The sequence below is a fragment of the Nostoc sp. PCC 9305 genome (assembly GCF_963920915.1).
Taxonomy (GTDB): Bacteria; Cyanobacteriota; Cyanobacteriia; order Cyanobacteriales; family Nostocaceae; genus Nostoc.
In genome coordinates this window covers 57,672-109,662 of sequence record NZ_CAWUDN010000013.1, presented here as the reverse complement: position 1 = coordinate 109,662, position 51,991 = coordinate 57,672, and the positions used below count along the sequence as shown (strand labels likewise).

43 protein-coding genes and 1 tRNA gene are annotated in these 51,991 nt (G+C 41.9%); 26 read left to right on the top strand and 18 right to left on the bottom strand.

What is annotated here, in order from left to right; genetic code table 11:
* Positions 1-33: 33 nt before the first annotated feature.
* The gene (locus tag ACM0OX_RS07570; RefSeq protein ID WP_414514335.1) at positions 34-849 is read right to left on the bottom strand and encodes a hypothetical protein; all 816 of its coding nucleotides are present in this window, start codon (positions 847-849) and stop codon (positions 34-36) included.
* A 419-nt stretch (positions 850-1,268) separates the two neighbouring features.
* On the opposite strand from ACM0OX_RS07570, the gene ACM0OX_RS07565 reads away from it, so the two are divergent.
* On the top strand, positions 1,269-1,844 hold the full coding sequence (locus tag ACM0OX_RS07565; RefSeq protein ID WP_414514334.1) for a Uma2 family endonuclease: 576 nt from the start codon (positions 1,269-1,271) through the stop codon (positions 1,842-1,844).
* A gap of 83 nt (positions 1,845-1,927) precedes the next feature.
* Here ACM0OX_RS07565 and ACM0OX_RS07560 read toward each other — a convergent pair whose 3' ends face one another.
* The 3 genes from ACM0OX_RS07560 to ACM0OX_RS07550 form a co-directional block, all read right to left on the bottom strand.
* Positions 1,928-3,163 carry a DUF445 domain-containing protein gene (locus ACM0OX_RS07560; RefSeq protein WP_414514333.1) on the bottom strand — a complete coding sequence of 412 codons (1,236 nt, stop codon included), beginning with the start codon at positions 3,161-3,163 and terminating at the stop codon, positions 1,928-1,930.
* A 120-nt stretch (positions 3,164-3,283) separates the two neighbouring features.
* On the bottom strand, positions 3,284-3,988 hold the full coding sequence (gene ubiE, locus ACM0OX_RS07555) for a bifunctional demethylmenaquinone methyltransferase/2-methoxy-6-polyprenyl-1,4-benzoquinol methylase UbiE (protein WP_414514332.1): 705 nt from the start codon (positions 3,986-3,988) through the stop codon (positions 3,284-3,286).
* A gap of 82 nt (positions 3,989-4,070) precedes the next feature.
* A complete protein-coding gene (locus ACM0OX_RS07550) occupies positions 4,071-5,015 on the bottom strand; it encodes a response regulator (RefSeq protein WP_289795550.1) in 945 nt (314 codons plus the stop codon).
* Between the two features lie 309 nt (positions 5,016-5,324).
* Here ACM0OX_RS07550 and ACM0OX_RS07545 point away from each other — a divergent pair, with 309 nt between their 5' ends.
* From ACM0OX_RS07545 to ACM0OX_RS07500, 10 genes are all read left to right on the top strand, one after another.
* Complete coding sequence (locus ACM0OX_RS07545) at positions 5,325-6,413, top strand: RuBisCO accumulation factor 1 (RefSeq protein WP_414514331.1); 1,089 nt, start codon at positions 5,325-5,327, stop codon at positions 6,411-6,413.
* Positions 6,414-6,994: 581 nt separating this feature from the next.
* Complete coding sequence (gene aqpZ / locus ACM0OX_RS07540) at positions 6,995-7,768, top strand: aquaporin Z (RefSeq protein WP_414514330.1); 774 nt, start codon at positions 6,995-6,997, stop codon at positions 7,766-7,768.
* A 239-nt stretch (positions 7,769-8,007) separates the two neighbouring features.
* Complete coding sequence (locus ACM0OX_RS07535; RefSeq protein ID WP_414514329.1) at positions 8,008-10,470, top strand: ATP-dependent helicase; 2,463 nt, start codon at positions 8,008-8,010, stop codon at positions 10,468-10,470.
* A 271-nt stretch (positions 10,471-10,741) separates the two neighbouring features.
* Entirely contained in the window at positions 10,742-11,467 is a 726-nt protein-coding gene (locus ACM0OX_RS07530) for a hypothetical protein (protein WP_414514328.1), read from the top strand.
* Between the two features lie 316 nt (positions 11,468-11,783).
* Positions 11,784-11,981 carry a 50S ribosomal protein L35 gene (gene rpmI / locus ACM0OX_RS07525; RefSeq protein WP_292819649.1) on the top strand — a complete coding sequence of 66 codons (198 nt, stop codon included), beginning with the start codon at positions 11,784-11,786 and terminating at the stop codon, positions 11,979-11,981.
* A 19-nt stretch (positions 11,982-12,000) separates the two neighbouring features.
* Positions 12,001-12,357, top strand: coding sequence for a 50S ribosomal protein L20 (gene rplT / locus ACM0OX_RS07520; RefSeq protein ID WP_104908268.1), 357 nt, complete (start codon positions 12,001-12,003; stop codon positions 12,355-12,357).
* A gap of 12 nt (positions 12,358-12,369) precedes the next feature.
* Positions 12,370-13,185, top strand: coding sequence for a transporter substrate-binding domain-containing protein (locus ACM0OX_RS07515; RefSeq protein WP_414514327.1), 816 nt, complete (start codon positions 12,370-12,372; stop codon positions 13,183-13,185).
* A gap of 128 nt (positions 13,186-13,313) precedes the next feature.
* Complete coding sequence (locus tag ACM0OX_RS07510) at positions 13,314-13,838, top strand: tetratricopeptide repeat protein (RefSeq protein WP_334701197.1); 525 nt, start codon at positions 13,314-13,316, stop codon at positions 13,836-13,838.
* Positions 13,839-14,012: 174 nt separating this feature from the next.
* The gene (locus ACM0OX_RS07505) at positions 14,013-16,019 is read left to right on the top strand and encodes a primary-amine oxidase (protein WP_414514326.1); all 2,007 of its coding nucleotides are present in this window, start codon (positions 14,013-14,015) and stop codon (positions 16,017-16,019) included.
* Positions 16,020-16,137: 118 nt separating this feature from the next.
* Positions 16,138-16,707, top strand: a complete 570-nt coding sequence (locus ACM0OX_RS07500) for a peptidylprolyl isomerase (RefSeq protein ID WP_414514325.1) — start codon at positions 16,138-16,140, stop codon at positions 16,705-16,707.
* Between the two features lie 417 nt (positions 16,708-17,124).
* Here the strand turns inward: ACM0OX_RS07500 and mutS are convergent, their stop codons facing one another.
* The 4 genes from mutS to ACM0OX_RS07480 all read right to left on the bottom strand — a co-directional run bounded on the left by mutS (position 17,125) and on the right by ACM0OX_RS07480 (position 22,816).
* A complete protein-coding gene (mutS, locus tag ACM0OX_RS07495; RefSeq protein WP_414514341.1) occupies positions 17,125-19,743 on the bottom strand; it encodes a DNA mismatch repair protein MutS in 2,619 nt (872 codons plus the stop codon).
* A 339-nt stretch (positions 19,744-20,082) separates the two neighbouring features.
* A complete protein-coding gene (locus tag ACM0OX_RS07490) occupies positions 20,083-20,538 on the bottom strand; it encodes a tellurite resistance TerB family protein (protein ID WP_414514324.1) in 456 nt (151 codons plus the stop codon).
* A 174-nt stretch (positions 20,539-20,712) separates the two neighbouring features.
* On the bottom strand, positions 20,713-21,828 hold the full coding sequence (locus ACM0OX_RS07485; protein ID WP_414514323.1) for an ABC transporter permease: 1,116 nt from the start codon (positions 21,826-21,828) through the stop codon (positions 20,713-20,715).
* Positions 21,829-21,934: 106 nt separating this feature from the next.
* Positions 21,935-22,816 (bottom strand): Npun_R2479 family HD domain-containing metalloprotein, encoded by an 882-nt coding sequence (locus tag ACM0OX_RS07480; protein ID WP_335050348.1) that lies wholly within the window; start codon positions 22,814-22,816, stop codon positions 21,935-21,937.
* Positions 22,817-23,386: 570 nt separating this feature from the next.
* Here ACM0OX_RS07480 and ACM0OX_RS07475 point away from each other — a divergent pair.
* The 4 genes from ACM0OX_RS07475 to ACM0OX_RS07460 all read left to right on the top strand — a co-directional run bounded on the left by ACM0OX_RS07475 (position 23,387) and on the right by ACM0OX_RS07460 (position 29,435).
* Complete coding sequence (locus ACM0OX_RS07475) at positions 23,387-24,844, top strand: efflux RND transporter periplasmic adaptor subunit (RefSeq protein ID WP_414514322.1); 1,458 nt, start codon at positions 23,387-23,389, stop codon at positions 24,842-24,844.
* 467 nt (positions 24,845-25,311) lie between these two features.
* Positions 25,312-28,452 carry an efflux RND transporter permease subunit gene (locus ACM0OX_RS07470; RefSeq protein ID WP_414514321.1) on the top strand — a complete coding sequence of 1,047 codons (3,141 nt, stop codon included), beginning with the start codon at positions 25,312-25,314 and terminating at the stop codon, positions 28,450-28,452.
* Between the two features lie 108 nt (positions 28,453-28,560).
* Entirely contained in the window at positions 28,561-29,085 is a 525-nt protein-coding gene (locus ACM0OX_RS07465; protein WP_414514320.1) for a hypothetical protein, read from the top strand.
* A 101-nt stretch (positions 29,086-29,186) separates the two neighbouring features.
* A complete protein-coding gene (locus ACM0OX_RS07460; protein WP_414514319.1) occupies positions 29,187-29,435 on the top strand; it encodes an alanine-zipper protein in 249 nt (82 codons plus the stop codon).
* 292 nt (positions 29,436-29,727) lie between these two features.
* Here ACM0OX_RS07460 and ACM0OX_RS07455 read toward each other — a convergent pair whose 3' ends face one another.
* Positions 29,728-30,144, bottom strand: a complete 417-nt coding sequence (locus ACM0OX_RS07455; protein ID WP_414514318.1) for a cupin domain-containing protein — start codon at positions 30,142-30,144, stop codon at positions 29,728-29,730.
* A gap of 229 nt (positions 30,145-30,373) precedes the next feature.
* On the opposite strand from ACM0OX_RS07455, the gene ACM0OX_RS07450 reads away from it, so the two are divergent.
* The 3 genes from ACM0OX_RS07450 (at position 30,374) to ACM0OX_RS07440 (ending at position 33,572) form a co-directional block, all read left to right on the top strand.
* Positions 30,374-30,532: a hypothetical protein gene (locus ACM0OX_RS07450; RefSeq protein WP_414514342.1), complete on the top strand. Its 159-nt coding sequence runs from the start codon at positions 30,374-30,376 to the stop codon at positions 30,530-30,532.
* A 281-nt stretch (positions 30,533-30,813) separates the two neighbouring features.
* A complete protein-coding gene (locus tag ACM0OX_RS07445; protein ID WP_414514317.1) occupies positions 30,814-31,281 on the top strand; it encodes a DUF29 domain-containing protein in 468 nt (155 codons plus the stop codon).
* Between the two features lie 620 nt (positions 31,282-31,901).
* On the top strand, positions 31,902-33,572 hold the full coding sequence (locus ACM0OX_RS07440; protein WP_414514316.1) for an MBL fold metallo-hydrolase: 1,671 nt from the start codon (positions 31,902-31,904) through the stop codon (positions 33,570-33,572).
* A 54-nt stretch (positions 33,573-33,626) separates the two neighbouring features.
* On the opposite strand, the gene ACM0OX_RS07435 is transcribed toward ACM0OX_RS07440, so the two are convergent.
* From ACM0OX_RS07435 to ACM0OX_RS07395, 9 genes are all read right to left on the bottom strand, one after another.
* Positions 33,627-33,938 (bottom strand): DUF6679 family protein, encoded by a 312-nt coding sequence (locus ACM0OX_RS07435; RefSeq protein WP_012408115.1) that lies wholly within the window; start codon positions 33,936-33,938, stop codon positions 33,627-33,629.
* A gap of 575 nt (positions 33,939-34,513) precedes the next feature.
* Positions 34,514-34,732 (bottom strand): hypothetical protein, encoded by a 219-nt coding sequence (locus ACM0OX_RS07430; protein ID WP_414514340.1) that lies wholly within the window; start codon positions 34,730-34,732, stop codon positions 34,514-34,516.
* Between the two features lie 278 nt (positions 34,733-35,010).
* Positions 35,011-35,799: a Nif3-like dinuclear metal center hexameric protein gene (locus ACM0OX_RS07425; RefSeq protein WP_414514315.1), complete on the bottom strand. Its 789-nt coding sequence runs from the start codon at positions 35,797-35,799 to the stop codon at positions 35,011-35,013.
* Between the two features lie 32 nt (positions 35,800-35,831).
* Positions 35,832-36,581, bottom strand: a complete 750-nt coding sequence (locus ACM0OX_RS07420) for a hypothetical protein (protein WP_414514313.1) — start codon at positions 36,579-36,581, stop codon at positions 35,832-35,834.
* 388 nt (positions 36,582-36,969) lie between these two features.
* On the bottom strand, positions 36,970-37,383 hold the full coding sequence (locus ACM0OX_RS07415; RefSeq protein WP_414514311.1) for a secondary thiamine-phosphate synthase enzyme YjbQ: 414 nt from the start codon (positions 37,381-37,383) through the stop codon (positions 36,970-36,972).
* 216 nt (positions 37,384-37,599) lie between these two features.
* On the bottom strand, positions 37,600-38,682 hold the full coding sequence (locus ACM0OX_RS07410) for a glycosyl transferase (RefSeq protein WP_414514309.1): 1,083 nt from the start codon (positions 38,680-38,682) through the stop codon (positions 37,600-37,602).
* Positions 38,683-38,754: 72 nt separating this feature from the next.
* Positions 38,755-39,942, bottom strand: coding sequence for an aminotransferase class V-fold PLP-dependent enzyme (locus ACM0OX_RS07405; RefSeq protein ID WP_414514307.1), 1,188 nt, complete (start codon positions 39,940-39,942; stop codon positions 38,755-38,757).
* Between the two features lie 122 nt (positions 39,943-40,064).
* On the bottom strand, positions 40,065-40,496 hold the full coding sequence (locus ACM0OX_RS07400) for an HIT family protein (protein WP_414514305.1): 432 nt from the start codon (positions 40,494-40,496) through the stop codon (positions 40,065-40,067).
* Positions 40,497-40,604: 108 nt separating this feature from the next.
* Positions 40,605-40,763, bottom strand: coding sequence for a hypothetical protein (locus ACM0OX_RS07395; protein ID WP_414514303.1), 159 nt, complete (start codon positions 40,761-40,763; stop codon positions 40,605-40,607).
* A gap of 41 nt (positions 40,764-40,804) precedes the next feature.
* Between ACM0OX_RS07395 and ACM0OX_RS07390 the strand changes: the two genes are divergently transcribed.
* The 8 genes from ACM0OX_RS07390 (at position 40,805) to ftsH2 (ending at position 51,988) form a co-directional block, all read left to right on the top strand.
* A complete protein-coding gene (locus ACM0OX_RS07390) occupies positions 40,805-42,265 on the top strand; it encodes a TM0106 family RecB-like putative nuclease (protein ID WP_414514301.1) in 1,461 nt (486 codons plus the stop codon).
* A 214-nt stretch (positions 42,266-42,479) separates the two neighbouring features.
* Positions 42,480-43,664, top strand: coding sequence for an esterase-like activity of phytase family protein (locus tag ACM0OX_RS07385; RefSeq protein ID WP_414514299.1), 1,185 nt, complete (start codon positions 42,480-42,482; stop codon positions 43,662-43,664).
* 305 nt (positions 43,665-43,969) lie between these two features.
* Complete coding sequence (locus ACM0OX_RS07380) at positions 43,970-45,592, top strand: serine/threonine protein kinase (protein WP_414514297.1); 1,623 nt, start codon at positions 43,970-43,972, stop codon at positions 45,590-45,592.
* Positions 45,593-45,693: 101 nt separating this feature from the next.
* Entirely contained in the window at positions 45,694-47,220 is a 1,527-nt protein-coding gene (locus tag ACM0OX_RS07375; RefSeq protein WP_414514295.1) for a serine/threonine protein kinase, read from the top strand.
* A gap of 110 nt (positions 47,221-47,330) precedes the next feature.
* Positions 47,331-47,404 (top strand) — tRNA-Asp (locus ACM0OX_RS07370).
* 133 nt (positions 47,405-47,537) lie between these two features.
* Positions 47,538-48,983 (top strand): glutamate--tRNA ligase, encoded by a 1,446-nt coding sequence (gene gltX / locus ACM0OX_RS07365; RefSeq protein ID WP_414514293.1) that lies wholly within the window; start codon positions 47,538-47,540, stop codon positions 48,981-48,983.
* Positions 48,984-49,206: 223 nt separating this feature from the next.
* The gene (locus ACM0OX_RS07360) at positions 49,207-49,701 is read left to right on the top strand and encodes a hypothetical protein (protein ID WP_099100181.1); all 495 of its coding nucleotides are present in this window, start codon (positions 49,207-49,209) and stop codon (positions 49,699-49,701) included.
* A 400-nt stretch (positions 49,702-50,101) separates the two neighbouring features.
* Positions 50,102-51,988: an ATP-dependent zinc metalloprotease FtsH2 gene (gene ftsH2 / locus ACM0OX_RS07355; RefSeq protein ID WP_414514291.1), complete on the top strand. Its 1,887-nt coding sequence runs from the start codon at positions 50,102-50,104 to the stop codon at positions 51,986-51,988.
* Positions 51,989-51,991 lie beyond the last annotated feature (3 nt).

Genomic DNA, 51,991 nt, shown 5'->3' with positions numbered 1-51,991 from the left:
ATTCCTTTTGATTTGCGTTCTCTCATATCGCTTTTAGTCTAAACTCCAGTTATTAGGAGATATCCAAGTTAGCTTTTTGACAGGATGCTGACCACATATATAACTAATTAAATAACAACTCTCGTAATTTTTATCAATTTTATTTAGCTTTATCTTTAGCTGTAAAGCTTGTAGAGCGTTTTTCCAGTTAAAAGATAAATCATCATTATAATCTTGCAAAATATCAATAAGTTGTGGAATATCAACTGGATATCCACTTGATTTATTTGCTTTTATATGTGCTTCAGATATCATGTTTGTGTCATGATTGGCTGTGCATTTTGCTTCGCAAATTAAAGAAGCAATAATTACTCCTTCACTATTACGCCGAAAGGCAAGACAATCATCACCTGTACGTCCAGGTTGTGGCTTTGCAGTTTCTCCAGTTTGCTTTAGAAATTCTAAATGCTGAAACGCAACTGGGTGGAATCGAAAGAGAAAAGCGGGAACTTCCCAATTATCTTGCCCAAAAGGAGCAAAATTTTCAGCAATAATTCCTGCAAATATCTCCCCAAAATAACCTTTGAGTGTCTGAATATGAAGACGCTCAGGATAGCCATAGCTTGGATCGCTTTCTGAAAAATCCCCAAATGGAAAAAGAGAATTTCCTGCTAATTTACGAAGGCGATATCGAGCATCTTCATGGGCTTTTTGAACGATTAATATTAATTCATTGAGAATTATATCTCGTTGGCTTTTATCTTCTTTGAGCAGACGATGTATGTACCGCTTATCTTCAGATTCACTAACTGAATTAGATAACCACTTTGATATTCCGTTAAATCTAGTGATTTTTTGTCTTTCTTTCATTTAATATACTCTCTAATATTAATCAGATTTACAATATAAGCCTTGAAGTAAAATAATTTAAAACTCTATGTAAAATTTAATACTAGAATAGTAGTAACATAGCAAAATGATGCCATAAGCATTCAACAAGAGCTATAACGCTTACTCTGTTTTACTTTTGGGCAAGGGTAGGTTCGGAAATTTAGACTAAATGTGCTAAATAAATACAACAATAAGAGAGTATGATTGAATACAGCGTCCTGTTATTAAAAGCTGAGAGAAAAAACATCAACTCTCATCTGCTCTTATCAGACAGATAACAGTGAAACAATTTCTACATGATTGGAAATAGCTTTCTAGTAAGCATGGTAATTGTTAAATGGTTAACATACTAGGTTAACCCAGTGCTACGCTACAGTTAGAAAGCTTGAGAGGCAATTATGACTGCCCTGATTCTGAACCTCAGCCCCACCATTGAATTAACAGATGAGCAGTTCTTCCAACTGTGTCAGAATAATCGAGATTTGCGACTTGAGCGCACGGCAGAGGGAGAATTAATTATTATGCCACCTACTGGATGGGAAAGCGGAAATCGAAATTCAAAACTAACAGCCCGGTTAGAGTTTTGGGCTGACGCTGATGGCACAGGTTTGGCTTTTGATTCTTCAACAGGTTTCAAGCTTCCTAATGGTGCAAATCGTTCTCCAGATGCATCGTGGGTGAGTCGGGAGCGATTAGAAGCCCTGAATCCAGACCCTGCAAGATTCCTACCACTCGCTCCAGATTTTGCGGTAGAATTACGCTCTGCTTCAGACAGCTTAAAGACTGTGCAACAAAAAATGCAGGAGTATATTGACAGCGGTGTACGTTTAGGCTGGCTGATTGATCCGCAGAATCAACAGGTGGAAATTTATCGCCCAGGACAGGAAGTTGAGGTTTTGCGATCGCCTACTAGCTTATCAGGAGAAGATGTATTACCAGGATTTGTGCTGAATTTAGCACAGATTTTGAGTTAGGCGATCGCTCAATTCCCCTCATTTCATAATTTGACGAAATTGCAACTATTTTTTGATAAAAATTTACGGGTAAAAACCAAAAATTAATATTGACTTAGTATTAAAAATACCGACTGCAATAACCCGATAACAAAACCTAAAACACCACCTAAAGTCACAATCGCCTGCAATTCATTTTTGACAATTCCCTCAATTGCAGCTTCTAAATCAGCCGGTGAAGTTGATTTTACACGGTCAACTATCACTTCATCTATCGATAAAATTGGAATTACCTGCGCCACAATTGCTTCTAAATCTTTTTCCAAATACTTCTCTAAAATTAGAGCCAACTCTTGACTCATGACTTCTAAAGAAGTACTGACAACTGGTGAAGTACTAAGACGATTCAGCAGCACGACAGCAATATTTTCCCAATCAACAGAATCAGTTAATCCTTGTAAAAAATCGCTGCCACTATTTTGCAGGTAATGGCGGACACTTTCGCGGGTGGTTTTTCGGAGTTGACGAACCGTACCCATTGGCAAGTTTTGTAATGATAAATTTTGCAGTAATTTCCGAATGCGATCGCGGATCTGCAAATCTTGAGTCAATTCCTGCAAGCGACTATTAGCAGCCTCCTTTTCATCCAAACAAAAAGTTCTTAGGCGTGTCAGAGTATTACGTAAGCCAAACAAATTTGCTACTACCCAATAAGTCCCACTGGTTTTTTCGCGGAAGCCTTCATCGATAATTTGAATGGTGCGATCGGTCAAAAAATCAACTATTGTTTGGCGGAGCAGATCCGGCGGTAAAACTATTTGCAACAACCAATCGGCAAGCCGCGTAGCTTGTTCTTCGCTCAGTTGAAATTCCAGCAATATCTGGTCAAAAATTTGATTGATCTGCGCTTCCAAAAAATCTTCGCGCCGCGCTAAAACCTTGAGCAATCGTGGCAAAGATTCCCCTAATAAATCCCGCAAAATTCCAGCTACAATTTTGGCGCTTTTCTCGTTTTTATCTGTTTTTATTTGTTCAATTGCTAACCGCAACAACCAGAGAATTGCTGATTGCACGCGTTCTGTTTGCAATAAACGCCGTGCCAGATTTTGCAATTCTTGTGGTGTCAACAGTGACCCCATGATTGTATTAGAAATGTTCTTAGCCAGACGTTCTTGATTGCGGGGGATCAATCCAGGGGTGAAGGGTACTCTTCGTCCAGCGATATAAATTGCTCGGTAAGGACGGAACAACATTTTTATGGCTATATCATTTGTGAAATAGCCAATAATTCCACCCAGTACCGGGGGAGACACATAAAGCCAAAGATGAGACCAGTCCAAGGGAAGAATTTAAAAAGTTAGGAGGTTAGAGCTTAGAGTTAGGAGTTAGGAGTTAGAAGTTAGGAGTTAGGAATGATAAATTTTAAATGAGAATTTATCACTACTCATAATTCATAACTTTTAACTAATAACTCCTAACTTACTAAGCACTAACACTCCCATCATACCGTTCGCAATGGGGTAGTGTGTGGCAACTGCAAAACCAACTTGATGAGCTAACTCTATTTGCTCTTTGCCAATGGGAAAGCGATCTAAGCTGGGACTGATGTAAGCATATTCTTCTTTTAAGCCTAAATAATTGGCAACTGGCACTACAAAACTGTCCAGATACAACTGCTGAAAGGCGCGTAGCTGAGGATTGCTCGGTCGATGAAAGTCTAAAATTGCGGCTTTAGCTCCCGGCTTCAAAACCCGGTGTAGCTCTTGGAGACTGCGGGGAATATCTTTAACATTTCTTAAACCATAGCCCATTGTTGCGGCATCAAATTGGTTGTCGTCAAAGGGTAAATTGAGGACATCAGCTTCTACCCAGGTGATAGGAGGTTGGGGGTACTGTCTTTGGGAGCGTTCTTTAGCGTTTTCTAGCAGGTTTTGGGAAAAATCCACTCCATACACCTGTCCTGTTGCTCCGATACGCCGTGCCAAACGTAAAGCTAAATCACCACTACCGCAACATAAATCTAATGCAGTATCTCCCGGTTTAGCTGCACTCCATTTTACTGCCATTTCCTTCCAGATTCGATGCTGTCCCAGACTCAACCAATCGTTTAATTGGTCATAAACTGGAGCAATACGGTTAAAAATGGACTGAATTTCGTTAGTCATTGGTCAATAAGTCATTGGTCATTAGTCATTTGTCATTTGCCAAGAATAAAGGACAAATGACTAATGACAACTACACAATACCTTAATGAGAGTGACTACTAGTCAGAGCGATCGCCACTAGTTGTGCTGATAAATTAATTAGCACCAATTCATCTTCTCGCAAGGTGCAAGGTTGTTTCCACTGGAGCGACAATACACCCAAAAGTTGATTGCGGTAGCTAATTGGGATCACTAAATGTGCTTGCACACCCGTATTTTGGTAGTGAATCGCATCAACTAATTTAGTGTCTTTAAGTACATTTAAGGAAACTTGCATTTGTCCTGTAGCGATCGCTTCCCTAGTTAGTGGATCTTGAGATAGCCAATTTTCTATTGTACCTGTATCGCTGTAAGTTCCTTGAGTTGCAACCAGAGTATTTCCATCTGTAAGTTGTAAAATACAGCCGTCTGCCCCAAAAGTTTCACTCACAGCCCTAGCAATGGGAGCGAGGGTTTCTTCTAAGCTAGAAGCGGCTTGAGTTACCTGTACCAAAACACTCAGCAGCGCCATTTGAGCATGAGCGCGGCGTAATTCTTCTGTACGTTGCTTGAGTAAGTCGTAGGTTTCGGCTGCTCTTTGCACCACTGCCTTCAGTTCCCCTGGATCCCAAGGCTTGGTGATATATTTGTAGACTTGTCCGGCATTAATTGCTTCTACCAAGTCTTCTATATCAGTAAATCCAGTGAGAATTATTCTTACTGTATCGGGAAACTGAGGTACAGTCTTACTGAGAAACTCAGTCCCTTTCATTTCTGGCATCCGTTGATCGGAGATAATCACCGCTACCTCCCCTTCTGTTGCCAAAACTTGTAGAGCGTTCACCCCACTATCAGCTTTCAGAACATTAAAGTCGCGTCGAAATGTGCGATAAAGTAAATCGAGATTATCTGGCTCATCGTCAACTACCAGTATTTTCAGCTTTTTTGGTCGTTCGAGAGTCATAACTTGAGATTGGACTTTATCAATTTCGAGATTGGGTTTATCCATAAGATTTTCCTTTAAATATTTACTCTCTTGTTATATTCCATACCAAGTTTAGTTGAGAATAGCCGAATATCGCCAAGGGTTTATACGGAGTTATTTTGCATATTTGAGAACGCTAATAGTGAGCGCTACACAGGAAATTTGCCTGCCCAAATATCAGAATTAAAAAATGTTGCGCGATAAAAACCAACTAAATTAGCGAAACTATGGCAGTTTTGATCGTGGATGAGGTGTAGGTCTGGGTATAGATTAGAATAATACTTGCTCATGAGGTATTAATTAACCTCTCAAGTTGAAGCTCGCACTCCGATTATGACTGATTTACCACCCAACACTCAGAATCCCGAAGATAATCCTACAAACGATGTAGCACAAGAGTTACTGCGAAGACTGAGGCAAAAACAAGGCAACTGGGTGGAATGGGGAGCCGCGATCGCCTCGTTGCTAAAAACCGGTTTCAACCCCCAAGAAATTTTTGAGGCGACTGGATTTGAGCCGATTCAACAAAACCAGGTGGTTGTTGGTTCTCAAGTTTACAATTCTTTGGAAAAATTTGGAGTATCAGCAGAAACGCGATCGCACTATACTACACGCGGCAGCGATGTTTTATACGAGCTACGTTTACTTACTCAAGAAGAACGCGCCGCTGCTGCCGAACTGATCTTTATCCACAATGTTGATGCTGATGAGGCACGGGATATAGCCAAAGCCCTGAAAGAGTTCTCTTATTACCGCACATTACCAGAAGGATTTTCTGCCCATCCTGGGGATGCTGTTGCTCACCAAGTTTGGAAACTGGCACGCCAAAATGCAGATTTACAACAGCGATCGCGCCTAATCGCCAAAGGTTTGCGTTTTGCTCATACGCCAGGTGCAAGGCAAAAAATCGAACAGTTACTGACTGATTTTACTACCGTTCCTCAGCGTCCAGCGCCAATTTTACCGTTTTACCGCCTGGAATTTGAAGAACAGTTACCCCGAATCTTGCCTGTAGTCGGCGAGTTGCCATTATCACGCCAAGACTTGCAAGCTGTGCCCATACTGACAGAAATTGAACCATTTCGCCTGGTTAAGTTTTCTGGAGAACAAGCTTGGGTACCCTTACCAGGTTGGCAAGTGCTATTGGCAGCAGAAGATCCAGTAGTGATTTTAGCGAATAGCGATCGCTTCCCCATCCAAACCCAAAGCCAAACAGGGCCAGTCGTAGTTGTGATAGATCGTGCCCAACGAGAATGGGATGCCTCCAGCTATTTTGTCGTTGAAAATGGTGGTGAATTAGATTTTCAATGGTTTGAAACTGAGCCAGAAATTCCTCTATTAGGACAAGTTATTATCATTGTGCGTCCTAAGAAAATTCTGGATGAAGAATTAACTAAGGATTCATGGCAGATTGACGAATAAATTCAATTTTAGACGAGCTAACTGCGTAACACTCTCACGCCAGAAGGTGTGGGAGTGTTGAAAATTAAACTAACTGGAGCAAAAACCTCAACAAGGTTGAGTTAATGAAAATCGTAGGTTGGGTTGAAGAACTAAACCAAATATTTTTGGTGATTTGTTGGGTTTGCCTTGATACCATTACTAGATAAGCAAGTTACGCAGTTTCAGGTTTTTGAAGCTAAGACCAACCGTATTGCAACAAATTTATTATGAGAGCAAAATTCTTAAGAAATTAAGTATTTTTCCTATTATTTTAGCTTTTACTGTATTTTCATATTTTAAGTAGGTCGGCAGAATAAACCAAACTATGTTAACAAAAATGAACGAGGCTAAAACCCTCTTTCCTCCTGCCTGATCCCAACGACAAATATTTACGCCCACCTACTTATCACCACAATTCACTATTGAGAAAAAATCTCTATTTTTTTCGATTTAGTTCCATAACGCAACAAAGGCAATAGATTTTCTGTTGACAGCAATGACTTCAACATTGTGTAACGTAACTATCACTCATTTGTAGCGGAACAAGGAATTTTCTAAAAATGTCTTTCACAAAACGTTGCTTGGCAGAATTTATCGGCACATTTTGGCTTGTTTTAGGTGGCTGTGGTAGTGCTGTTTTAGCCGCAGCCTACACAGCAGATGCTGCAAAAATCAGCGAGAATACTTCTTTTCCATTGGGGATTGGATTAGTAGGTGTATCTTTGGCATTCGGACTTACTGTCCTCACAGGGGCTTATGCTCTTGGTCATATTTCTGGTGGTCATTTCAATCCAGCTGTTTCCTTTGGACTGTGGGCAGGTAAGCGCTTTCCGGGATCTGACTTACTACCTTATATCGCCTCTCAATTAATCGGCGCAGTTGTTGGTGCGGGCATTATCTACCTGATTGCTAGCGGCAAAACTGGATTTACCCTAACTGGCTCCAACCCACTGGCTACCAACGGTTACGGGACTCATTCTCCAGGTGGTTACACGCTGTTTGCTTGCTTCATTAGTGAAGTTGTGATGACTTTCATGTTTCTGCTGATTATTCTGGGTGTGACTGACAGCCTTGCTCCTAAAGGATTTGCACCACTGGCAATTGGTTTTGGACTCACTTTAATTCACCTAATTAGCATTCCTGTAACCAATACCTCGGTTAATCCTGCCCGTAGTACTGGAGTTGCTCTATTTGCGGGTGTAGAACTATTTTCACAAGTCTGGCTGTTCTGGATAGCTCCGATATTGGGGGCTATTTTAGCAGGATGGTTGTACGTAGCCGTCTTTAGTGAATCAACTGTAGATGAACGGCAAAATATCAAAGAACTAGTCTAATTTTCTTAACAATCCCCTAACTGAACAAATTAACCAAGTGTTATATGTTTAGTCAGGGGGTTGACATAATATTTAAGTATATACACACGCATTTGATGCAGATAGTTTACTAAAACAGTTAAAACAAGAACGGTGGAGTATTTTGTTAATAATTTGGGATTAAGAATCACCGAAGATTATTCATATCTGCGGTTTGGGAATTAAATTTAATCTCTATTATTTAAAGTATATAATTTGATATGTCCGACTCTAAATTTACGACTCCTGTTATTCAAGAATTACTTGACTCAGAATTGTCTGAGCGATCGCCTATTCCTTCTTTGCAAGAGAAGATTCTCGCAATCCGCAATAGTCTCCGCCCTGGACAGCAGCAAATGGCTGATTGGCAATCTGGCCCTTTGGCGATTTCAGCCGTTCCTGGTGCAGGCAAATCTACTGGAATGGCGGCGGCAGCAGCGATCGCGATCGCCCGTCAATATGAGCGTTCATCTTCTCGCCGTCAGTTGGTAGTCGTTACTTTTACTCGCTCTGCTGCTGCCAATATTAAAGCGAAGATTCGTAAATTTTTAAGAGATGATTTATCTTTACCTCAGACAGGATTTTTTGTCTATACCCTACACGGTCTAGCCTTGAACATTGCCAACCGCCATTCTGATTTGTCGGGTTTGCAGTTAGAAAATGTCATATTAATTACGCCAACTCAAAGTCACCGCTTTATCAGAACTGCTGTAGAACAATGGATTGTAAATAATCCAGATGTATATTTGCGGTTATTAGAAGGTCATCAATTTGATGGAGAAGAGACAGAAAGGTTGCGTCGTCAATCGGTGCTGCGAACAGAAGTATTACCAGAATTGGCTAATACGGTAATTCATGAAGCAAAAAGTTCTGGGATATCACCAGAATTGTTGCGGGAGTGGAGTAAGCAAACCACAGACGAATATGCAATTTTGAGCGTAGCGGCGGGATTGTACGAGCAATATCAAAACTTGATGCGATCGCGTGATTTTATAGATTACGACGATATGATTTTAGCCGCACTACGCGTTTTAGAAAACGACAGTGCCCGTCACGTTGAGCAAAACCAAATATTCGCCGTCTTTGAAGACGAAGCTCAAGATTCTAGCCCTCTTCAGACGCAGCTATTAGAAATTTTGGCGAGTAATCGGGGAGAGGAGGCAGGGGGCAGGGGGCAGGGGGCAGGGGGCAGGGAGAGAATAATAACTCCTCAATCATCAGTCATCAGTCATCAGTCAACACTCAATCTAGTGCGAGTTGGCGACCCGAACCAGGCGATTAACTCTACCTTTACTCCAGCCGATCCGATTTATTTCCGGCAATTTTGCGAAGAGTGCGATCGCATCGAACGATTGGCAACGATGGATCGAGCTGGTCGCAGTACTAGAATTATCATTGAAGCTGCTAACTTTGCTCTCAAATGGATCAATAATCAGTGGTTAGCAACAACCAAAACTAACAACAAACAACAGATTCCTGACAACCGACAAGTACCATTTCGCTTGCAGACAATTCGCCCTGTGGAAGTTGGCGATCCGCAAGCTAACGCCAACCCAGCACCCGTAGGACGAGGATTAGAACTTTATACACCGCGCGATATTCATCACACCGTTGAATTGTTATCTCAAAGAGTAATTGAGTTATTTGGTGAAGATCCAACAAAAAATAGTGCAGCGATTTTAGTCCGAGAAAATCGTCAAGGACGCTGGTTAGCAGAAGCTCTGACACCTCTGTGCAAAGAGCATAAAATTACACTTTACGATGTGGGAGAACGCGATCGCCGTTCCCATGTTCCTCAAGAAATTTTGGCATTATTGCAATTTTGCGATCGCCCCCACTCCCCCGATTACCTCAAAGCTGCCCTAGAAGCATTAGTACAGCGCCAATTAATTCCTACCCAAGACCTCAACGCCCTTGCTAGTCTTCCAGAAGAGTTTTTGTATCCTGGCCCCCTAGCAGTACCCCAGCCAGAAACAGTACAAAAAGCTGCAAAATTGTGTCGCAGCTTGCTCCGCGCTCGTTTGGAATTGCCCTTATACCAGCTAATTTCCTTTCTCGCCTTGACTTTAAATTATGACCAGGCAGAATTGGCAACTGCTGATAAACTTGCAGAACGGGTAAACCAGCAGATAGCTGGCAATAGTTCGATGGGGGGAATGCTGTCAGCTTTAAGTGAAATCGTTAGTTCCGAACGGTTTGAACCAGTGGAAACCGAGGATTCGGAAGAACGTTATACCCGTCGCGGTCAACTGACGATTATCACTATGCACAAAGCTAAAGGGCTAGATTGGGACTATGTGTTTCTTCCTTTTCTCCACGAAAACTTGATTCCTGGCAGATTTTGGGTTCCTCCCCAAAGCCAATTTCTAGGCGACTTCACCTTATCAGAAGTAGCCCGCGCCCAAATTCGCGCGACTCTCCACGAAGAATCTGTCATACCGGATGTTAGTCAAGCATGGGAGGTGGCAAAGAATTTGAAAACATCTGAAGAGTATCGTTTACTCTATGTTGCCATGACACGAGCAAAGCTTTTGCTGTGGATGTCTGCGGCGCAGAAAGCCCCCTTTACTTGGAGTAAACCGGACAATTTACAAGAACAAGCGCCTTGTCCGGTGTTTCCAGCATTAAAACGCCAATTTCCTGAATGTGTGGTGAATTTAACGGCAATGAGCAAACAAGTATAAGGGATGGGGCATGGGGTACAAGAGGCAGAGGTGCGGAGAGGCAGAGGGGCAGAGGGGCAGAGGGGAAAGACTTACTGCAACTTCTCCCCGGTTACTGAGCGTAGTCGTACCCCTCCGGGGAAGCAAGCTACGCGCAGCGTCTCGTAGAGAAGTGCTGCTCCCTTGCCCCCCCACTCTTTAATAAAGAAACTGAATTAAGAGTGCAACGTCAAACAAACTATGATTGCAATTGCGATATTATTCGTTCAATTTTTAACAATCAATATATATTATGAAATCAATCACCCAAGCATCTGCTGTAATTAAAAGTACCTTCCAGTCACCCAGAGGAATTTTCTTGACGCTGGTGTTGACAAGCTTGCTATCTTGTGGATTTGGACTCATTGAAAACAATTCTGCTGGTGCTATTCCTTACCCAGAAGGCACTGAAGTATCCCAATCCCAAGCAAACGAGTTGCCGAAAACGATCGCTAATAAAATTTTACGAGATGCTTCTAGGCATTCCGGCTTGCGCAAACGAGAATTAGAGATTACCCAAGTCACATCGAAAACCTTTAGTAATCCCTGTGTGTTCAGATTTGGAGAAGTTTGTACTAGGGAATACAACCCCATTGAAGGCTGGGAAGTAGTTGTCAAAGTCCGCCAAGATTCGTGGACTTACCATGTAGATAAATCTGGAAAGCAAATAATTTTAGATCCCAAAGTGAGTACCTCACAAACATTGCCGAAGGCGATCGCAGATGCAATTTTGAGCGATGCTTCCAGCCGTTCTGGGGTGGAAATTACTGATTTAAAAATTACTCGAACTACACCAAAAACCTTTGGGAATCTCTGCCAATTCAACTTTGGCGAAGTCTGCACGCAGCAGTACGATCCAGTGGAAGGGTGGGAAGTGATTGTCAAGGTTAAAGAGCAATCTTGGACTTACCATGTGAATAAATCCACTTCGCAAATAATTTTAGATCCCAAAGCCAACGCTACTGAAAAAAGTTATTGAAGAAGAATTCAGGAGTCAGGAGTCAGAATTCAGGAGTCAGAATCAAGACGCTTGCGCTAGCAGTCGGTTATTCAGACTCGCCAAGGATTTGGTGAGATTTTAAACCCGATTATTCAGGCGATCGCGGACTTACTCTAAGCGTTAGCGTTAGCGTCTCCAAAGGATGAAGAGAGGCTTTATGCTACGGTATCCACCATTTGTACAGAATTCTGACTCCTGAATAACGATTCGCCGTTGGCTAAATCCTTTATTTAATTGCAGTTATAGCAATTTTTATAGTATATAATAATGGATCGTGTCGAATCAAAGCTAGACCATGCCTAAACTAAAGACTCGTAAAGCCGCGGCAAAACGATTCCGTGCCACCGGTAGCGGTAAAATCGTCCGTCGCAAAGCGTTCAAAAGCCACCTTTTAGAACACAAATCTTCTAACAAAAAGCGTGGTCTGCGTCAGAGTACGCTTGTACACGAACGCGATGAACTTAACGTTCGCTTGATGCTCCCATATTTGTAAGTATTTTAGGAAATAAGTTATGACTCGGGTAAAACGCGGTAATGTAGCTCGCAAACGCCGCAATAAAATTCTCAAACTAGCTAAAGGTTTTCGCGGTTCCCATTCAACTCTGTTTAGAACTGCTAACCAACAAGTGATGAAGGCGCTACGGAGTGCCTACCGCGATCGCAAAAAGAAAAAGCGCGATTTTCGTCGCCTTTGGATCGCCCGCATCAATGCTGCTTCCAGGCAACACGGCTTGAGTTACAGCCAGTTGATCGGTAACTTGAAAAAAGCTGATATCCAACTAAATCGCAAAATGTTGGCGCAATTAGCAGTCCTCGATCCAGCTAGTTTCGGCAAAGTTGCTGAATTGGCAATTCAAGCTAAAGGATAAAGGTGGTAAGGGATGTATAACAGATGTAACAGACGGCAAGCAATTACTCGGTTACATCTGGTATTATCCGCCACTATCTTTTGGATTTTTTGCTTTTCTCTAGTAGGGACGGGATTAACTGCATCTGCTGCCGAAATGTCAGAAATTCAGCAGCGGGGCTATTTAAATGTTGCCGTTAAAGATAACTTGCGTCCCTTGGGATTTAAAGATGCCAACGGGAATTTGCAAGGCTTAGAAATTGACTTGGCCAAGCGTTTGGCAGTTGACTTGGTTGGTAAAGCCGAAGCTGTAAAATTTCAACCTGTAGCGAATCGCGATCGCCTGTCTGTAGTCTTAGACAAGAAAGTTGATTTTGCGATCGCTAGAGTCACAGCAACCGAGTCACGCGCCCGCATAGTTAGTTTCAGTGTTCCCTACTATTTGGATGGCACTAGATTAGTTACAAAAGATGCCTCTGTGCAGCAGTTGAGCGATCTATCAAAACAAAAGATTGCCGTACTCAACAACTCCAGCACTATTGCTCAAGTGCGGTACTATGTGCCAAATGCCGAGTTAGTAGGAGTAGATTCCTATAAAGAAGCGCGAGAGCAAATAGAAAACAATGCCGCCGTAGCCTTTGCCGCAGATGCTAGTGTTCTAAGCGGTTGGGTGCAACAATATCCTCAATATCGGCTACTGCCAACAAAATTATCAACTGAACCCTTATGTGTAGTAATGCCCAAGGGATTGCAGTACGATGAGTTTAGACGAAATGTGAATCACGCGATCGCTCGTTATTTAGAAAAAGGTTGGCTCCAGGAACGCTCTCAATATTGGGGTTTACCGTAAATTGGTCATTGGTCATTAGTCATTCGTCACTTGTACTGAGCGTAGTCGAAGTATTGGTCATTAACAAATAACCAAGGACAAATGATAAATGACAAATAACAAACTTTATAATATTTGTATTTGCAGTAATGGATAACAGTCTAGCCGTTGTTTATCTCTCAATTTTGGTGGTTATACTCACAATTGCAGCCGTGGGTGTTTTTCGCCAAATTTTCAAAACTCGCAAGGTTGAAGGCTCTTTTGCAAGATTGCGAAAGAAATTAGAGAAAGAAAAGGGTACGACTCAAGAATATTATGAGTTAGGCAGTATTTATTCAGAAAAAAAAATGTACTCTCAAGCGATCGCGCTACTTCAAAAAGCTCTTAAAGCTGCTGAAGAAGAGGGAGAAGAAGATATCGCCCCCATTTACAACGGACTCGGCTATATTTATTTTACCCAAGAGCAATATGACTTAGCAATTCGTCAGTACAAAGAAGCTCTCAAATCTAAACCAGACTACGTAACAGGATTGAATAATCTCGGTCACGCCTACGAGAAGAAAAAATTAACTACTCAGGCGTTACAAGCTTACGAAGAAGCACTCAAATTAGCTCCAAATAACTCTATTGCTAAACGTCGTGCTGAATCTTTACGCCGTTTAGTTTCTGCATAAGATAATGTCCAGGTAATTAAGCCTAATACCCGGAACCCCACCCCCTCATAGCTGTGCTTTAGCGGTGTGGGGTTATTTTATTATAATTAATTTCACTTTAGCCTCTTAATTTATCGGTTTTCAATCTTAGGTTTGGAAATAGATAACTATAAGTCTTTTGTAAAAATGTAAAAGATGATTAAGCGGCTAAAGCATTTTTTGTGGCTATCTATTGCCATCATTGTTGTCATTTCTTTCCCACTCGGACTAATAGGAAGATTGACGGCTCAACAGCCTTCGATTTCCCATCCTCTCACTTCGCTAACAGAGGTAGAAATCAGCACAGCTGTTTCGGTCATCCAAAGAGAAAAAACTTTGAGCGAAATGGCAGTTTTTCCACTTATTGCTTTACAAGAACCCGATAAAGAAGAAGTTCTTAAATTTACACCTGGTAAAGTATTCCAGCGAAAAGTGTTTTTGGTAATCTATGAGCGATGCCTGCGGCAAGGACTCTGTCCTACGCAAAACAAAACTTTTGAAGGTATCGTTGACCTAAGAAGCAAAACCTTAAGTTCTTGGAAAGAAATACCGTCAGTTCAACCTGCGATCGTTAATTCCGAATATGAACTAGCAACTCAAGTTGTCAAAGCCGATCCCCGATGGCAAAAAGCGATGCAAAGGCGGGGAATTACCGATTTCGATCGGGTCAAAATTAGTTGGTGGTCTCCAGGAATTCTCAGCGAACAAGAAGAAGCAACAGGTAATCGTCTTTGTCGCGGCTTATCTTACTACAAAGGCAAAGGCTGGAACTATTACGGTAGTCCGATTGAAGGAGTCTTAGCAACAGTCAATTTGAACACAGGTAAAGTTGCCAGTTTTATTGATAGAGGAAACGTACCTTTCTCTAAAGAAAACTGGGATTATGATATCAAATCCTTGGGAAAATTACTGTCACCACTTAAAGCATTGAAGATTATCCAACCTAATGGGAGAAGTTTCCAGATCGAAGACAATGAAATTAGCTGGCAAGGTTGGAAGTTTCGCTATTCAATGCATCCTCGTAATGGATTAATGCTCTACCAAGTAACGCATAAAGATGGGGAAAATATTCGACCAGTTTTATACCGCGCTAGCCTCTCAGAAATGGTAGTTCCTTATGGCGATCCTAAGCCTACTTGGTCGTTCAGAAATGCTTTCGATGTTGGAGAATACAACTTAGGTCTACTAGCAAATACGATGGAATTAGGTAAAGAAATTCCCGAAAATGGCTTGTTGCTAAATGCTGTATTTGCTAATGAGCAGGGAGAACCTTATCAAATACCAGGGGTTATCGGTATCTACGAACGCGATAACGGAATGCTGTGGAAACACTATGAGTATAATACTCAGCGTAATGATGTCCGTCGCAGTCGAGAATTAGTGATGAAGATGACGGTAGCCATTGATAACTATGATTACAGCATCAATTGGATCTTTCACCAAGATGGGACTTTGGAAGTCCAAAATGAATTAACGGGTATCGTACTGGCGCAAGGAACGGCTGCTCAAAAGCAATCTGATGATGATTCTTATGGTCGGCTAATTGCTAAGAATATCTTTGGAGTAAATCATCAGCACTTTTTTAACTATCGCTTAGATTTTGATGTTGATGGTCAGGCTAATTCTGCGATGGAAATGAATGTGAAAGCTTTGCCGATGGATGAGAAAAATTCTTTAGGAAATGCGATCGCACTTTCAGAAACCCCACTAGCCAAAGAAATCTCTGCTGTGCGCGATTTGGATATGAAAAGCAGTCGGAAATGGATGATTGTTAGCGCAGACAAAAAGAATGCTCTCGGTGCTGCACCTGGATATATGCTGATGCCTGAAGGAAATTCCATATTTTTCCCTGTGGAAGGCTCGAAAATCCGTCAACGGGCAGAATTTGCAACTCATCACGTGTGGGTAACAAAATATAAACCTACTGAACTTTATGCTGGGGGAGATTATCCTAACCAAACTCAACCCGGACAGGGTTTACCAAAATATATCTCAGACAATGAGTCGTTGCTGGGTGAAGATATCGTACTGTGGTACACAATGGGCGTAACTCATATTCCGCGATCGGAAGATTGGCCTGTGATGCCTGTTCACCGAGTTGGCTTTAAGCTAGTCCCTAGAGGATTCTTTAGCCGTAATCCAGCAATAAATTTGCTTGAGTAAAATATTTGTTAGCTCAAGTTTCCTGCCTTCAGGTTTTTTTCATGTCTAAAGGCGGTAACTTGAATGCTGATAAACTTATATAGTTCAAATACTGGCACTGGTTAAAATAGGATATCTAATGAACTTTCCAGAAATTAATATTCCCGGTGATGGAACACTGCACGCTCGTTTAATTACTTCCTTGGGTGAAATTGTAGTTCGTTTAGAAGAAGAGCGAACCCCCAACACTGTCAAAAATTTTGTCGGTCTAGCAACTGGAACAATCGACTGGAAAGACCCTAAAACAGGTCAATCTGGTAAGGGAACTCCAGCTTACGATGGAGTTCGCTTTCACCGAGTCATCCCTGATTTTATGATTCAGTGTGGCGATCCTCTGAGTCGTTATCTAGATACAGCCAACCGATGGGGTACTGGTGGCCCAGGATATCAATTTGAGGATGAGTTTCATCCTGAATTGAGACACACTGGTGCAGGTATCCTGTCGATGGCTAATGCCGGACGCGGTACTAATGGTTCGCAATGGTTCATTACAGAAGCACCAACGCCTCACCTTGATAACAAACACAGTGTCTTTGGTGAAGTTGTCCAAGGTCTAGATATAGTCAAGAAGATTGCTAATGTGCCTACAACTAGAGATCGTCCAAATCAAGAAGTGGTGTTACAAAAAGTAGAAATTTTTCGGAAGTAATTAACACTTCGGTTTGTAGTAAGCACTAAAGTGCTTAGCTCGACTTTATCCAAAATTCAGAGCTTGGTTCTCTTGATACGGCAAAAATCCTAGCTTTTTAGCAAAAGCTTTTTCGATGTCACTTATTCTCGGTGAAATCAAAAAAGTAAAACTACCGCCCCACAAAGATTTCAGCGTCAGCTTGAGTGTTGCCAAAAAATGGATAAAGTCGAGCTTAGAGGATGTTTTAAAAGTCCTTTCGTCGGTAGCAAAACGTTATCGATCCCCCCAACCCCCCTTAAAAAGGGGGGCTTTAATTCCGGTTCCCCCCTTTTTAAGGGGGGTTAGGAAGGATCTGAAAGTGTCTAAAGTCACAGTGAAATACTTTATCAAACACCTCTTAGACAATAAGGACTAAAGTCCTTACTACAAGCTTGTTTATCCATCAAGATTTTGCAGCCCCATCGCAATCTTACTGTGTTTTTCAATTTGCCCCATCACTTGTTTTGCGCGTTGAATAACTACGGCTGGTAAACCCGCCAATCTTCCCGCTTCAATTCCATAAGATTTATCAGCACCTCCTGGTTGAACTTGGTGCAAAAAGATAATTTGGTCGGGTAATTCTTTCACCGTCACCTGATAGTTAGCCACATTCGGGATAATGCTAGCCAGTTCATTTAATTCGTGGTAGTGGGTGGCAAAAATTGTCCGTGACCGAATATCAACTGCTATATATTCTGCCACCGCCCAAGCTATGGAAAGACCATCAAATGTTGCTGTTCCGCGACCAATTTCATCTAATAATACCAGCGACCTAGATGTAGCATGGTTGAGAATATTTGCGGTTTCATTCATCTCCACCATGAAGGTAGATTGACCAGTCGCTAAATCATCTACTGCACCGACACGGGTGAAAATGCGATCGCATATTCCCAATCTAGCAAATCTAGCTGGTACAAAACTACCAATTTGCGCCATTAACTGAATCAATCCCACCTGACGCAAATAACAACTTTTGCCACTCGCATTTGGCCCAGTCAGAATAATTAAGTCAGGAGAGGGAGAGGGGAAACTCTTCTCCTTCTCCTCTGCGTCCTCTGCGCCTCTGTGGTTCGTTTCCTCACTTCCCAATTGCGTCGAATTCGGCACAAAGAAACCCGCAGGTAAAGACTGTTCCACTACCGGATGACGCCCATCAACAATGTTTATCTCCCTTCCAGGCAACATTTCGGGACGACAGTAACCTTGATGCACCGCCAACTCAGCCAAACCACACAACACATCCGCCGCCGCTACTGCGCGAGATAAATTGCGAATTACTTCCGCCTCTTGCGCTACCTCTTCCCGCAATGCCGTAAAAATCTCATATTCCAACTGATTTAAATCATCTCGCGCCGTCAGAATCCGGGCTTCTCGTTCCTTTAAATCTGGGGTGATGTAACGTTCCTCATTGGTCAAAGTTTGCTTGCGAATATAGTTAGCGGGTACTTGGTCAGCTTTGGTGCGAGAAATACTGATGTAATAACCAAAGGTTTTGTTAAATCCTACCTTCAGTGTGGAAATTCCCGTCTTAGCCCTCTCATCAACTTCCAAGTTGGCAATCCATTGCTGGTCTGCTTCTACAGTCGCCTTCCTTTCATCCAACAGGGGATTTACACTATGACGAATTAATCCGCCTTCTTTAATTAGTATGGGTGGCGACTCTACAAGATGTGCGTGTAACTTTTGTGCCAATTCTTCCAACACACTTGGGACTTTCTGCAAAGCTTTCAGAAAAGGAGAACGCGTCTCAACTACTAAGTTGGATAATTCCGGTAAGCGTGAGAGGGAATCTGCCAAAGCTACTAAATCTCTAGCATTAGCTGTACCAGAACCCGCCCTTCCTGTGAGGCGTTCTAGATCGTAAATTTGCCTTAACAAATGCCGCAAATCTTGACGCAGGGGTGTATTTTCCATCAATTCTTGGATGGTATCTTGTCGCGCCCGAATGCCTTTAATATCAAGTAGGGGTTGCAACAACCATCGCCGCAAAGCCCGCCCACCCATTGCTGTACTAGTTTTATCTAACGCCCAAAGTAGGGAACCGTGAAAAGTTCCATCCCGGACGGTTTGGGTAATTTCTAGGTTACGGCGGGTTTGATTGTCAACAATTAAGTAGTCGGTGACAGTATAGCTGCGGAGTCTCTGAAGAGTGACAGGGTTTTCTTTTTGAGTGTCTTCCAGGTATTCGAGAAGACCGCCAGCCGCGCGGACAGCGAGGGGAAGATGATCGCAACCAAGTCCTTCGAGCGATCGCACCTTAAATTTCTGCAATAATCTAGGTCTAGCTTCACCTTGAGAAAATGGTACTTGCGATCGCAAACTATAACAAAATGATGGTGGCAAACACTCAGGAAGATGTGGCGAAGTTTCTCCGGGACGCAGCAAACTACCTAAATCGGGCGCATTTGTCGGAACCAGCACTTCTGATGGTTGCAAGCGCATTAATTCTTGGGTCAAATGTTCTAAATCGCTACCTTGAGTGGTGAGAAATTCACCTGTAGAGATGTCTGCATAGGCTAAACCCCAATGATTTGCGGCAATGACTACTGCTGCTAAGTAATTATTGCGACTGGATTTGAGCATTCCTTCTTCTAGCAAAGTGCCGGGTGTAAGAATGCGCGTTACTTCTCGCCGCACCAATCTCCCAGCAGCTTCAGAAGCATCTTCCACTTGATCGCAAATTACTACTGCGTAGCCTTTTTCTACCAGCATTGTCGCGTAGCGTTCCCAAGCGTGATGCGGAACACCAGACATCGCCACCCGTCCTTGTTCCCCAGCTTGCTTACTAGTGAGAACTAATTCCAATTCTTGCGCTAGTTTTACAGCATCTTGGAAATAGCATTCAAAGAAATCTCCTACCCGATACAGCAATACCGCGTGAGGATATTTATCCTTCGTCTCGACATAATGCAAGTACATTTGACTTAGCTTACTGCGATCCACCTGTAGATGGTCAGAAATAAAAGTACTTGCATCGGGTTTGGTAGATGGAGTTTCAGAGTGAGAGGCGGTCATAGATGCTATCGAGTTACGCACGGAAATTCCCCAATATCCGATGATAACGTGATGTGAAAGTTGAATGGCGATCGCTCAAGGATATTTTACTTTTATCTGAAAGATGTTAATTTTGATACAATGCAAAATTCCCAACTTCTTCATGAAGCCGGGAATCTGAACAACTTAACCCAAACAAAATTATTTCATATTCTAAATTAGCAACCCCAAATTAAAGATGGTAGATGACTGATACCAATTTGAAAAATGATTGCGACAGATGGAAAACTGAAACACTTATCCAATGGATGTTTCACAATCCAAAATCCAAAATCGTATGAGGTTGCAAGTCAAAAAATATTACTCTTCTTCCTCTTCTTCTCCGAATACTGCGTCTATAAGTTCTTGTGCGCGTTCGTCTGAAATATTTAAGGCTTCTTGAAGTTCAGAGATATAATCTTGTTCGCTTTCGGGTACTTCTTCGTCAATTCCTACTACTAAGATAGCTGTAATGTATGCAGCTTCACGATAACCTCTATTGGGTAAGGATTCGATAGATTGGGCGATTAAATCTTCTGGTTCTTCTTCTTCAATCAAGCTGACGACTTTTTCGGTCAATTCTTCAAAGTCTTCTTCAGAGTAATCTTCAAATAAGTCAACCCGACCGAGAAATTCACTCAAAGCATATTCTTCTGTGGAAGAAATACCTTCACCATCAGCCGCAGCAGAAAACAACCCCAGAATTGCGATCGCTACTTCTGGTTCTAGAGCAACTGAACTAACACTACGGCCTTTGGGCAACTTGCGTTTAGACATAATTATCCTCTAAAAGTTACGTGATATTTCAGGAAGTCATATTTTGCGGTTTATCATGCTTCCTCGATTTATGATTCCCAAAAGAATGCAGAAATATACATTGGGATAAATCTTTTTTCCATAAAAAATACGCAGAGAATATATTCATCTGCGTATAAAAACGGTATTGAAAGTTTATCTTCTTAAACTACGAGGATCGAGTGCATCTCTGAGTCCATCACCAAGTAAGTTGAATGCCAGCACTGTGAGGATAATCAGCACAGCCGGCGGCCAAATTAACCAAGGTTGCAGTACCAAAATTGAAGCATTGCTAGCCAGAGAAAGCATATTTCCCCAAGAAGGGTCTGGTTGTTGAATACCCAAGCCGATAAGACTCAATATCGCCTCTGCACCAATAAAGCTGGGAATTGCAAGAGTCGCAGAGATAATTACATAACTAGCCGTTTGCGGTAAAACGTGGCGGACGATGATATAAATTGGGTTCCCACCCATTGCACGCGCTGCTTGGACAAATTCTCGCTCTTTAATTGATAGTACCTGTCCCCGAATGACCCGTGCTAAACCAGCCCAGCTAATCACCGAAGTAATCACCACAATCAGCAAAAAGCGCTGGGTACTACTTAAACCCGCTGGTAAGACTGCGCCCAATGTTACCAAAAGATAAATACTAGGGAAAGTCATTAGCACTTCTGCCAAGCGCATAATGACGCTATCAGTCACACCGCCGAAATAGCCAGAAATTCCCCCGATAAGCAAACCGAGGGGATAGGTAATGATAATGCCAAAAATCCCGATAAACATACTGATGCGACCGCCATGCAGCAGGCGACTAAATTGGTCGCGGCCTTGGTCATCAGTACCCAAAATATTGACTTTTGCGCCAGTTGTTGTGCCAAATAAATGCCAATTTAAGGGGATACCACCAAAGATTGTAACTTCATCCCACTTCGGCGGTAGTGGCAAACTCATCTGCAACAATCGGTATTCTGGCCCGGAGACAAATAGACGCAGAGGCGAAGGCTTTGTCGAGTCTACAATGAGTTTGCGATCGCCTGTATCTAAATTTGTATCTCCCTGAGTCGTCGGATAAACATAAGGCCCAATAAACTGCCCTGATTGAGAAACCCAGTGTATCTTAGTTGGTGGCAGCAGTGAACCATTAGGCTGTGAAGCATAGGGGTCATAAGGAGCTACGAAATCAGCTGCAATTACTCCTATATAGAAAATTAACAGCAAAATGGCCCCAAATCGTGCCAAAGGATTTTTCTTAAGTCGTCGCCACCAATCCATAGTAGTTAGGAGTTATAAGTTAGGAGTTATGAGTTATTAAGTTTTTATCTTAATTCATAACTCATGATTAATAATTTTCAACTCCTAAACTCCTAACTCCCAACTCCTAACTCTTAACTGCTAACTGCTCTAAATACCGCTGCTGTTCTTCCTGTTGTTTTTCATGTTCCACAACAAACACGTTTGAGTAGAGATTCGCGAGAATTTGTTTTCCCTGTTGTGTCAATGATAGGTAATGCAGTCCTTCTTGGATATAAGGATATACGCCATTCCAGTAAAACTTAGCGTAGTTGTTACGCAAATCAGCAGGGGTTTTATAGCCCAAAACTTTATTTACACCAGTTTCTTCAAATTCGTAAAATAAAGAAGTAATTTTCTTCAGGTAACGCGGGTCGCTTAGTTGACCAATCAAATCAGCAGCACGGACTAATCCTGCAAAGCATTTTGTATCTTGATGATCTTCCGCCGCAGGTACGGGAAATCGAGTCAATTCAATATTGCTCTTAATTGCCTCAGCATCGATTAACTTGTGGCCTCCAAAACGCTCATCAATAAATAGCTTGGCTCTATCAACATGATACGGCGTCAAACTAGCATCAGAAGCGCCAGCAGCCACAGAAATCATTCTGCCATTTTTACCTGTGGAATATAAGTTTGCTGTTTCTCGGTCTTGTCGGCAAACTCCCTTAACATAGCCAATATCATGACTGACTAAAGAAATAATACAATGCAACCAGTCTTCACTAGAAACACCGCCTTCTCTGATATGTTTGCCACGTAAAATTTCTTGTCCCACCAGGGTGACTAAGACAGTGTGTTCAACATTGTGATAAAGGGCATCGCTATTGGCAATGTTTTCCAAAGCCATGTTACCTGCCCAGGCGATAATGTCCTGATAATCATTTTTAAAGCAGCCATAAGTGCGACGGTAGCCGTCTCGAATTTCGTTTACGAAGGCATCAATTAAAATTTCAGTGGCATTGAACATATCTGCTTTCTCTGGTAAATACCAATTTTTTATTGATTTTGATTGATTTCAAAATTCCAGAATCAAGGCCACCCTTGCTGGAATTTCAGGTAATGGAGTTTGCTCCTTTGTAACTCACGTGTAGCTATAGACGCTAGCTTTATCTATAACTGGATGCACGGCTTCCTGGCAACACAAGGCTTTAGAGGAATGATTGATTACGTGTAGAAAATAATTTACTGGTGTACCAAGGTACATAAATAATTTCGATTCTAATTAGATAAATCTAGATGTGCTATATCAGTTTTTCATATCTAAGCATTGATTGACAGCGATCTAAATACAGATGGTGTGTGACATAGAGTAGCTCTATGAGATGAGATAATTTTTTGTATCATAATCTACATAAAATTTAATATCATTTTTATGGTGGTAATTTCTCTTGGTAACAAAGTTGTCTTATATACTATTGCAGATAAAAGACATTTACTATGAAATGCGTCATAGTTGATATCGAAGTAAATAAACTTCAAGTTTTCTTAAGAAAATACCAAGATTTGGTATGCATAGACAGCAAGTAGAGGTGAAACTGTGAGCGATGAAAGTCTTTCAGAAGTTGAGGTGGAAGAAGCTATAACCTCTGAAGATAGGAATTTTTTAAGCAAATCAGATCAAAAACTAACCAGGGTATGGTTTAAGCCATTATTCTTAGGTACTGGTTTAGGAATTGCGATCGCCTTGGTTGGGATGAGTGTATTAAATCGTTCTCCATCCCGTCAACAAAGTGCGGTAGCGGATAAAAAAGTTAACCCAGCGATGACAGTCACCATCGCCACAGTAGAAACCGCCCGCGTTGTCCGTACACTCAAAACTACTGGGACTGTAGCCGCGAGTGATTTAATTCCGGTGCTACCGCAAACAAACGGTTTACAAATTAAAAGCATTCCCGTAAATGTCAAAGAAGGAGCTTTTGTCAAACAAGGTCAAGTGTTGGCGGTGTTGGATGATTCTATAGTGCAAAGCCAAATTAGCCAAGCAAAAGCAGATGTGGAATCGAAACAAGCAGATGTGGCATCCAAGCAAGCAGATGTGGCATCCAAGCAGGCAGATTTGGCATCAAATAAAGCAATAGTCCAGCAAAGACAAGCCGATTTAGCTCAAGCTAAGGCCAGGTTAGAGGAAGCAGCCAAAAATTATCAGCGCTATCAACAACTCGCTGATTCTGGGACGATTAGCAAACAAGAACTTGATACTCGTTCCTACAATGTGAAAACTGCCATAGAAGTTGTGAACCTGTCCCAAGAAAATATACGTAGTGCCCAGGCTAATATCGGCAGTGCCCAAGCCAATATTAATAACGCCCAAGCGATCGTCAACAAAGCCAAAGCCGATGTCAAAAGCAGTGCTGCTAAGGTGCAACAACTGCAAACTCAGTTAGGACAAACTGTTGTACGTGCCCCGGTTTCGGGAGTCATCGCTGAGAAACTGGCTAGAGTTGGTGATGTGACTGGTGTACCGCCGCAAACTCAGGTGGGAAATGTGATTGGTGGCACACAAAAACTATTTTCGATTATCCGAGATGAAAAGTTAGAACTTCAGGCGAAGGTGCCCGAAACTCAACTAACTCAGGTGAAAATTGGCGCATCGGTGCAAATTACTTCTGATGTCGATCGGCGGGTGCGATCGCAAGGACGAGTCAGAGATATACAACCACAGCTGAACGATCAAAGACGGGAGGCGACAGTGAAAATTGACTTGCCGCCAACAACTTTACTTAAACCAGGAATGTTTGCTAGTGCTGCAATTACTACTGACTCAGGGATGAAAATGGTAGTGCCACAAAAAGCAGTGCAGTCCCAAGCTGACGCAAGTGTAATTGTATTTATCTTATCGAGTGAAAATACAGTCAACAGCCAGAAAGTCGAGTTAGGAGATCCTGGTAATAACGACACGGTGGAAATCAAGAGTGGGTTACAGTTAGGCGATCGCGTTGTCGTTGATGGTGCAGGCTATCTCAAAGATGGCGACAAAGTGCGAGTTGTAGATTGAAGCAGGAGTCAGAATTCCGAATGTAATTTGTGGAGATTCAGCGCAAAGTCACTTTGTAAGCGACTTCCAAGAAATAAATTATCCAAAGAAACGTAGACGCGGAGCGGTTTGCCGCAGGCTACCACAGAGACGCAGAGAACACAGAGAGAGGAGAAATAGAGAGGGTTTTTAGGTCAGTTTTAGGAAATTTTTTATTTGGAAGTCCCTAAGGCAATCCGGTCTTTTGGGTTTCCACGGAGGAGGAACTGCTGATAAAGTTTCTCGACTTGAGCGAATTGGTGTGTTATTAAAGCTTGAGTATCAAAGTTTTCTGGATTCTGAATTCTGGATTCTGAATTCTTACACTGAGATGTCGAATCCCAAATCGTTCGACTAAGCGCAGTCGTACTCCTTCCCTACGGGACGCTACGCGAACAGGGAAGCAAGCTACGCGTGAAAGTCCCAAATCCCAAATCTAAAATTTCCCAATGTCTTTTAATATCTCAGCCTGGTCGATAAAAAAACCTGTTCCCACGATAGTTTTATTTTTAATTTTGACAGTTGTGGGTTGGTTCTCCTTCATATCCTTGGGGATTGATACTAACCCAAATATTGATGTGCCAACAGTTTCGATCAAAGTCACCCAACCAGGTGCAGGCCCAGCAGAACTAGAATCCCAAGTGACGAAAAAAATTGAAGATGCTGTGGCGGGGTTGGGCAATATCGATTTTATGATTTCCACTGTCAGCGATGGGAATTCTAAGACGACAATCAATTTTGTTTTGGGTACAGATAGCGATCGCGCCACCAATGATGTTAGAAATGCGATCGCTCAAATTCGCCAAGATTTACCCCAAGATATCAACGATCCAATTGTGGAACGCCTGGAATTTTCCGGCGGACCGGTGATTACCTATGCAGTTAAATCAGACCGGCGTTCTGTAGAAGAGTTAAGCAATCTCGTAGACCAAACTATTAGCCGTGCCTTGTTGGGAGTTCGTGGTGTAGCCCAAATTCAGCGCGTGGGTGGTGTTGATAGAGAAATTCGCATTAATCTTAATCCAGACCGCTTACAATCTTTAGCGATTACTGCCACTCAGGTAAACGACCAAATCCGCGCTTTGAATATTAACTTACCTGGGGGACGCGCCGAAGTTGGTGGTAGCGAACAAAGTATCCGTACTTTAGGAAGTGCCGTCAGTGTGGATATTTTGAAAACCTACGAAATCGTTTTACCACAAGGTGGTTCTGTACCTTTATCGAGTCTGGGAACTGTAGAAGATAAATTTGGTGATGTGCGCCAAGCCGCCCGTTTGAATAATCAACCTGTGGTAGCTTTTCAAGTCTTACGTAGTACTGGCAGCGTTCTGGTGACAGTGGAAGAAGGAGTGAAAGCAGCAGTCAAACAACTGGAAAAAACCCTTCCCCCAGATGTCAAACTGGATTTAATTTTTACTAGAGCCGATATTGTCCGCCAATCTTACCAAAGCACCATTGATGAATTGATTCAAGCTTCGGTGCTGGCGGTCATCGTTATTTTAGTGTTTTTGCGGGACTGGCGAGCAACATTAATTACGGCTGTTGCCTTGCCCCTATCAATAATTCCCACCTTCGCAGTGCAGCAAGCCCTTGGTTACACCCTTAACAACATGACTTTGTTGGCATTAGCCCTGGCGGTGGGCAACTTGGTAGATGATGCCGTTGTGGAAATTGAAAACATGGAACGGCATATCGCTATGGGTAAGTCGGCTTGGGAAGCGGCTTTTGAGTCTTCCGACGAAGTAGGGTTAGCGGTAATCGCCAGTTCAGCGACAATTATTGCAGTGTTTCTGCCCGTTGCCTTTATGGGTGGGATTCCGGGGCAATTTTTTCAACCATTTGGCGTTACCGTTGCCGTTTCCACAATTTTCTCAACTCTTGTCGCGCGGATGGTTACGCCGATGATGGGGGCGTATCTTTTAAAGGAGGCGGAGGGGCAGGGGGGCAGAGGGGCGGAGGGGCAGAGGGGAGTAATAAAAATTTTTAATTTTAAATTTACACTTCCAGGGGGCGGGAACGGAAGTAGAAAAATTGGAGATGAAGAGCATCAAGGCTTTCAACCTTATAGATTGCTTTTACAGTGGGCATTACGCCATAGATTGACAACAATGGCGATCGCTTTAGCTTTCTTCATTGCCAGTGCGATGCTGGTTCCCTTAATTCCCAAGGGTTTTGTTGATGATGGGGATTTCGGAATTTCCAATGTATCTATAGAATTACCTCCTGGTTCCACTTTGTCAGACGTTAACAAGGTAGTCACACAAGCGACTGATATTATCCGCCAAAATCCAGTAGTTGAACGCGTACTAGCAACAGAAGAGATCAATTCTGCCAGCCTTGCGATTAATCTCAAACCCAGAGAGAAACGAAATATTTCCCAAAAACAGTTTGAGGAACAAGTGCGTCCTAACTTTGAGCAAATACCAGGAGCGAGAATTAGTTTTCAAAGTCAGTCACCGGGTGACAGTCGCAAAGGTTTATCAATTGTCCTCAGAAGTGAAAATCCCGAAGCGTTGAATCAAGCTGCTGATGCCTTAGAAAAGCAGATGCGATCCATAGCCGGATTGGTAGAAGTGGCTTCGACTGCAAGTTTAGTCAAACCAGAGATTTTGGTAATTCCCAACCCGCAACGGGCAGCAGATTTGGGGGTGACAGTGCAAGCGATCGCTCGGACTGCTTCTCTTGCCACCATCGGCGATAATGAGGCGAACTTAGCGAAATTTAATTTAAGCGATCGTCAAATCCCCATTCGCGTCCAAATCGATCCGCAAGCGCGGGCTGACATTAACACAATCACAAATCTGCAAGTCCCCAGTCAAAATGGTAGATTGGTTCCCCTCATCGCAGTGGCAGATATCCGCTTTGGTAGCGGCCCTGCTACCATCAACCGTTACGATCGCGCCCGTCAAGTTGCTGTAGAAGCGAATTTGCAAGGGCTTTCTTTAGGAGAGGCAGTCCAGACAATCAACCAACTACCTGCAATGCAAAACTTACCGCCAGGAGTAGTACAGCAACCATCAGGCAGCGCCAAAATTATGCAAGACATTTTTGGTCGCTTTGGCGGTGCGTTGGGGCTGGCATTAATGTGTATCTATGCAATTCTGGTACTGCTGTATAACAACTTTCTCCATCCATTATCGATTATGGCAGCCTTACCCTTTTGTTTAGGCGGCGCATTGGTAGCGTTGATGGTTGCTCAAAAACCCTTGGGAATATATGCCTTGATTGGTATCGTGTTGCTGTTGGGAATTGTCACCAAAAACTCGATTCTGTTAGTGGACTATACAATCATCAACATGCAAGAAGGCAAAACTCAACGTCAGGCACTCATTGAATCAGGTGTGTCACGTCTGCGTCCAATTTTAATGACTTCTTTTGCAACCATCGCCGGTATTCTGCCTTTAGCATTAGGAATCGGCGCCGGTTCGGAAGTTCGCCAACCGATGGGAATTGCCATTATGGGCGGTTTCACAACTTCCACTCTGTTGACACTGGTGGTAGTGCCAGTCATATTTAGCTACATTGACAACTTCCAAACTTGGATTATGGATACAATGCGCTATGGCTTTGGTAAGAAATCATCGCGTTAATAATTGTAGAGACGGCGATTTATCGCGTCTTCCGCCTCGTGCCCAATTTGTGCGATCGCATTTACCAGTGGGAATCATAACAAACAGATTTACCACAGTAAATATCCAATGTCTTACCAAAACATTACCGCTTCCCTTTCCCCAGAAGATATCCAAGAAATTAAAGCTGCCTTTGCGACTATCCAAGCAAAGATGCCTTTTCTCGTTACCCTGAGTGCAGAAGAACGACGCAACTTATTTAAGATGGGCGATAAAAGACTAGCTTTTGTCAACAATAGCCTGATTGCTGCCCAATCTAACCGAGACATTTTACCAGCCAGCTTTGATTTAGATGAATTTGTGCGGGATTATCAACTAGCCGCTAACCTCACCGAAGTTTTGATTGGACTGCGACAACTGACAGAACAGGTAGATGATACCCTAATGGCAGTCGGTAGCGAAGCAATGGGTAGCAGTTTGACAGTTTATGATTACGTCAAGACTGCTGCTAAGAAAACTCCAGGGTTAAAAACTATTGCTGAACAATTAGGCGAACGGTTTAAAGCTATTAAAAGTAAAGGGGGAACCGGAATTAAAGTCCCCCTACTTAAGGGGTATTTAGGCGAATCTCAAAAAACGGGGAAAACTTCTTAAAGTCCCCCTTCTTAAGGGGGATTTAGGGGGATCTCCAATGACTATGCACATTAACCGAACCGTATTGAGAGTCGCCTGATTTGTAAAACGAGATGTATCTTTTGATCAATGAACCTCAAAGCATCGTCGATGAACCTCAAAGCATCGTCGATGAACCTCAAAGCATCGCCGATGAACCTCAGAGCATCGTCGATGAAGCTCAAAGCATCGCCGATGAAGCTCAAAGCATCGCCGATGAAGCTCAAAGCATCGCCGATGAACCTCAAAGCATCGCCGATGAACCTCAAAGCATCGCCGATGAACCTCAGAACTTCGTTAATGAGTCTTTAATACTCGTCCACAAGTATTAAAGGCTCTCAATCAGGAATTAGGAATTGCAAGCTTGGTATTATACCGATAGCCGCGTGTAATCTGCCACCTTGCCCCAAATTATGCTCACCACACCCCGCCACAACAGCAAGCCTTCTCTCTTTATGTTTTAGCCTTTACCTTCTCCTTCCTCCTCTGTCTACCTTGGGTAAGCGCCAAAGAAACCCCCAAACCCAAACTGCAACCCTGGCAAATTGACGGCATAGTAGCAGCCCTTGACGACAGCTACCTCAAAGTGAAGCAATATCGGCTAAGGCGTGATAATATTCAGCTTCAACATTTTTGGTCAGGATAAAGACAAATTTCTTGTGGCGAACTTCGGGCAACGATATATTCCATCACTTCTTGTCCGCAATTAACCGGACAATGCACGACACCAGTTTTAATATAGAGGAAATCGCCTGCTTTGATATCTACAAATGTATCATTCTCAGCACCTAGCAAAACTCTGCACGTTCCCGTAATAATGTATATCGCAGTCTCAAAAGGATGGTAGTGTGGGGTTGCACCTGCTCCTGGAGGAATTATGCCGTGAGCCATACTAAGGTGCTTCGATCCGACAGTTTCTTCAGTTACACCCCAGCCTCGAACATAACCATGATCTGTATCACAAATTCTTTCTGGCTCCTGAACAACTACAACACTACTCACTTGCTGTGAGATGCAAGTATCTAAATTTTCAGAACTCATAAACTATCACCCTAAAGACTATACGATTCAAAATAAATTAGTTCTTAACATCTCAGACTCTAAATAAGATAGGACTTACGCACGAGTTACGGGATAACGAACCACAGAGGCGCAGAGGACACGGAGAAATCAGAGTTTGAGAGATATTTTGCGTAAGTCCTATAAAAATATAAGAACAGTTAAGACACTTAAAAAAATATTTATTTAGGAGCGATATTCTAGTTATTTATTGCCTGATCCGCGTTTTCGTGGCGTTTATTTCTTGCTAGCAACCTTACTTCCTTTAGATGCAGCCAAAGAACTGCGAGAAGATTTGATTCAATACGCCGCCGACACCAAAGACAATACGGTGAGTAATACCTTTGTGCAGTTGTTGCGAACTAGATAATCCGTTATTCGTACCTGTATAGCCGCGTTCATGCACTGTACCGCAAGCAATTCCATTGCCTTGGCTCTAAAAGGATGTCTGAGAAGTATCAAATATTTTTTGATCCCCCCTAACCCCCCTTAAAAAAGGGGGGAATAAGAGTCTTAAAGTCCCCCTTTTTAAGGGGGATTTAGGGGGATCTCCAGGAGTTAGATGTATGCAAAAAAACTTTTCAGACATCCTCTAAGTGCGATCGCTTTCATCGCTATGATCGAGTGAGTAACTAGGAGTTGATCTGAGAAATGCCTAACCCGCTATACGATCGCGATTTGCAATTATGGATTGAGCAAACCATTCAACAGTTACAAAATCATGAATTTGAGGCGTTGGATATTGAGCATTTGATTGAGGAATTAGTTGATTTGGGTAAAGCAGAAAAAAATGCGCTCAAAAGCAATCTGACAATTTTGTTAGCACATTTACTCAAGTTACGCGTTCAGTGTGATGTCCCCGATAGCATGAAAGGAAGCTGGTATAGCTCAATATTGGAACATCGTCAGCGAGTTTTGAATAATTTGGCAGATACTCCTTCTCTAAAAAGTTTTCTAATAGAGGCAGTGGAAAAAGCCTACCCAGATGCTCGTAAGCTAGCAATTAAGGAAGCTAAACTGGCTAAGTTTGGAATTCGCATACCCCAAGAAAGTGAATATCCCACCATTTGTCCTTTTTCGATTGAGCAGATTTTAGATGAGGATTTTTACGGGCTGTAGACGATTGCTCGTTGTCATATTGCTTTACATCTAGATAGACAGCATGACCGAAAGGTTCTACAATCTGACTGATTGCGGTAAATTTACCTATTGCCCAATCCATATAAGCATAGTAAAGATTTTCTAGTGATTCCGTTTGATTGCGGAAGCACTAAATTAATATAGGAAAGTCTTTGAGTAAAGGGCAGCAAACAAATGGATGTAAAGTTGATTCTAGCTGGATTAACAGTTATATTTACGCTTTCGTGCTTATTTTTTGGCACGAAAAATGGATTCTATGATTCAGATAACTATCATGGCAATGGCTCCGCACATTGAGATAAATCTGTAGACGCTCGATCGACTTCCTGGAAGGTGAGTTGGCTAAGAGCGCTCAAAACTTGTAAAGGCAAAAGAAAACAGAGGCAAACTGCTTTAGCTCCAAGTTTGATAGCTTCTCGTTAGCCCACCTTTCTGAACCAGTGCGGGTTCGGTGCAGGCGTCCTCCCCAATCAAAAATCTGTATTCTCAGGGTGTAGGGGCGCACGATAAAACTTACCCCTAAGTCACAAAAGCAAAATTTGTGTAACTTTTGGCTTTTGGGATATGTCCATGATGATGAGGTTTGAGGGGAGGAGAGCATGAGGGATAATCTGTCGGCATCCTCTCGCGTAGATGCTGCGGAAGCGGGTAGTGAATTAGAATGTTTGCCCTATAGTGTCCAGCATGACAATGAGGGCGTGTGTTTATTGGTGAAAATGGGCCCACACCGCATTCTATTGGACTGTGGTTTTGAAGATATTTCATCGCTGGCTAAGGGGCTTACTAAGTCGGGACGTGGAATTAGTTCGCCCCTACCAGCAGATTTAGTTTTGATTAGTCATGCCCACCCAGATCACTCCAAAGGCTTACTGGCGCTGCATAAAGCTTTTCCCAAGTTACCTATTTATGGTAGTGAGGTGACTAGCAAGTTACTGCCACTGAATTGGCTAGACGAAGACCCTGAGAAAATTTCCCAATTTTGTCATGCCTTGCCATTGCGATCGCCTGTGGAATTCCAAGATGGTTTGGTGGCAGAATTATTTCCCGCAGGGCATTTACCAGGGGCAGTAGCAATTCTGCTGACCTACACTACCCAGCAGCGTACTTACAAGCTACTGTATACAGGGGACTTTTTCTTATCAAACTCCCGACTAGTAGAAGGTTTGCGTTTGGAGGAACTGCGGGGCTTAGACTTGGATGTGCTAATCATTGAAGGTAGTTATGGCACATCCCGTCATCCTCACCGCCGCAACCAAGAAAATCAACTAGCCGAGCGAATTAATCGCGCGATCGCCGACCATTGTTCTGTAATTCTTCCCACCCCAGCTTTAGGATTGGGTCAAGAATTATTAATGCTCTTGCGATCGCATCACCACTTCACCGGACGAGATTTAGATATCTGGGTAGATGGTGCTGTCGCCACTGGGTGTGATGCATACCTCGAACTGCTACCCCATCTCCCCCCATCGGTGCAGAACTTCGCCCGCCATCAACCCTTGTTTTGGGATGAACGGGTACGTCCCCGCGTGCGTCGTTTACAACCAGAACATCGTTCCACAGTGGGTAAGTCACCTTGTATTGTCCTTACCGACTCGACATCTGATTTAGGCGAACACTGCCAATTAGATACAGGCCCTTGGCTGATTCTCTTACCAGAAAAAATTGATATAAAAGTTAACAAAGAATATTTAGCGCCTACTACTGTCGAAAGCTATCTCTTAGCTCAACATAGTGATGGCCCTGGTACTACGCAGCTAATTCATAATTTGCGACCCCAGCACGTCATTTTTGTCCACGGTTCTCCTGCCTACTTGGCAGACTTGACTAGCTTAGAGGAGTTGCAAAACCGCTACCACGTACATTCCCCGGCGGCTGACACCTTAGTAGAACTGCCCATCGGCGACACATTTTTACAACCGGCTGCACCTGAGACTAACTACGAAGGCGAACTGACAGAGTTAGGAACAGTAATCACAATCACCCTACCCAATGTGATTACTGCCGATCCGCGTTGGCGGCAATTTGCCGATACTGGTTTAATCGAAGCTCGTTGGCAAGGGGAAGAATTAGTATTAAGGGGATTGTCTCAACGAGAACTGCTCAACCAAAACAGCGATCGCTATACATGGACAGATGTAGACTGTTGTGGTACTTGCCGACATCAAAGGGGGCAGCGGTGTTGGAACCCAGCTTCCCCGTTGTATAACTTTAAGGTAACTCTCGAAGGTTACTGTCCTGCCTTTGAAGGCTTATCTAATCCTGAGTCCTGAATGCTGAATGCTGAGTTAGGATTTGTTACTCAGCACTGGGCACTCAGCACGGAATTATTCTGGATTCGAGTCAGTGTAACGGTTGTGGATGCGCTCTGCTTCGGGACAATCTTCAGTCATCAGAGGTTCTACATTACCGCGCGGTACTGAAGCCAATTTTTGCGTTACAGCACCAATGCTCTCGAGGCGAACCATTTCTTCCCAAGAACAAACTTCGTCCTCTTCTTCTGTTTCATAGCGTAGGGTCACTAAATCTCCCTCTATGTCTATGATGCGGGCGCGTTCAATCCAGCGTTGCTGGTCCCGCAAGAAAACACATACCTCGCGCCCATCGCAACACAGTTGATAAATCTTGCGGTGTAGCATGTACTGTTTCTGCCTTTTTAAACAACGTAGTTAAACCTGTCAAAATCTGGGTTCTACCCCATTACATTACACCTTTAAGAGGTTAATTTCACTGTTCAGAACAAGTACGCTTCATAACCCAATCCCAAGATTTGCTTCTAGTTGCCAAAATATCAGGATAATGTTGGGTCATAAATCAGATGCTCTAACAATGAACTCAATCTCCCTCCGGCTTATTCTAGGGAATGTCTGCTTCTATAGAAGTCAGACAATTCGGTACCTGTCCTAACCAGGTTTATATTTGTTGGTGAGTCATTCCTACGATTATGTAATAAAGAATACTCCAAAACAATCGTTGATTGCGGTTGTTTAACTTGCCTACTTTTAATCATTGGCATTACTGGGAAGTCCGGGGACTTGGCTTTACTTTTACCCACTTGTATCTGATCTTAACTCATTCTCTTGCTGACCTTGATACTTTTCAACAACAACACCCAAATAGTTTTGAGTTTTTCAGGTTTTTGTCTGAAAAAAGGCAACAGCGTAAGGGAAGAGGTAGAGGGAAAAGACCATGAGAAAATTCTACTCCAGAAGTCTCAGGAGGATTTATGTGGTAAAAGAAATTCTATAAGCACGTTCGACGAGGATGCTTCTCGTTTAATTTTTCCTGCGCGAACTGCATCGTATAGGGCTGCGAGCTCTGGCAAATCCTCTGACTGATAGCATTTAGTGGCTAGCACCTGCTGGAGTAAACCCTCAGATTCAACACTAAGATATCCAGTTTGGAAAGCAGATGCAATAATTGTGCGAATCATCATTAGGGCAGAGTGAGCAAATTATTAGGTCTAGTGTGGAACATTTTCCTCTATTACTAATTGATATGAAACATTAATACTGTGTGATTAGTATTACGCTCAATCAGTGATTTACATCACAATATGACTTTTCGATACTCCGTCTATTAATATACAGAAATAAAAGGGCAGAGAAATTTTCAGTATCAATGTTGAGAAGCCAAATATTTTAACAACATTAAAATACAACAATCAATTTTTTCGACAAGCATCCACAAAATACGATCAAGCATCAGCAATCAAGCAAAAAACTGGCGGAAATCTTCATCTTTTTGACTTAATTGTACCCAGTCTAAGTTTAAAGACTGAAATTTTTGCACCAAGCGATCGCAAGCCGGACGTTCGGTAGCGTAATGTCCAGCATCGATTAAAATAAGATTGCGATCGCGGCTTTCTTGAAACTGATGAAATTTACAGTCAGAAGTTAGATAAACTTGGGCACCTGTTTTGGCGACGGCTGAAATGTAACTAGCCCCTGAACCACCCAAAACCGCAACTCGTGAAATCGTTTGCTGTAAATCAGCACTTGGAGAAAAAATCAAATTAGGGGGAGAAAGTCGGGTTTGAATGGTTGCGAGTAATTCCTGTAATGTCAGAAATGGTTCTAGCAAACCAACACGACCATATCCTAATCCTCCTTGTGTAAGTTCTATGGGAGTAACTTCCTTAAGTTCTAAAATCTGAGCCAAAACGTCAGCAGTCCCATCTTGCACTTGGTCAAAGTTCGTGTGAGCAGTGTAAATACCAATATTATGGGTAAAGGCTAACCGTACCATTTCAGCGATCGCTTCACCAGTGCGTAAAGATTTGAGAGGATTAAAAATCAAGGGGTGATGGGCGAATATCAGATTAGCATTTTCTGCGATCGCTTCCTCCATTACCGCCAAAGTTGGTGTCAAGCACACCAAAACCCGTGCTTTTTTCTGCAAAACTCCTGGTTCAATTTGCCAGCCACAATTATCCCAGCTTTCACACCAAGCGGGATTAGCCCATGCTTCAAACCAATTAATTAAATCAGCAATTTTCATAATTATTTTCTTCAGCAATTTTTAATTGCTAATCAGCGTCTTTGTGGTTGAATATTTAATTTTAATGCTAATTGCTGGCGCATTTCTTGAAAAGGTTTGTTCCATACAGGGCTAGCATTCCAGTCCCATACTGCTACTGGAATAAGTTCTTCTTCAGCAAGATAAGTTAGTAGACGGTATTCATCTTCTGGTTCGCGAGAAAAGGTAAAAGGGTTGCGGTAGCCCGTTTCACACAGTTTATAAGATACGACCTGACCATGATTAATACGTTGTAAAAGTTCCTTCCCTTTGACAAGCAAATAATCCAAAAATACCAGACTAAAAGGCTCTATATGTGCGCGTTTTTGTGGCTCTTTCTGTACCCATCTTGCCCACTCAAATCCATACATAAAATCATGAACATAACGAAAGCGCATTTCCGTTTTATTGCCAAACATCTCTGTCAAATAAACCATCTTTTCACCAAAAACTTTTAAGAAAGGAATAGCGCCCTCATCTGCATTTAAAGCCTGTCTAACCATACTACTTACTAGAAAATCAAAATCCCAGAATATGTTTTCTGGGAAGTTTTGCAATTGAGTACGGACTATACTTTCGAGAGTTTCTTGAATAGTTGTGATAAGTTGAATGTCGGTATTTTGTTCAGCAATCAAATTTCCCAATTCTGTAAAGCTGGTAATTAATGTTTTTTGAGGACTAAGTGACAATAATTTAACAGACTGCTGGGCAAGGATTTCATCAATAAGTTGAAAAGTATTAGTTGGTGTTAGTTCTTGCTTCATAGTAATAGTAATAGCCCAGACAGCTTACACTAAATATTAGTGTATATCGGCATAATCTGATTCTTTAATAATCACAAATAAACTTAACTTTTTGATTTACAAATATACACGAACTATTTAATGCATATCTGGTTGATTTTGCATTAATAATCATGATGAAAAATTTATCAAGGCGATATTTTTTAATGCATATCACCGTGATTTTAGGAGATTATATCTAAAAGGTAGACATTCAGGACTTACGCAAAATACCTTTCAAACTCTTATTCCTCCGTGTACTCTGTGTCTCTGTGGTTCGATTTTCCGTTACCTGTGCGTAAGTCCTAACATTATAACCAGAGTATTTAAACTCTACAAAACCACACCTTCAATAAAACTTGAGAATCGGCTATCCAGAAATGTGAACAACCAATTCTCTGGAATGACTGCGTTGGCGGTGTTCCCAAATATAAATTCCCTGCCAAGTTCCTAATACTAAGTGTCCGCGATTAATGGGTATATGTTCAGAAGTGTGGGTGAGTGCAGTACGAATATGTGCTGGCATATCATCGGGGCCTTCTGCATCATGGATGTATTTGCCTGATTCTGGGACGAGTTTTGACATAAAATTAGCTAGATCCACAAGAACATCAGGATCGGCATTTTCTTGGATGACCAAACTGGCTGAAGTATGGCGCAAAAATAAAGTACAAAGACCAGTTTCAACACCCGATTCTGTAACTGTGGCTGCAATTTTTGCAGTGATATTGTAAAAAGATTTACCAGTAGTAGAAATTTTTAGTAACTTTTGGTAGTGAGTCATTTGAAACAGTAACTATTGATGACAGTAAAAGCTAGTTAGCAGTTCAATCTGCTTGATTTAGTTGTTGGTTTGACGTTAGTTGATCGCTAGATTGAGTACAGTTATTATAAATCTTTCTGAAGTCAGCTAACATCTGTAAATTGTATTCTTTAGACATAGATTTATTTATCTATGGTTAGAGCTTGTATGATTACATTGATGTTACTTTGAATAACTTTATTTCGTCTGTAAATAATTGATAACAGCTTTAGCTATCGCTTCATTACCATCCTTAGCAATTGGTTGAGATTGCCTTGGAGGTTGGGGTAACTCATGGAGAAAATTCCAAGTACCTTGAAAAAACTCAGATGGGGTGATGATTTGATGCTGATTATAATTAGTTATGCCTTCCACTATAAAAGTTGCTTCGGCAAAGTCTTCACGCGGTATACTGACAATTGGTAATCCTAGTATTGTGGCTTCCGAAAAAGTACTATAACCAGGTTTAGAGACGACTCGCGCACAAAGAGGCATAAAATCTACAGGGCGGTATTTGTGGTCATTAATTTTCACTAAATTAGGTAAATCAGGGGCAGATCGATCGAATACGATAAATTGCCAATCTGGAAATCGCTGTAGGTTATCATAAGGAATTTGCTGTAAACCCAACCCACCAAAGGTCAACAAAATAGTTTTTTCGACTGGTGCTGTTATTCCCCAAAGAGAACGTAAATCATCAGCAGAGTGACGGGGGGAACCGCCTGTTAAGCCGACATCTGTGATATTCTTAAAAGCTGGCATTGGTTCGTGGAAAGGGAGACGAAACAGGCGATCGCACTTTGAATACCAATCACTAATCCAATCTGCAACTGCGGTAAATTCACCTCCCCAATCCCGGTAGATAAAGTCCCAGCCAAAGTTACTCATCATCCAGCAGGGAATATTTGCCGCTTTGGCAAACCCAGGAGCGAGGAAGGGAATATCTGCCAAAATAAGATTAACGCGATTTTGACGGATAAAATTCACTTCTGAGGCAATCAGCGAATTTTGATGCTTCTTAATATCGAGCAACTTTTCTAAAGTCGCTACTTTATCCATTGTCAAACTATCCGTTTGCACCACACCCAAATCAAATGCACGGGGACGATAGATAAAATCGCCTTCTATATAGCACTCTAGCAACCAGCGTGGGGCAGTACTTACCACAATTAGCAGAACTTCTGGACATAATTTTTGAATTGTTGCAGCTACAGAAGCCGTGCGGGTAGCATGACCAAAGCCGTGGTTAGTTATTGCTAAATATAAGATTGGGCGTTCCATTTTTAAGTTAGGAGTTAGGAGTTAGGAGCTAGGAGTTAAAATCATAATTTACAGACTTCTAACTCCTAACTTTTAATTAATTTTGCAAAAACTTTGAATCGCCTCAATCAATAAGTCGATTTCCGATTCTAAAGTAAAGTAATGAACGGTAACACGTATACAGCTAGGATCGGCAATTGTCCGAGTTAATATTCTTTGTGAGTCCAAAAATTGCACCAACTTCAAATTAGCTTGAGGTTGATTATTTTCAAGTTGGAAGGAGACTATACCGCTTTCAGGTGGGGAAGTTCGCAAACATTTAATATTGGGTAACGCCGTCAATTGTCGCCAGAGATACTCACTGTTATGACAAATTTGCTCGTAACGTTCCTGTGACGTTCCCCATTGTTGATGAATTGCGATCGCTTCCTTTAACCCAAGATACAACGGATAAGCTAATGTAGACACTTCGTATCGTCGCCCATCTGGAAGCCAATCTACAGGCTGAGATTGACTATCTACAATAATGCCATTCAAGCCAATAAACGTAGGTTTTAGGCTTTCTCGTGCTTCTGGGCGGACATACAAACCACCAGCACCCGCTGGGCCGCATAACCATTTGTGACCAGTAAAAGCATAAAAATCTACTCCCAATTCAGTCAAGTTTAAAGGCAATAAACCAGCAGATTGGGCAGCATCTATGAGTAAAAAAGAATGATTATTCCTGCATACTTCGGCAATTTTATCAAGAGGTAAAACTTGACCAGTATTCCAGAAAACATGACTCAAGATCGCAAGACGGGTATTGGGGCGCAAATGCTGGACAATAACTTCTACCGGATCGCCCTCATTTAAAGTCGCTTTTAGGGGACACGTAGTAATTTCCACAGAGAATCTCCGCGAGATTTCCTGGGCTGTGGCAATCACGCCTGGATGTTCGCAGTCTGAGAGTAGGAGATGGTCGCCAGCACGCCATTCAATGCCCCACATGGCGATATTACAGCCAACAGTGACATTTTGAGTGAGGGTAATTGTTTCAGATGGTGCATGAAACTCAGAAGCGATCGCAACTCTGGCAGCTTGAGTCTGAGGCGCTATCCAGCTATATGCCTCATTACCAAAGGGGCCTATTTCTTGAACATAAGCTTGAGTTTGGGCCATAACATCCATTGCCCTTTGAGGCATCGGCCCTTGTCCCCCATAATTGAAATAAGCCTTGTTCGCTAAAGCAGGAAATTGCTCTCGATGCAGCTTGATTGATGATGTAGAAATACTAGTCATAATTCACAAGGGATATCTGCTGTTTGCAGGTTATTGATATTCAAAAGTATTTGTAATTTGTGGTAAAAGCGAATGAAATTAATTTAAGCCCTCACTGCTAAATTTCATCTCGTAATCAGTAACTATAAATGTTCTGTGATTTTATGTGCTAAATTCTGGGCTGTTTGAGAAGTAATCAAATGGTATTTGAACTCTGATACATGATGCCACGGATTGGCCTTGCGGTCTGGATCGGACTCGTAACGGGGGAAGAGATGCCAATGAATATGTGGCTCACCATTTCCATAACAGGCATAATTCATTTTCCACGGATTAAAAGCGTTAACAAGAGCTTTTCCTGCCAGCATCACCTCTTGAAATAGGGCAGACTGGATACCTAGGGGAAGTTCATGCAACTCTCGAATATGTTGTTTTAGAAGGATGAGGGAATATCCGCGATGAAATTGATGATCGCCAATCACAAAGATTGAATGCTCGAATTCGTGGATAAAGTAGGGATTATGACCGTTTTTCCAGAGTGTGACACGCTCACAGATAAGACACGGTTTATTCATGTTGTTCTGTCATGTACCCTTGTAATAATGGACAAACCGTGGTTTTGTTACTCTCCCTCAGTTGTACTTTAGGAGAAAAGCAAACGTTTATGCTGTTTACGCTAATAGCTAGCTGTTGACAGTATAAAATAAACGGCAAATTAAGCGTGGACGCGTTGGTGTAGCCCACCGTACTCCTACGGGGAAGCTAGCTATGCGTAGCGTCTGTCTACGACACGCTGCGCGAACGTAGAGAAGGTATCGCCACTTCCAGATTTTAATTGTCATAGTTACTCCCAGATTCTGCTAATTCTTGTTAACTTAAAAGGATGCTAATTAATGCTGAACTCCTACTGCAATACCAACGCTGTAAACGCCGACCTTTTCTAGATATCCACGGTGACAAAAGTCAGCGCGATGCCCCCAATGAGTTGCTACGGAAACTGCAACAGGATAAAATCGCTCATCAGTTGAGTGCTTTGGCACAGATGACTTATCACCAACCAGATTATTCTTATGGAAACTGGGAAAAGGCAGAGAAAGCAACTTTAGAATTGATGCAGCGTGGGGTTGAGTACATCTATAAAGGAGTATTGTTAGCAAATTATTCTGAAGCAGACACCCTGCTAAGTCGTCCAGATTTACTCGTAAAACAACCGGGACAATCCCATTTTGGAGATTGGATCTATGTCCCGGCGAGTATTGAACTGGGTAAGCGCCCTAAGCAAGAATATCAGGTTGTCGCTGCATTTCATGTCCAAGTGTTGGCATCAGTGCAGGGAGTTGCACCTGAAACAGCTTCGCTGATATTGCGAAGTAAAAATACAAATTATGCAGTGGATCTGTTTAAATGGATGCCACGGATGCAGCAGATTCTAGAGGAATTTATTCAAGTTTTAGAGTCACCGAATCCGCCAGAGGTGTTTATTTCTCGCCAAAAGTGCAATTTTTGCCATTGGTATAGTGAATGTTATGCGATCGCTCAATCTGAAAAACATCTCTCACTGCTACCAGGTGTAACACCCCTGCGCTACACTCAACTCCAAGCCTTAAACATTAACACGCTGGAATCTCTTGCTAACACCAGTCCCAGCAGCTTAGAAAAGCTACTTGGTTTTGATAGCCAAGTAGCGCCCAAATTGGTAGTACAAGCTCAATCTGCACTAGAAAAACGGCCGTTAATTTTACCCTACCCGCTACCAACAGAAGATATTACATTTACAGCGCCCATAGAGCTTTATTTTGATATTGAAGCCCAGCCAGACTTAGATTTAGATTATCTTTTAGGGGTTTTGGTCGTTAATAGACAAACTAATACAGAACAATTTTATTCTTTTTTAGCGGATAAACCAGAAGATGAAGAATTAGTTTGGCAGCAATTTTTGGATTTGGTTTGGCAATATCCTGAAGCGCCAATTTATCATTTTTGTGTCTACGAGTTTGATACAGTCAAACGGTTAGCAAAACTTTATGGCACTCCACAATCCTTAGTGCGTCCTGTACTGAATCGATTTGTCGATGTGTATGAACAATTAACCCAAAGTGTAGCATTGCCCGTAGAAAGCTATGCGTTAAAAGCGATCGCTCGTTGGATAGGATTTGAGTGGCGTGATAAAGAAGCCAGTGGTGCTAAGTGTATTTACTGGTACGATCGATGGTTAGAAACAGGCGATCGCACCTTACTGGAAATTATCCAACGTTACAATGAAGATGACTGCCGCGCCACCCTTAAAGTCAAAGATTGGCTTGTCAACTTTTTTCAAGATGAATATGATTTACGACTAGCTTAAATAATTTCGTATTTTCTAAAGGTTTTCAAATTCAAAATTCGTCTTGTAAAGTCTGAGTAAAGGAAACATCTGCTCAGATTTCCCCCAAAATTAAAAAATCCTTATTTTATAAGGATTTCCAGGCTTATATCTGTCAAATTCTTTATTTAATTGATATATTCGTAGAGACGTAAATTTGGACGTTTCTATAAATATTTATCTCATAAAAAAAACTATGCAGCTAATTAAAAAAATCTTCGTATTTCCAAAAATTATTTACGTTTTGATTCCAATTATAATTATTAGCTTCGTATTCGTAAACTTACCGTCAAATGGTATTGAAGTCAGTAGCATAGAATTTATCGGAGAAGCCACCTTACCAAAAAGTCTAATCTTTCAAAACACTGAAGTTGGAGGTTTATCTGGAATTACATATAATACAAAAGACAACCTTTATTATGCTATCTCTGACGATCGCGGACAAAAATCTGCTGCTCGTTTTTACACCTTGAAAATCGACTTTAGTAAAGGTTACTTACAAAAAGGTGGAATTATTCCAGTCAGCGTTACCACATTATTAAATGAAAACGATCAAACATTTCGACCTGGTGAAACTGATACAGAAGGTATTGCATTAACTAATAAGGCAACTGTATTTATTTCTTCTGAAGGTAACGCCGAAAAATTAATCAATCCTTTTATTAAAGAGTTCTCACTATCTTCTGGTAGAGAAATTGTTACACTTCCCATACCAAATAAATTTTTACCAGATAAAACTAGTCAAAAAGGTATCCGCAACAATTTGGCTTTTGAGAGCCTCACAATCACACCTGATAACAAACATTTATTCACAGCTACCGAAAATGCTCTAATTCAAGATGGTGTCGCAGCTAAACCTAATATCGGTAGTCCTTGCCGAATTTTGCAATACAACTTGCTCAACAACCAGCCAGAAAAGGAATTTTTTTACCAAACTGAACCAGTAGCACCATTTTTGAATCTGATTGGCAAATTTGCTAGTGGATTACCTGATTTACTTGCTCTCGATAATCAAGGACACTTCTTAAGTTTAGAAAGGTCTTTTACTGGTTTAGGATTTGCTATTTCCCTATTTCAGGTTTCCTTAGAGGGAGCCGATGATATTCATAATATTGATAGCCTTTTAGCAGTTGAGTCTAACAATATTAAACCAGTTAAGAAAAAGCTGCTGTTAGATTTGAGAAAACTAGATGTACTGCTAGACAATATCGAAGGCTTAACTCTTGGCCCAAAACTACCGGATGGTCAACAATCATTAATTCTCATCAGTGATAATAATTTTAACTCCCTGCAACGCACCCAAATACTAGCCTTTAAAATTAAAACTGAAAATCCAATAATTAGATTATTACGCCGTTTACTCCCGAATATTAACTTGTAACTGTAAAGAGTTAAAGGGGCATTCGCGGCTTGACTGCTATTTAGTTATTTATGATTATTCCTGTGTATTCACGGAATCTACTAAGTAACTTTATCTAGCTTATTTATAGTTTACGTGTAATTTCTCAACCGTACTCATTAATAAATATGTTACACAATGTTTAGCAGCTTTTGTACACAGCTTAAGCATATTTACAGCATATAATTAATTTTCTCAAAGTTCAGATATTTCTGAAGATTTAAATTTAATAATTAGCTAGACTTATGAAAGTATTTTGCCAATAACATTTTTTATAAATGATTTTTATGCCAGAAAATAAAATTGAGAGTATGGTAGGGCAAAAAGCAGAATTAGACGATTACATCGGACACTTCTTAAACAATCGCTATTTAATCAGAGATTTGATTGGCAAAGGGGGTATGGGTAGAGTTTATCTAGCAGAAGATACTGCTAAAGGCGGTATGCCGATCGCCATCAAAATCCTATCACTTAGTTTGTCAAACCAACAAATGTCCCAACGTTTTGCCAGAGAGATTTTTATTGGCGCTCAATTGGGTCGTAAAAGTAAACATATCGTTCGCATTTTAAGTTATGGAGTTACTGAGGATAAAACTCCATTTTATGTAATGGAATACCTCCAAGGAAAAAATCTCAAACAAATTCTGAAAATTCAGCCCTTAACAATATCGAAGTTTTTAGAAATTTGTAATCAAATTTGTTTAGGCTTACAATGTGCCCACCAAGGTATCAGCCTTAAAGGAGAAATTTATCCTATTGTTCACAGAGATATTAAACCAGAAAATATATTTATTGCTGAAGATAGTAAAAAAGGTGAAATTGTTAAAATACTAGATTTTGGTATTGCCAAGTTTTTAACAGAGCGAAGTGGGATGACCCTAACAGATTCTTTTATTGGCAGTTTGCCTTACTGTTCTCCAGAACATATGGAAGGGCGAAAACTGCTAGATGTCCGCTCTGATATTTATAGTTTGGGAGTACTAATGTTTGAGATGCTGACAGGGAAACATCCATTTCAAACAAAAAGTAACTCCTTTGGTACTTGGTATCAAGCTCATCGCTTTCAAATGCCACCTACAGTTGAAGAAGTAAATCCGCAAGTTAAAATACCAGAAATATTAGAAAAAATATTGATGAGTTGTTTAGCTAAAGAAGTAAGCGATCGCCCTCAGAATATCAACCAAATATTAGAAGATTTAGAAAAAGTTAATGCTCAAGTTAATAAGGTTATTTCTAGTAATAGTACCGACATTGTTAAAGTCTCACTTCCAGTTCAATTAGTACCCGCAACTTTACTATCAGAAAAAGAGTGTTTGCAGAAAAATTGGCCTAAAAATAAACCAATTGCGCCAATTGGATTTCCCCATTTACTACAGACTCCTCAAAGACCTATACCAACTTTTTGGGCAATGTTGCCCAAACAAGAGATTGCAAAATTTTTGGATAAAATACATAGTACTGAATTTATTAGTAAAATGAATGTGTATCCGATGCTACTGTGGGTAACAGTACTATATGACGCTCAACCTTCTACAACTAAGTGGCTACCTTATTTTCTGGATCTAAAAGATAATAAGAGTCAAAATATAGCGCGTAGTTTAGCAGAAGTAGGGTACTATCATTTACTATTTTTCCCCTTAGAAGAGCCAACTCATTGCTCTCATGTAACGACTTTAAATCTCACAGCTAAACAGCGTCAACAACTTGTAGATTGGCTAGATATTAGTCAACAGTCCAATGAATTAATTTTGCCTAGTCAAGCCAAAAATATTCTCAAAACAGAGTATGAAAAGCTAAAGTTAGACATATTACGAAACTTAGCCACTCATCAAAAATCTGAGACAGATGGTTTAAAAATTTGGATGACTAAATTCTTGGAAATGTTTTTGAAACTGCTATTGCATCGTTGAAAATATGCTATCAAAATCAAAATGCTTGTCACCATTATCTAATAATAGTTTTATGTGTTTATTGCTAACTTCAAATGGATTCAGCATCAGAGGTAAACAAAGTGAATCAAAGCCCATTTACATCTCCAAGTAGTACGGGCTTACTTGCCAATCGTTATCAACTCAAGCAATTAATTGGCAGCGGTGGCATGGGTGAAGTTTTTTTAGCGAATGATGTTTTGTTAGGAGGCATACCAGTTGCTATCAAGTTTTTGACTCAAACTGTTGCTAATACCAAGATGCAACAAGACTTTGCTCGTGAAGCTTTAATGAGTGCAGCCTTGAGTCAAAAGAGCGTACATATAGTGCGGGCGTATGATTATGGTGTGAATGAGAAAGGAAAACCATACTACGTCATGGAATATCTATGTGGCAAGAGTTTAAAGGATTTAATTCCGCTATCTCTGCCCATGTTTTTAACTCTCGCTCGCCAAATTTGTTTGGGCTTACAGTGTGCCCATCAAGGAATTAATATTGATGGCAAAATTTGTCCGTTGGTTCATCGAGATATCAAGCCTGCCAATATATTAGTTATTCCCGATCCGATATTGGGTCAGTTAGTTAAAATTCTCGATTTTGGTATTGCTAGATTTTTGAATTATACATCAACAGCAAGTACAAGTAGCGGATTTAATGGCACTTTACCCTACTGTTCTCCAGAACAGCTAGATGGGGAAAAATTAGATAGTCGCTCTGATATTTATAGCCTGGGTGTGATGATGTTTGAGATGCTCACAGGAAAAAAACCTTGGCAAACAGAAACTGATTACTTTGGTGCTTGGTATAAAGCACATCACTTTGAAGCACCAAAAACGATCGCAGATGTTAAACCCACTCTTAAAATACCTCAGAAACTAAATAATTTAATTATGGCTTGTCTGGCTAAAAAAGTAAGCGATCGCCCTCAAAATATCGCTGAAATTTTACAAGTTTTAAACAGTCTAGAACAGTCTAATAGTCCTACTAAGCCTACAAATTTTCCCTCTAACTCCATCCTCACCAGTCCCTTAAATTCTACATTACCAATCACTGTAGAACAAAGCTATCGGCAACTTTTGTGGCCTCAAAATAAACCAATTCAAGAAATTGTTTTTCCCCAGCTTCTAGACACCCCACAAGGCTCGATGACAGCGCTATGGTTGATGTTGTCTAAACAAGAAATCAAAAATTATGCGGTTTCTACCCGTTATAACCAGTTTGTTTTTGTGACATCCCCTCACCCAATGTTGTTGTGGGTAACTGTACTCTATAATCGGCAATTCGCTCCTAAGTGGCTACCGTGCTACTTAGATATGCAAAATCCCCAAAATCTGAGGATGGTAAGTTTCCTGGCTGAAAATGAACAACATCCTTTGATTTTCTTTACTCTGGAAGCACCACATTCCTGCATCAAGGTTCTCAGCAGTCGCATTGAGTCAACTCAGCGGCAAATGTTAAAAACTTGGGTGCAACAGAGCCATAGGCTACCACCCACTTCTCAACCCCAATTGAGCAAACAACTATTGAAGCAGCAGTATAAACAAATGCAATCTCGAATATTGCAACATCTGGAATCAGAGCCACAGGTGGTGTTATCACGGTCTTTTTAACGTATAATTCGCACCTGTAAGATACGTAACAAAAATCATTCCTAATTCCTAACTCCGAAACACTTGACAAGTAGAGAAAAAATAGTGATAATAGCAAAGTTGCCAAACAAGGGACTGTAGTTCAATTGGTTAGAGCACCGCCCTGTCACGGCGGAAGTTGCGGGTTCGAGCCCCGTCAGTCCCGTTCTAAATTTATGAGTAGCGAATCACTTAACTTGGGTGATATTGGATTTTGAATTACCCAAAGAGATTGACTCAGGATTCAAGATTTAAATATAAGCTACATTTATCATGCTTTGCGAAAGAGAGAATTAACTGTGACTGTTAGAGTCCGTATTGCGCCGAGTCCAACCGGAAATTTACATATTGGTACAGCTAGAACGGCTGTATTTAACTGGTTATTTGCCCGTCACTACGGCGGGAAATTTATACTGCGAATAGAAGATACAGATTTAGAGCGATCGCGTCCCGAATACACCGACAATATTCTTGAAGGACTGCGCTGGCTAGGGCTGAACTGGGATGAAGGGCCATTTTTTCAATCCCAACGCCTGGATCTTTATAAAGAAGCAGTGCAAAAACTGCTAGACCAAGGATTAGCCTATCGCTGCTACACTACTTCCGAAGAACTAGAGGCGCTCCGAGAAGCTCAAAAAGCTAGAGGCGAAGCACCTCGCTATGACAACCGTCACCGCAACCTCACCCCAGAACAACGCGCCGCCTTTGAAGCAGAAGGTCGTTCTTTTGTAATTCGCTTCAAAATCGAAGATGGGCGGGAAATTGTCTGGAATGACCTAGTAAGGGGCAAGATGTCTTGGCGAGGTAGCGATTTAGGCGGTGATATGGTCATTGCCCGCGCTTCAGAAGAGGGTAGCGGTCAACCTTTATACAACTTTGTCGTTGTAGTGGATGACATCGATATGCAAATCACCCACGTCATCCGCGGAGAAGACCACATCGCCAACACTGCCAAACAAATTTTGCTGTATGAAGCAATGGGTGCAAAAATTCCAGAGTTTTCCCATACGCCATTAATTTTGAATATGGAAGGGCGCAAGCTTTCTAAGCGAGATGGCGTCACTTCCATTTCTGACTTTCAGAAAATGGGCTTTACTGCTGAAGGCTTGGTAAATTACATGACATTGCTGGGTTGGTCGCCACCAGACTCGACGCAAGAAATATTTACCTTAGAAGCAGCAGCGAAAGAATTTGACTTTGAGCGTGTAAATAAAGCAGGTGCAAAATTTGACTGGAAGAAGCTGGATTGGTTGAACAGTCAGTATATCCACAATACGCCAGTAGATAAACTCACAGATTTACTCATACCCTACTGGCAAGCAGCTGGGTATAAATTTGATGGTGGAAGAGAACGCCCCTGGTTAGAACAGCTAGTAACTTTAATTAGCCAGAGTTTGACTCGCCTGGTAGATGGAGTAGCTCAAAGCCAACTGTTTTTTAGCGATACAGTTGAATTTAGCGAGGAAGGCAGTACACAACTAAAGCAAGAAGGTTCTGCTGCTGTCCTTGAAGCGATTGTCACAGCTTTAGAAAATCAGCCGCAACTGTCAGAAGCCGCCGCCCAAGACATTATAAAACAAGTGGTGAAAGAGCAAAAAGTCAAAAAAGGCTTAGTGATGCGATCGCTCCGAGCAGCTTTAACTGGAGATGTTCATGGCCCCGACTTAATCCAATCTTGGTTACTACTAAATCAGATTGGTTTAGATAAACCGCGCTTGAGTCGGGCTATAACGGAAGCTAAGTAGCGATTACTTCCAGATTTTAGAAATATTTCAGATTTTAGGGGCGCACAAACGTGTGCCCCTATCCATAAGGTAAAGCAACTATGGGAACAGGAAGTCATTGACTAATTACTAATGAATTATCCCCAATTTCACATCTAAAATAGTTAGTCAATTCTCCTCATGTTGGGAACTTGGTGTGTAAAATTCATGTCTTCAAAAACACTTAGAAGCGAACGTAATTACAATGCCGACAAAAGCGCTCAATAGAGGGATGAGATTATCGTTCATGATAGTTACGCTCTTCATCACATCGACAGTTAATGCTGCGGTTGATGCCCAGGAAGCGCCAACGATATTTGGAGATGTCACCCTTAGCCCTCAGTTTTCGCCAGACCCCCTGACAGTTCGCGGGATGAGTGGCGGTTCAATATCTGGGAGTCAAGTAGGTGGGAGAAGCGAAACAGCTACTGGCCCTTGTACCGGATTTGTTGATGAAACACCAGACCACACATTAGCGTTAACAAGTAAATTTGACTACCTAAAGCTGCAAGTGCAAAGTCCTGAAGACACCACCATAATTATCAAAGGGCCCGGTGGTACTTGGTGCAATGACGACTTTGATGGCAAAAATGCTGGCATTGTTGGTGAATGGCTACCTGGAAGTTACCAAATTTGGGTTGGTTCCTACGAAAAAGGCAAGTATCTTCCTTACACTCTAAAAATTACAGAAGTAAAGTAGGGGATTGGGCACAAGAAGCAGAGGTGCGGAGGGGCAGAGGGGAAAAACTTACTGTAACTTTTCCCCTTCTTCCTTATCTCCCTCACTCCCCATTTTCCCAGAATCATGATTGAGAGCGGCTTGGACGATACGAGGAGCATTCTGGAGAAATTCTCTCTGTCTTTGCATTCCGTTGCGCTCCCTTTTCTCGTGCGATATTGTATTAAAATTAAGTTAACTTTGATTAAGATTCTTGTTGGCATTGCCATAATGCTCTAATTGCCTTATTGCAGTGCATCTAAGAGATCAAATTAAACAAAATGGATTTATAAACATCCGTTTAACAGCTTAAAGTGACAGAGTGATGAACATTCGGTTACTAGAGCTAACGAGTTGTATAGGCATCTAGAGGCAAATTAAAATGAAATTCTCTTGGAAAGTCGTAGCACTCTGGACGTTGCCGGCTTTGGTAATTGGCTTTTTCTTCTGGCAAGGGGCGTTTGCAGGCGCTCCTGCCGACATGAGTAAGAATGCAGCCAATACTCGCATGACTTATGGTCGCTTTCTAGAATACTTGAACAGCGATCGCGTCAGCAGTGTGGATCTTTACGAAGGCGGTAGGACGGCAATTATAGAAGCCCGCGATCCAGACCTGGAAAATCGTGTCCAAAGATGGCGTGTAGATTTGCCTATTAACGCTCCTGAGTTAATTAGCAAGCTCAAAGAGAAAGCCATTAGTTTTGATGCTCACCCCATGCGGAATGATGGCGCAATTTGGGGATTGTTGGGCAATCTCATCTTTCCAGTTTTATTGATTACTGGCTTGTTCTTTTTGTTCCGGCGTTCTAGCAACCTTCCAGGCGGCCCAGGGCAAGCAATGAACTTCGGTAAATCCAAAGCGCGTTTCCAAATGGAGGCAAAAACTGGCGTCAAATTTGACGACGTAGCTGGAATCGAAGAAGCTAAGGAAGAACTGCAAGAAGTCGTCACCTTCCTGAAGCAGCCAGAAAGATTTACGGCTGTGGGCGCACGGATTCCCAAGGGAGTGCTGTTAGTTGGGCCTCCTGGAACTGGTAAAACTTTATTAGCAAAAGCGATCGCAGGGGAAGCAGGCGTACCTTTCTTCAGCATTTCCGGTTCGGAATTTGTGGAAATGTTCGTTGGTGTGGGTGCATCCCGCGTCCGCGATTTGTTCAAGAAAGCTAAAGATAACGCCCCCTGTATTATCTTTATCGATGAAATCGACGCTGTAGGACGGCAACGGGGGGCTGGTATCGGTGGCGGTAACGACGAAAGAGAGCAAACCCTCAACCAATTGCTCACCGAAATGGACGGGTTTGAAGGTAACACAGGCATCATTATTATTGCTGCTACCAACCGTCCCGACGTACTAGACTCAGCCTTGTTGCGTCCCGGTCGCTTTGACCGCCAAGTAACAGTTGATGCACCCGATATCAAAGGGCGTTTGGAAATCTTACAAGTCCATGCGCGGAATAAGAAACTAGACCCTAGCGTATCTTTAGATGCGATCGCTCGCCGCACTCCTGGATTCACTGGTGCTGACTTAGCCAACTTACTCAACGAAGCAGCAATTTTGACTGCTAGAAGACGCAAAGAAGCCATCACCCTCCGCGAAATTGATGATGCGGTAGATCGGGTAGTTGCAGGGATGGAAGGTACTCCTTTGGTAGATAGCAAGAGCAAGCGCTTGATTGCTTATCACGAAATCGGACACGCCTTAGTTGGAACTTTGTTAAAAGACCATGACCCAGTGCAGAAAGTTACCTTAATCCCACGGGGACAAGCACAGGGTTTAACTTGGTTTACGCCCAATGAAGAACAGGGATTAATTTCTCGTTCCCAGTTGAAAGCTAGAATTACTGGTGCTTTGGGTGGCCGCGCCGCTGAAGAGGTTATTTTTGGCGCTGCGGAAGTCACAACTGGTGCTGGTGGAGACTTGCAGCAATTATCGGGAATGGCACGGCAAATGGTGACTCGGTTCGGGATGTCCGACTTAGGGCCACTGTCGTTAGAAAGCCAGCAGGGAGAAGTATTCTTGGGTCGTGACTGGACAACCCGATCTGAGTATTCTGAATCCATCGCTTCCCGCATTGATGGACAAGTCAGAGAAATTGTTGAGCAGTGCTACGACAATGCTAAGAAGATCATCCGTGACCATCGCACTGTCACCGATCGCTTAGTAGATTTGCTCATCGAGAAAGAAACCATTGATGGCGAAGAATTCCGCCAGATTGTGGCTGAGTATGCTGAAGTCCCAGATAAGCAACAGTACGTACCGCAACTATAGTAA

Bases quoted from the DNA above. Each gene is read 5' to 3' on its own strand.
- rplT (WP_104908268.1), top strand. From the start codon at position 12,001: ATGACTCGGGTAAAACGCGGTAATGTAGCTCGCAAACGCCGCAATAAA.
- ACM0OX_RS07470 (WP_414514321.1), top strand. From the start codon at position 25,312: ATGTCTTTTAATATCTCAGCCTGGTCGATAAAAAAACCTGTTCCCACG.
- ACM0OX_RS07510 (WP_334701197.1), top strand. From the start codon at position 13,314: ATGGATAACAGTCTAGCCGTTGTTTATCTCTCAATTTTGGTGGTTATA.
- ACM0OX_RS07505 (WP_414514326.1), top strand. From the start codon at position 14,013: ATGATTAAGCGGCTAAAGCATTTTTTGTGGCTATCTATTGCCATCATT.
- ACM0OX_RS07435 (WP_012408115.1), bottom strand. From the start codon at position 33,938: ATGCTACACCGCAAGATTTATCAACTGTGTTGCGATGGGCGCGAGGTA.
- ACM0OX_RS07480 (WP_335050348.1), bottom strand. From the start codon at position 22,816: ATGTTCAATGCCACTGAAATTTTAATTGATGCCTTCGTAAACGAAATT.
- ACM0OX_RS07410 (WP_414514309.1), bottom strand. From the start codon at position 38,682: ATGGAACGCCCAATCTTATATTTAGCAATAACTAACCACGGCTTTGGT.
- ACM0OX_RS07390 (WP_414514301.1), top strand. From the start codon at position 40,805: ATGCTAATTAATGCTGAACTCCTACTGCAATACCAACGCTGTAAACGC.
- ACM0OX_RS07545 (WP_414514331.1), top strand. From the start codon at position 5,325: ATGACTGATTTACCACCCAACACTCAGAATCCCGAAGATAATCCTACA.
- ACM0OX_RS07420 (WP_414514313.1), bottom strand. From the start codon at position 36,581: ATGAAGCAAGAACTAACACCAACTAATACTTTTCAACTTATTGATGAA.
- ACM0OX_RS07405 (WP_414514307.1), bottom strand. From the start codon at position 39,942: ATGACTAGTATTTCTACATCATCAATCAAGCTGCATCGAGAGCAATTT.
- ACM0OX_RS07430 (WP_414514340.1), bottom strand. From the start codon at position 34,732: ATGATTCGCACAATTATTGCATCTGCTTTCCAAACTGGATATCTTAGT.
- ACM0OX_RS07530 (WP_414514328.1), top strand. From the start codon at position 10,742: ATGAAATCAATCACCCAAGCATCTGCTGTAATTAAAAGTACCTTCCAG.
- aqpZ (WP_414514330.1), top strand. From the start codon at position 6,995: ATGTCTTTCACAAAACGTTGCTTGGCAGAATTTATCGGCACATTTTGG.
- rpmI (WP_292819649.1), top strand. From the start codon at position 11,784: ATGCCTAAACTAAAGACTCGTAAAGCCGCGGCAAAACGATTCCGTGCC.
- ACM0OX_RS07395 (WP_414514303.1), bottom strand. From the start codon at position 40,763: ATGACAATTAAAATCTGGAAGTGGCGATACCTTCTCTACGTTCGCGCA.
- ACM0OX_RS07440 (WP_414514316.1), top strand. From the start codon at position 31,902: ATGAGGGATAATCTGTCGGCATCCTCTCGCGTAGATGCTGCGGAAGCG.
- ubiE (WP_414514332.1), bottom strand. From the start codon at position 3,988: ATGACTAACGAAATTCAGTCCATTTTTAACCGTATTGCTCCAGTTTAT.
- ACM0OX_RS07465 (WP_414514320.1), top strand. From the start codon at position 28,561: ATGTCTTACCAAAACATTACCGCTTCCCTTTCCCCAGAAGATATCCAA.
- ACM0OX_RS07485 (WP_414514323.1), bottom strand. From the start codon at position 21,828: ATGGATTGGTGGCGACGACTTAAGAAAAATCCTTTGGCACGATTTGGG.
- ACM0OX_RS07385 (WP_414514299.1), top strand. From the start codon at position 42,480: ATGCAGCTAATTAAAAAAATCTTCGTATTTCCAAAAATTATTTACGTT.
- ACM0OX_RS07570 (WP_414514335.1), bottom strand. From the start codon at position 849: ATGAAAGAAAGACAAAAAATCACTAGATTTAACGGAATATCAAAGTGG.
- ACM0OX_RS07490 (WP_414514324.1), bottom strand. From the start codon at position 20,538: ATGTCTAAACGCAAGTTGCCCAAAGGCCGTAGTGTTAGTTCAGTTGCT.
- ACM0OX_RS07500 (WP_414514325.1), top strand. From the start codon at position 16,138: ATGAACTTTCCAGAAATTAATATTCCCGGTGATGGAACACTGCACGCT.
- mutS (WP_414514341.1), bottom strand. From the start codon at position 19,743: ATGACCGCCTCTCACTCTGAAACTCCATCTACCAAACCCGATGCAAGT.
- ACM0OX_RS07400 (WP_414514305.1), bottom strand. From the start codon at position 40,496: ATGAATAAACCGTGTCTTATCTGTGAGCGTGTCACACTCTGGAAAAAC.
- ACM0OX_RS07535 (WP_414514329.1), top strand. From the start codon at position 8,008: ATGTCCGACTCTAAATTTACGACTCCTGTTATTCAAGAATTACTTGAC.
- ftsH2 (WP_414514291.1), top strand. From the start codon at position 50,102: ATGAAATTCTCTTGGAAAGTCGTAGCACTCTGGACGTTGCCGGCTTTG.
- ACM0OX_RS07425 (WP_414514315.1), bottom strand. From the start codon at position 35,799: ATGAAAATTGCTGATTTAATTAATTGGTTTGAAGCATGGGCTAATCCC.
- ACM0OX_RS07515 (WP_414514327.1), top strand. From the start codon at position 12,370: ATGTATAACAGATGTAACAGACGGCAAGCAATTACTCGGTTACATCTG.
- ACM0OX_RS07380 (WP_414514297.1), top strand. From the start codon at position 43,970: ATGCCAGAAAATAAAATTGAGAGTATGGTAGGGCAAAAAGCAGAATTA.
- ACM0OX_RS07360 (WP_099100181.1), top strand. From the start codon at position 49,207: ATGCCGACAAAAGCGCTCAATAGAGGGATGAGATTATCGTTCATGATA.
- ACM0OX_RS07445 (WP_414514317.1), top strand. From the start codon at position 30,814: ATGCCTAACCCGCTATACGATCGCGATTTGCAATTATGGATTGAGCAA.
- ACM0OX_RS07455 (WP_414514318.1), bottom strand. From the start codon at position 30,144: ATGAGTTCTGAAAATTTAGATACTTGCATCTCACAGCAAGTGAGTAGT.
- ACM0OX_RS07565 (WP_414514334.1), top strand. From the start codon at position 1,269: ATGACTGCCCTGATTCTGAACCTCAGCCCCACCATTGAATTAACAGAT.
- ACM0OX_RS07415 (WP_414514311.1), bottom strand. From the start codon at position 37,383: ATGACTCACTACCAAAAGTTACTAAAAATTTCTACTACTGGTAAATCT.
- ACM0OX_RS07550 (WP_289795550.1), bottom strand. From the start codon at position 5,015: ATGGATAAACCCAATCTCGAAATTGATAAAGTCCAATCTCAAGTTATG.